The sequence below is a fragment of the Paenirhodobacter enshiensis genome (genome assembly GCF_000740785.1).
In the GTDB taxonomy this organism is placed as follows: Bacteria; Pseudomonadota; Alphaproteobacteria; order Rhodobacterales; family Rhodobacteraceae; genus Rhodobacter; species Rhodobacter enshiensis.
The window spans coordinates 1-55,710 of sequence record NZ_JFZB01000022.1 but is presented as its reverse complement, the minus strand read 5'-3'; the positions used below and the strand labels follow the sequence as shown (position 1 = coordinate 55,710).

Below are 55,710 nucleotides of genomic sequence, written 5' to 3'. Positions count from 1 at the left end.
CGTTGCCGCCCCCGCCGCCAGGTTCTGGTGATAAGAGCCCATCATCGCATAGATCGCCATCGGCAGGGTCTGCTGATGGCCGTCCGAAAACAGCGTGATCACCCCGAGATCGCCCATCGAGAACGCCGCCGCCAGCCCCGCCGCGAAGCCGAGCGGCCGGGCGAGCCGCGGCAGCGTCAGAAACCGCAGCCGCGCCCAGCTCCGCAGCCCGAGCGAAGCCGCGAGCCGGTCGTAATCCGCGGCCAGCCGTTTCGCCTCGGGCAGCAGGACGCGCAGCGCGAAGGGCAGGCTCATCAACGCGTTGGCGATCAGCGTCACCGGCAAAGCCAGCATGGCGGGCGGGGCGAGCGGGCGCAGCACGATGAACAGCCCGGTTCCGAAGACGAGCGACGACACCGCCATCGGCAGCATCCCCGCAGCTTCGGCCCATTTCCTGCCCGCCGTGGCGAGGGTGAGCGCGAGCGCCACCGTCAGCACGGTGGACCCCGCCGCCACCGCAAGCGACACCGCCGTCGCGTGCCAGACCGAGGCCGGAAGGCGCGGGATCTGCCCCGCTCCGCCCGTCAGCACCGTCGCGAGCGGCACCAGCAGGAAGACCGCGATCAGCGCGATCACCGTCGCGTCCTTGGCCGTGCGCAGGCGGCCCGTCGGGATCAGCCGCTCGCCCGCCCGGTCGAGGCCCGCTCCGAAGGCCGGCGGCGCCGTCACCGCCGCCGCGAGGCCGAGCGCGATCAGCGTTACCGCCACCTGAGCGAGCGCCAGCGCCGCCGCCCGGCCAAGATCGGCGTCATAGCGGAACGCCTGAAAGATCGCGAGTTCGAGCGTCGTCGCCCGCGGCCCGCCGCCGAGGATCAGCGCCACCGCGAAAGAGGTCAGGCACACGAGGAAGATCGCCAGAAAGGCGCCGGGCAGCACCTGACGCAGCATCGGCCGCTCCAGATGGCGGGCCACCTCGGCCGGACCGAAGCCGAGAGAGGCGGCGAGGCGCATCCTCTCGGACGGGATCGCCTGCCAGCCGTGCAAGATCATGCGCACCGCGAGCGGCAGGTTGAAAAACACATGCGCGAGGATCACCCCATGCGCGCCATAGATCCCGACCGACGGCAGGCCGAGCGCGCCGAGCGCCTCGTTCACCAGCCCCTTGCGGCCGAACACCGTCAGCAGCGCCGTCACCGCGACGATCGAGGGCAGCACGAACGGCGCCCCCATCAGCGCGACCAGCGCGGTGCGTCCGGGAAACCGGCGCCGGTTCAGCGCCCGCGCCGCCGGCACCGCCAGCGCGCAGGACACCGCAGCCGAAACCGCCGCCTGCCACAGCGTGAACCACAGCGCTTCGAGATCGGCGGGCGAAGGGGCGCGCAGCCCCCCCGCCGTCATCGTGACCGCCCCAAGCGGCACGAGGATCAGGGCCGCGACGATCAGGGCGGCGCTTCCCCCGGCAAGGGGAAACGCCACCGGGATCCGGGCCTCGATCCGGGGGCCGCTCACTTGCGGAAGGCCTGACGCCATTCCTCGATCGCCGGAGCGCGCAGGGCCTCGGCCGCCTCGGGGGTGAGGAACAGGGTCTTCTCGGCCTTCGGCAGGGCCTCGAACTCGGGCGGCAGGAAGCCGGGCTTCATCACCGCCGGATAGGACCAGTTGCCGACGCCGATCATGCCCTGGAAGTCATCCGACAGCAGGTAATCCATGAACTTCTGCGCGAGCTCCGGGTGCTTCGTGCCCTTCAGCTGCGCGGCGGTCTCGGCGAGGAAATAGTTTCCCTCGGTGAAGATCGCGGCGGCCTTGGTGTCGTCCTTTTCCTCGATGATGTGATAGGCGGGCGAGGTGGTGAAGCTCAGCACCATGTCGGCCTCGCCCTTGGTGAAGAGCGAATAGGCCTCGGACCAGCCCGGCGCCACGGTCAGCACCTTCGGGGCGAGCTTCGCCCAGGCCTCGGGGGCCTTGTCGCCATAGACCGATTTCACCCACAGCAGCAGCGCCAGACCCGAGAGCGAGGTGCGCGGATCCTCGATGGCGATCTTGTAGGCGTCATCGGGGGCGTTCAGCAGATCGGCGAAGGATTTCGGCGGGTTCTTCACCTTGGTCTTGTCGTAGACGAAGGCGGTCTCGGACCAGTCGAAGGGCAGGAAGGTGTCGTCGGTCCAGGCGACCGGCAGGGTCAGGCGCGACAGATCCTCGCGATGGGGCGCGAACAGGCCGGTGTCCTTCGCGCGCTGCATCACGTCGGCGGTGAAGCCCACCACCACATCGGCCGGGGTCTTGTCGCCCTCGAGCAGGATGCGCGGCAGCACGTCGACGCCCACGACCTTGACGTCGCAGCCGCAGGTCTTCTCGAAGCCCTCGGCCATCTTCTGGCCCGGCCCCCATTCGCCGGCGAAATATTCCGGCGCATAGACCGTCAGGACGGGCTTTTCATCGGCCAGCGCGGGGGCGGCGGCCAGAAGAAATCCCGCAAGCATCAGAGTTTTTCTCATCGGTGTCTCCACTTCATTCGACTCTGGCCTGCAGGCGGAGCGGAGCCGGGGAGAGTTCCCGGATACCTTCCCTCCGCCGGCATTAACCGGTTCAGGTTCAACGGGTCCGCTTGCGCATCTCAGCCGGGGCGCGTGAAACGCCCCCCGGCACCCCGAGGTAGCGCAGACCATAGGCGATGGCGCCCTCCGTGCAAGGGGAAACCGCCTGTGGGAAACCGCTTGAGCGACGGCCCGCCCCCCGCTATGCGGGACACAAGATTGGAGGGCGCGCCCATGAGCTACAACACCTTCGGACATCTGTTTCGGGTCACCACCTGGGGCGAAAGCCACGGGCCCGCTCTGGGCGCGACGGTCGACGGCTGCCCGCCGGGCGTGGAGATCGACGAGGGCTTCCTGCAGGTCTTCCTCGACCGGCGCCGGCCCGGTCAGTCGAAGATGACCACCCAGCGGCAGGAGCCCGACCGGGTGAAGATCCTGTCGGGCGTGTTCGAGGGGCGCAGCACCGGCACGCCCATTCAGCTGATGATCGAGAACACCGATCAGCGCAGCCGCGATTATGGCGAGATCGCCCGGCAATTCCGTCCGGGGCACGCCGATGTCACCTACTGGCAGAAATACGGCATCCGCGACTATCGCGGCGGCGGGCGCTCCTCGGCGCGCGAGACGGCGGCGCGGGTCGCGGCGGGCGGGGTCGCGCAGGCGGTGCTGAAGGCCCTGGCGCCCGGGCTGCGGATCACCGGCTACATGGTGCAGATGGGCGAGAAGCACATCGACCCGGCCCGGTTCGACCGCGACGAGATCCTGAACAACCCGTTCTTCATCCCGGATGCGGCCGCGGTGACGGAATGGACCGACTATCTCGAGGCGATCCGCAAGGGTCAGAACTCGGTGGGCGCGATGATCGAGCTGGTGGTCGAAGGCTGCCCGCCCGGCCTCGGCGCGCCGATCTATGCCAAGATGGACAGCGAGCTTGCCGCCGCGATCATGACGATCAACGCGGTCAAGGGCGTCGAGTTCGGCGAGGGCATGGCGGCCGCGGCGCTGACCGGCACCGAGAACGCCGACGAGATGCGCATGGGCCCGGATGGGCCGGTCTATCTGTCGAACCATGCCGGCGGCATTCTGGGCGGCATCACCACCGGCCAGCCGATCGTGCTGCGCTTCGCGGTCAAGCCGACCTCCTCGATCCTGACGCCGCGCCGCTCGGTCGATGTGGCGGGCAACGAGGTCGAGGTGATCACCAAGGGCCGGCACGACCCCTGCGTCGGCATCCGCGCCGTGCCGGTGGCCGAGGCGATGGTGGCTTGCGTGATCCTCGATCAGCTGCTGATGGACCGCGGCCAGACCGGCGGCATCCGCGGCGAGATCGGCTGATTTCGCGTCCGCGCAGAGCGATGTGGCGCGCATGTGATCGCGCACCGCCTTGCCGAAACTGAACTGACGGGTTTATTCTCGACCGATCAGGCGGGGGGCGATATGGCCGAGGTGAAGGGCACTACGATCCGGCGCGGACGCAAGTTCGGGCAGGTTCTGGAAGGCGCGCGGATGGTCTTCCTGCGTGATGGCTATGAAGGTGCCTCGGTCGACGCGATCGCGCAGCAGGCCGGCGTGTCGAAGGCGACGCTTTACAGCTATTTCCCCGACAAGCGGCTGCTGTTTCTGGAAGCGAGCAAAAGCGAATGCGCCCGCCAGACCGAGGAGGCGCAGCAGACGCTCAGCCCCGAGACCCCGGCGCCCGAGATGCTGCGTTTCGTCGCGGAAAAGATCATCGAGTTCATCAGTTCCGACTTCGGTCAGGCGCTGTTTCGTATCGGCGTGGCGGAGGCAGCGCGCTTCCCCGAAATCGGGCGCGAGTTCTATCAGTCCGGCCCGATGTTGCTGCGCGAGCGGCTGGGGGAATATCTGCGTGCCGCCGCCGAACGCGGCGAGCTGGCGATCGGGGATTTCGATCTGGCGGCGGATCAGTTCGCGTCGCTGTGCTGCGCCGATATTCAGGACCGGCTGCTCTATGGTGTGAGCCGTCGCATCAGCAAGGCCGAGGCGAAACGGGTGATAGATGCGGCGCTGGAGATGTTTCTGGCGCGCTATGGGGTGCGCGCGGAGTGACCGGGCGGCTTGCCTGAAAGCGGTTTTCCCGTGGCGGCGCGCGTCGGGGGCTCTGCCCCCGCGCTGCGGCTGTGCCGCAGCTTCCCCCGGGATATTTATGGAAAGCCGAAAGGGTCAGAGGCGGCGCACTTTTGCCCCCTGACCGGCGCCTTCGATGGCGTAGCGATCAGGCAGTTGCTTGATGCAGGTTGGCCAGCGACCGTATTCTGAGATTCGAAAGTCGGGCGCTCGCCGGCGTGCTTCGGCATTGATCGCGTTCAGAGCGATGGTCGCTCCGGGTTTTGTCAGGACCAGAGCCAGAACGGCTTCGACGCTGTCAGCTTTCGCCGGCTTGGGCTGCTGCTTCGGCGATGGGGTGGGAGCGGCCGCCTCCTGAGGTTTTGGGGGCGCGGGTGTGGGCTGTGTCGGCGCGGTCGGCAGGGCGACTGATTTCCACGCTGCGGCGCGCAGCCGGGCGGGAACCTCGCCGGGGGCGATGCACAGCAGCGGGATGCGGCGTTCGCGCAGGTAAAGCGCGAGCGGCGCGTAATCCTGATCGCGCGACACGAGAACGATCCCCGCGGCCCCGCCGCGCAGCACCAGATCGAGCGCATCGACGGTCAGCGCGATATCGGTGGTGTTCTTGCCGCCGCCCGAATCGACGCAGCGCAGCCCCGGCACCATCCGCCAGCCCGGCACGCGGGCCGTATCGGCATGAACCCGCATCACCGGCAGCTCCCCGGCGGTGCGGGCGACCTCCATGATCTTCGGGAAGTCATCTGGTGAGACGTGATCGCCGTCGATCAGCAGGGCGAAGGAGGGGGCGGGAACGCTTTCGGACATCATCGGGGGGACTCGTTAACAAGAAGATGCGTTGAAACAGGGAAGCGTGGGGAAACAGGGAAGCGTGGGGAAACAGGAGCGTGCCGGCGGCGTCGCGGAAATTGCGGGTCGCCGGTGTCGGGGTCAGTCCGGCGCCAGCATGTAGCCGAGGCCGCGCACGGTCTGCAGATAGCGCGGCTCGCGCGGGTCGGGCTCGATCTTGCGGCGCAGGCGGGTGATCTGCACGTCGATGGCGCGGTCGCCCGTCGCCTCCTCGCCGCTCGCCGAGCGGTCGCGGCCGAGTTCGTCGATCAGATCGGTGCGGCTGACCACCTCGCCCGCGCGGGTGGCGAAGATGCGCATCAGCGCGGCCTCGGTCGCGGTCAGGCGCACGGCGCTGTCGCCCGACCACAGCTCGCCCCGGTCCTGATCGTAGCGCAGCGCGCCGAGTGTCAGGTATTTCGGCCCGGCCTGAACGCTTTCGGGCACCCGGCGCAGGATGGCGTTGATGCGCAGCAGCAGCTCCTTCGGCTCGAACGGTTTCGGCAGGTAGTCGTCGGCGCCGGCCTCCAGCCCCTCGATCCGCTCATGGGTCTCGCCGCGCGCGGTCAGCAGCAGGATCGGCGTGTGCAGACGGTGCGCCCTGAGATCGCGGGTCAGGCTCAGCCCGTCCTCGCCCGGCATCATCACGTCGAGCACGATCATGTTGAACTCGAGCCCCGCCAGCAGCCGCCGCGCATGGGCCGCGTCGCGCGCAGCCGTCACCAGAAAGCCGTTCCGCATCAGGAACTTCTGCAACAGGCTGCGGATCCGCTCGTCATCGTCGACGATCAGCAGATGCGGCGCGTTCTGGGCGGCGACCATCAGACGTTGTCCTTCAGCATCTGGTAATGGCGGCGCATGTCCGGGTCCATCATCGCCTCCAGCACCTGACGGAAGCCCGCCACGGCCTGCGGCCCGGCCGAGCGATAGGCGGCACGCATCCGCTCGCGCTGCGCGCCGGAGAGTTCGCGCTCCAGCACCTCGCCGCGCTCGGTCAGATACAGGTGGCGGGCGCGCTTGTCGCGCTTGCCGATGCGGCTCTCGACCAGGCCGTCCTCGATCAGCGTGCGCAGCACCCGGTTCAGCGATTGCTTGGTCACGCCGAGAACCGACAGCAACGTCGTCACCGTCAGGCCCTGTTCGCGGTTGATGAAGTGGATGGCGCGGTGATGCGCCCGGCCATAGCCGTATTTTTCCAGGATCCGGTCCGGGTCCGAGGTGAAGCCGCGATAGGCGAAGAACATCGCCTCGATGCCGCGCCGCAGCTGTTCGTCGGTCAGGAAGAGCAGGGATTCGCCGCCCTGGGTGCCGCTGTCTGCCATGAAGTCCTCTTGCGTTCAGGCGATTTTAGGGCAGCGGTTCTGACTTTCCAAGCGTTGATCCGGTGCGAGGACGCGGTTTGACACCGCCCGTGGGGCGACTAGACTGCGCGCCAACACGAGGAGCCCCCGAATGTCCGAAACGGCCGCGACCGGCTATCAGGTTCTTGCCCGGAAATACCGCCCTGCGACCTTCGCCGATCTGATCGGGCAGGAGGACATGGTCCGCACGCTGAAGAACGCCTTCGCGGCCGACCGGATCGCGCAGGCCTTCATCCTCACCGGCATCCGCGGCACCGGCAAGACCACCACCGCGCGCATCGTCGCCAAGGGGCTGAACTGCATCGGCGCCGACGGCAAGGGCGGGCCGACGACCGAACCCTGCGGTGTGTGCGAGCATTGCCGCGCCATCTCCGAAGGGCGCCATGTCGACGTGATCGAGATGGACGGCGCGTCGCAGACCAAGGTCGACGACATCCGTAACAACGTGCTCGACAGCGTGCATTACGCGCCCACCTCGGCGCGCTACAAGGTCTACATCATCGACGAAGTGCACATGCTGTCGAACTCGGCGTTCAACGCGCTGCTCAAGACGCTGGAAGAGCCGCCGGCGCATGTGAAATTCATCTTCGCCACCACCGAGATCCGCAAGGTTCCGGTCACCGTGCTGTCGCGCTGCCAGCGGTTCGACCTGCGCCGGATCGAGCCCGAGGTGATGATGGCCCATCTGGCGAAGATCGCGGGGCTGGAAGGCGCGCAGATCGCGATGGATGCGCTCGCGCTCATCACCCGCGCGGCCGAGGGCTCGGTGCGCGATGCGATGTCGCTGCTCGATCAGGCGATCGCGCATGGCGCGGGCGAGACGACGGCCGATCAGGTGCGTGCGATGCTCGGCCTCGCCGACCGGGGGCGGGTGCTCGATCTGTTCGACATGGTGCTGAAGGGCGATGCGGCCGGCGCCCTCGACGAGCTGTCGCGGCAATATTCCGACGGTGCCGATCCCATCGCGGTGCTGCGCGATCTGGCCGAGATCACCCATTGGGTTTCCGTCATCAAGATCACGCCCGAGGCCGCCGAGGACCCGACCGTGCCCCCCGACGAGCGCACCCGCGGTCAGGCGCTGGCGGCGGCGATCCCGATGCGGGTGCTCAGCCGGCTGTGGCAGATGCTGCTCAAGGCGATCGAAGAGGTCTCGGCCGCGCCGAACGCGATGATGGCGGCCGAGATGGCGCTGATCCGCATGACCCATGTCGCCGATCTGCCCGACCCCGAGACGTTGTTGCGCAAGGTGCAGCAGGGGCTGGCCTCGGGGGCGGGGCGCGGTCCCGGTCAGGGCGGCGGCAGCGCCGGGGGGCCGACGGCCTGGGCGGGTGCGACGACGCGCGCAATGCTCGACGGTCCGCCGCTCAGCCGTGCAGCGGTGGGCGGGGCGACGCTGGCCGTGGCGCAGACCGCGGCCGCGCTCGCCCGATATGCGCGCTTCGAGGATGTGCTCGAACTGATCCACCGGATGCGCGACGTGAAACTCCTCGTCGATGTCGAACGCGGGGTGAAGCTCGTTCATTACGCGCCGGGCCGGATCGAATTCGAACCCGCGCCCGAGGCGCCACGCGACCTTGCCGCCACGCTCGCGCAGCGGCTGCAGGGCTGGACCGGCGCCCGCTGGGGCGTGTCGGTGGTCTCGGAAGGCGGCGCGCCGACCATCGCCGCGACCCGCGAGGCCGCGACCCGCGAAGCCGAGGCGGAGGCGCTCGAACGCAATGCCGTCGTGCAGGCGATCTTCGCGGCCTTCCCCGAGGCGAGCTTCGAGGAGATCGCCCTCGCGCGCGATCTGATGGCCGAACGCCAGGCCGAGGCCCTGCCCGAGGTCGAGGACGAATGGGACCCGTTCGAGGACGGCTGATCCCGCTCCCCCTTGTATCTTTCATCTTTCCACAAATATCCCGGGGGGAGGCTCGTCAGAGCCGGGGGGCAGAGCCCCCCTTCTTCCGCGACAGAAAACCGACCCAAGGAGACAGGCATGTTCAAGGGACTGGGCCAGCTCGGCGACATGGCGAAGATGATGAAAGCCGCACAGGACATGCAGGAACGCATGGCCCGGCTGCAGGACGATCTCGGCCGCATCGTCGTGACCGGCGAGGCGGGCGCGGGTCTCGTCACCGCCTCGGCCTCGGCGCGCGGCGAGCTGACGGGGCTGTCGATCGACCCTTCGATCCTCGTCGCCTCGGAAAAGGTCATGGTCGAGGATCTGATCCTCGCCGCGATCAAGGATGCGCAGGCCCGCGCCAGGACCCGCGCCGAGCAGGAGCAGCGCCGCCTGCTGAGCGAGATGGGCCTGCCCGCCGACATGCCGCTGCCGCCGGTCTGATCCAGCGATGTCGGACGCCGAAGGCGATATCGAGGCACTGATCCGCCTGATGGCGCGACTGCCGGGGTTCGGGCCGCGCTCGGCCCGGCGTGCGGTGCTGCATCTGCTGCGCAAGCGCGACGGGCTGATGGCACCGCTCGGCGAGATGATGAGCCATGTCGCCGAAACCGTGCACGATTGCCCGGTCTGCGGCAATGTCACCCTGGCCGAGACCTGCGCGATCTGCGCCGACCCCGCCCGCGCCGGGCGCGAAATCTGCGTGGTCGAGGATGTCGCGGCACTCTGGGCGATGGAGCGCGGCGGCTCCTTCGGCGGGCGCTATCACGTGCTCGGCGGCGTGCTCAGCGCGCTCGACGCCATCGGCCCCGAAGAACTCGGCATTCCGAAACTGCTCGAACGCGTGCGCGGCGAGGGGGTGTCGGAGGTGATCCTCGCCCTCAATGCCACGGTCGACGGCCAGACCACGGCGCATTACATCGCCGAGGCGCTCGACGGCAGCGGGGTGCGGGTCACGTCTCTCGCGCAGGGCGTGCCGATCGGGGGCGAGCTCGATTACCTCGACGACGGGACGATCTCGGCGGCGCTGCGGGCGCGGCGGGCGTTCTGACGTCGGGTTTCGGGGCCAGATGCCGCCGGTTTCAGCGAAACCGCGCGCCCGGGGCCCGGAACGGGCGTGCAGGCGTTGATCTGAAAGCGGTGCGAAGGTATCACCGGAAAAACGAACACGAGGACATCGAGCAGCGATGAACCGGCTCTATCACGTCGCCCTTTCCCCCTTTTGCCGCAAGGTCCGCCTGACGCTGGCGGAAAAACGGATCGAGGTCGAGCTGGTCGAGGAGAAATACTGGGACCCGAGCCCGGATTTCCTGCGTCGCAATCCGGCCGGCAAGGTGCCGATCCTGAAGATCGACAACCGCTTCCTGCCGGAAAGCCAGGCGATCTGCGAATACATCGACGAGATCCATCCGACCCCGGCCCTGATGCCGCGCGACCGCGAGGCGCGCTACGAGGTGCGCCGTCTTTGCGCCTGGTTCGACGACAAGTTCAACGCCGAGGTCACCCGCAAGGTGATGGGCGAGCGGGTCTGGAAGAAGATCATGAAGAAGGGTTACCCCGACAGCAAGACCATCAAGGAAGGGCTGTCGGCGATCAAGTATCACCTCGATTACATGGGGTGGCTGCTCGATCAGCGCAGGTGGCTCGCCGGCGATCAGATGACGCTTGCCGATTTCGCGGCCGCCGCGCATCTGAGCTGTCTCGATTATATCTCGGACGTGGACTGGAACCGGCAGGCGGCGGTGAAGGACTGGTATGCCAAGATCAAGTCGCGGCCGGCGTTCCGGTCCTTGCTGCAAGACCAGCTGCCGGGGCTGCCGCCCGCGCCGCAATATGCCGAGCTGGATTTCTGATCCCGGCCGGGCGCGGGGGGCCGTCTGCCCCCCGGACCCCCCGAGGATATTTTCGGAAAGCCGAAAGGAACGGGCGTGCAGGATCTGAAGACACGCCTGATCGAGCGGGCCCTGGCCGAGGGGTTCTCGAAGGCGCGGGTGACGCGGCCCGATGCGATCCCCGAGGCGATGGGGCGGCTGCGTGCCTTTCTCGATGCCGGGATGCAGGGAGAGATGGGCTGGATGGCCGAGCGCGTGGCCTGGCGCGGCGATCCGGCGGCGCTGTGGCCCGAGGCGCGCTCGGTCGTGATGCTGGCCGAGGTCTATACCCCCGAGAGCGATCCGCGCGCCGCGACCCGGATGGCCGGGCATGGCGCGATCAGCGTCTATGCGCAGGGCAAGGATTATCATGATCTGGTGAAGCGCCGGCTGAAGCGGGTCGGGCGCTGGCTTCTGGATGCCGCGAAGGCCGAAGGGCTGGGCGAGGGGGCGGAGATCAAGGTCTTCGTCGATACCGCGCCGGTGATGGAAAAGCCTCTGGCTCAGGCGGCGGGGCTTGGTTGGCAGGGCAAGCATACCAACCTTCTGGCGCGCGATCTGGGCAACTGGTTCTTTCTCGGCGCGATCTTCACCACGCTCGATCTGGCGCCCGACGCGTCTGAGGTCAGCCATTGCGGCAACTGCCGGGCCTGCCTCGACGCCTGTCCGACGGGGGCGTTTCCGGCGCCCTATCGCCTCGATCCGCGGCGCTGCGTCTCTTATCTGACGATCGAGCATTCCGGCCCGGTCGATCCCGGGTTGCGGGCGCTGATGGGCAACCGGATCTACGGTTGCGACGATTGTCTTGCGGCCTGTCCGTGGAACAAGTTCGCCGCCGAGGCGCGCGAGATCGGCTATGCCGCGCGGCACGGGGCGCCGCCGCTCGCGGAGCTGGCGGTGCTGGACGATGCCGGATTTCGGGCACGTTTCGCCGGATCGCCGATCAAACGCATCGGGCGCGGGCGGATGGTGCGCAATGTCCTTTACGCCATCGGCAATTCGGGCGATGGGGGACTGCTGGCGCTGGCGCGCGGGCTGTGCGGGGACGCGGACCCGGTGGTGGCCGACGCCGCCCGCTGGGCCGTCGCGCGGCTGGCGCCGGACGCGGGCAAAGCGAACCACGGCATCGGAGACGCATGACATGACCCCGGACATCGTTCCCGCCCCTTCGGCCCTGCGCGGGATCGGTCTGAAGGTGGGATCGGTCGCGCTGTTCTGCGCGATGGCGGCGCTGCTGAAGGCGGTGTCGGACGAGGTGCCGGCGGGCGAGATGGTGTTCTTCCGTTCGGCCTTCGGGATCGTGCCGATTCTCGTCGCGCTGTGGGTCTCGGGCGAGCTGTTCGAGGGGCTGCGCACCAACCGTCCGATCCTGCATGTGCGACGCGGCGTGATGGGAACGGCCTCGATGGCGTTCAACTTCCTTGCGCTGGCCAATCTGCCGCTGCCGGAGGCGACGGTGCTCGGTTATGCGGCACCGATCCTCGTCGTGATCTTCGCCGCGCTGTTGCTGGGAGAGCGGATCCGTCTGGTGCGGATCTCGGCGGTGGTGCTGGGGATGATCGGGGTGCTCGTGGTGCTGTGGCCGCAGCTGGGGGGCGGGGGTGGCTCGGCCCGGGGGGCGGCCTATGCGCTGTGCTCGGCGACGCTCGGGGCGCTGGTGGCGATCCAGATCCGGATGATGGTGGGCACCGAGCGCGCCTCGGCCATCGTGTTCTGGTTCTCGCTGACGGCGACGGTGCTGTCCTTGCTGACGCTGCCCTTCGGCTGGGTGATGCCGACGCCCGCTCAGGCGCTGTGTCTGGTGCTGGCGGGGCTGGTCGGGGGGACGGCGCAGATCCTGATGACCTCGGCCTATCGCTATGCCGATGCCTCGCTGATCGCGCCGTTCGAATATGTCTCGATCCTGATCGCGCTGGTGCTGGGCTATGTGTTCTTCGCCGAGGTGCCGAGCTGGTGGACACTCGGCGGTTCGGCAATCGTCGTCACCGCCGGGGTGATCATCATCATGCGCGAGCGTCAGCTTGGCCATCGGCGGCAGGCGAACCGCCCGCTCGAGCACTGATTACCAGCCGGGGCGACGCGCCGGGCCCTGTTCCACGAGCGCCACATCCTGTTCGGTCTTCAGAAGCGCGCCGTGCAGCACCGGCAGCGGATGCGCCGGATCGCGGGCGAGCGCCTCGGCCGACAGCCCGGCCGCGACCAGCAGCCTGAGCCAGTCGAGCATCTCCGAGGTCGAGGGTTTCTTCTTCAGCCCGGGTGTCTGACGCAGGTCGAGGAACCGGGCGAGGGCCGCGCTCAGCAGCTGGTCTTCGAGGTCGGGGAAATGCACGCGGACGATGGCGCGGAGCGTCTCGGCATCGGGGAAGCGGATGTAGTGGAAGAAGCAGCGGCGCAGGAAGGCGTCGGGCAATTCCTTCTCGTTGTTCGAGGTGATGATGACCACCGGGCGGTGCCGGGCGCGGATGGTCTCGCCGGTCTCGTAGACGTGGAACTCCATCCGGTCGAGTTCCTGCAGCAGATCGTTCGGGAATTCGAGGTCGGCCTTGTCGATCTCGTCGATCAGCAGGACGGTGCGGGTCTCTGCCTCGAAGGCCTGCCACAGCTTGCCCTTGCGCAGGTAGTTGCGCACGTCCGACACCCTGGGATCGCCAAGCTGACTGTCGCGCAGCCGGCTGACGGCATCGTATTCGTAAAGCCCCTGCTGGGCGCGCGTCGTCGATTTCACCGTCCATTCGATCAGATCGAGCCCGAGCGCCGCCGCCACCTGCCGCGCGAGTTCGGTCTTGCCGGTGCCGGGCTCGCCCTTGACCAGAAGCGGGCGTTCCAGCGTCACCGCGGCATTCACCGCGACGATCAGCTCTTCCGGGGCGACATAGGATTCGGTCGACTGGAAACGCAAGGTTCTGTGCTCCGTTCATGTTGTGCCGCAAAACGTAGCGTTTCGCCGGATTCGCCGCAACCGCCGGCGGCAGCGACGTTGCGGGCGCGCCACAGTGTCGGAAAGCAGACGTGACAAGCCATGCCCCTTGCTATAAGGGGTGGCCCGAAAGAGTTGCCGGCATCGTTACCGCCGGCCCGACCGATGGGTGAAGCATGAGGGCAGACATGAAGGCCGAAATCTTCCTACCGGATGACTACCACCCCGCCGAGGACGAGCCGTTCATGAACGACCGTCAGCTCGAATATTTCCGGCGCAAGCTGCTTGCGTGGAAGGCGGAACTTCTCGAACAATCGGCCGAGACGCTGGAAGGGCTCGCGGAATCGGCGCGCAACGTCCCCGATCTGGCCGACCGCGCCAGCGAAGAGACGGACCGCGCGCTGGAATTGCGCACCCGCGACCGTCAGCGCAAGCTGGTCGCCAAGATCGACGCTGCGCTGCGCCGCATCGAGAATGGCGAATACGGCTATTGCGAGATCACCGGCGAGCCGATCAGCCTGAAGCGTCTCGATGCCCGTCCGATCGCCACGATGACCCTCGAGGCGCAGGAAAAGCACGAGCGCCGCGAGCGGATCCACCGCGACGACTGAGCCGCGGATCCCGTCGGGGAAGCGGCGCGGGGTTGATCCCGCGCAAGGACAATTCGCACCGGCGCCCTGATGGTGCCGGTGTTTTCATGTCGGGGGCGAGATGCTGATCGGTCGCAAGGTGACGGTTCTGGGGGCCGGGGTGGCGGGGCTCGCGGTGGCGCGGGCGCTGGCACTGCGCGGTGCTGCGGTGACGGTTCTGGAACAGGCCGAGGCGATCCGCGAGGTCGGCGCGGGGTTGCAGATCTCGCCCAACGGCGCGCGGGTGCTGCGCGCGCTCGGCCTCGGGGGGGCATTCGAGGCGGCAGGGCCGCGCGTCGGTGCGGTGGTGCTGCGCGATGGGGTGACGGGCGGTCAGGTCGCACGGCTGCCGATGGCGCGGCTGCGCCCGGATGCCGAATACCGGGTGCTGCATCGTGCCCGGCTGATCGACCTGCTGGCCGAGGGCGCGCGCGCCGCCGGCGCCGAGATCCGTCTGCTGCAAAAGGTCGAGACCGTCGATCTGGGCGATCACCCGCCGCGACTGGTGACGGCGCAGGGCGCCGAGATCGAGACCGACCTGCTGATCGGCGCGGATGGGTTGCATTCCAAGGTTTACACGGCTCTGAACGGCGCGGTCAGCCCGTTCTTCACCCATCAGGTCGCCTGGCGGGCGCTGATCCCGTGCGAGCCGGGTGCTCCGGCGGAATCCGAGGTCTTCATGGGCGCCGGCCGGCATCTGGTCAGCTATCCGCTGGGTCAGGGGCTGCGCAATATCGTCGCCGTCGAAGAGCGCACCCGCTGGGTCGATGAGGGCTGGAACCTGCGCGAGGATCCGCTGACCCTGCGTGCCGCCTTCGAGGAGTTTTGCCCGCGCGTGCAGGACTGGCTCGCGCAGGTCGATGAACCCTATCTGTGGGGGCTGTTCCGCCATCCGGTCGCGACGCGCTGGTTCGGCAAGGGGGCGGCGATCCTGGGTGATGCAGCGCATCCGACGCTGCCATTCCTCGCACAGGGCGCGAACATGGCGCTGGAAGATGCCTGGGTGCTGGCCGAGATGCTTGCCCGCACCCCGGACGAGACCGAGGCCCTTGCCGCCTATCAGGCGCTGCGCGAGCCGCGCTGCACCGCGATCGTCGATGCGGCCAGCCGGAATGCGCGCAACTTCCATCTTTCGGGGCTGCCGCGCGCCATCGGTCACATGGGGCTTCGGGCGATTTCGCGTCTGGCTCCGGGCAAGCTGGTCGGTCGCTATGACTGGATCTATGGCTGCGATGTGACGGCGCAGTAGGGGGCTCTGCCCCCGTCTCCTTCGGAGACTCCCCCGGGATATTTGGGGAAAGCCGAAAGAAGGAGCGCCGCGCTTGCCTTTCGCGTCGCCCCAAATATCCCGGGGGTGAGGGCCGCAGGCCCGAGGGGGCAGAGCCCCCTCTCTTTCCTGTATGCGGGGCAGAGCCCCCTTCCGACCGGGACGAAGCGCGCGGCGCTCAGGCGTCGAGCTCGATCCAGACCGGCACGTGATCCGAAGGCTTGTCGCGGCCGCGGATCTCCTTGTCGATGCCCACGTCGCTCAGCAGATCGGCGGCCTGCGGGCTGAGCAGCAGATGGTCGATGCGGATGCCGTTGTTGCGCGGCCAGGCGCCGGCCTGATAATCCCAGAACGAATAGATCCCGGGATCCGTCATCCGCGCGCGGACAGCGTCGGTGTAGCCCAGGTTCAGGATCCGGCGGAATGCGGCGCGGCTTTGCGGCAGGGCGAGCGCATCCTCGCGCCAGCTCTCGGGCTTCGCGGCGTCCTCGTCCTGCGGGATGATGTTGTAATCGCCCAGCATCACCACCGGCTCCTCGCTGCGCAGCAGCTCCGCCGCGCGCAGACGCATCCGCTCCATCCAGGCGAGCTTGTAGTCGTATTTCGGTCCCGGCGCCGGGTTGCCGTTCGGCAGATAGAGGCCGCACAGCCGCACCGCGCGCTTGCCCACCACCGTGGCCTCGATCCAGCGCGCCTGATCGTCTCTGTCGTCGCCGGGCAGGCCGCGGCGCACGTCTTCGAGCCCTATCCGGCTCAGCAGTGCCACGCCGTTGAAGCTCTTTTGTCCGAAGGTCTCGATGGTATAGCCGAGGCCGTCGAAGATCTCGTGCGGGAAGGCCTCGTCGGTCGACTTGATCTCCTGCAGCGCGACGACATCGGGTTCGGCCTCGCGCAGCCAGTCGACGAGGGCCTCGGCGCGGGCCTTGATGCCGTTGATGTTGAAGGTGGCGATCTTCATGGGGGCCCTCCGGTCTTTTCCCGGTTCTAGGCGGAAAGACCGCCCGGAGCAATTGATGGCCGGGGCAATTGATGGCCGGGGCAATCGAGGGGGGGCTCACTCCTCGAACATGTCGCGGCTGACCAGCAGCTTGTCGATGCGTGCCCCGTCCATGTCGATGACCTCGAAGCGCCAGCCCTCGGCATGGAGCACGTCGCCCTGTTGCGGCAGCCGCGCCAGCCGGTCGATCACGAAGCCCGCCGCGGTATCGTAGGCGCCGTCCGCATCGCGGATGTGCAGCCGTGCCGCCAGCTCGTCCGCCGGAACCCAGCCGGACACCAGGATCGAACCGTCCTCGCGGTCCTGAAACGCCGGCTCGTCGTCTTCCGGGTCGAAGAACCGCCCGGTGATGCCTTCGAGAACGTCCATCGTGGTGATGATGCCCTCGAAATGGCCGAATTCGTCATAGACCAGCACCATCTGGATGCCTTCGGAGCGCATCTTCTCGATCACCAGCGCGGCGCGGGCCTGATCCATCACTACCGGCACCGCCCGCACGATTGCGCGCAGCGACCCGTTCGGCGCGAGCGCGAGCGCCTCGCGCGAAACGATCACGCCGAGGATGTCGTTCTCGTCGCCATCGTGCACCGGCAGGCGGTCGTAATTCGACTTTCGGATCTGCTCGATCAGCTCGGCGCGGGGGCGCGACAGGTCGAGCACCTCGACCTCGCGCCGGCGCGTCATCAGCGACGAAGCGCGCCGGTCTGCGACCCGCATCACCCCGGTCAGCATGTCGCGTTCGCCCGGCGCGAAGACGCCCGCGCCCTCGGCCTCGTCGAGGGTGAAGGCGACCTCCTCATCGGTCATCGCGGCGCCCGGGCGCGGCGTCTGGCCCAGAAGCCGCAGCACGATCCTCCCCGACAGATCGAGAAACCACACCACCGGCGTCGCCGCCACCGCGATCAGCCGCATCGCCGGGGCGACGCGTGCCGCCACCGCTTCGGGATTGCTCAGCGCTATCTGCTTGGGCACCAGCTCGCCCAGAATCAGCTGTGCATAGGTGATCAGCGCGATGACCCCGCCCACGCCGAGCGTCTCGGCGAGCGTTTCGCTCAGCCCCCGGGCCTGCAGGGCCTGCGCCAGCCGCACCCCGAGCGTCGAGCCCGAGACCGCACCGGCGAGCACCCCGACCAGCGTGATTCCGATCTGCACCGAGGACAGGAATTTTCCGGGTGTCTCGCGCAGCTTCAGCGCCGCGCGGGCGCCGCGCCGGCCACTGTCGGCCAGCATCTTCAGCCGCGCCTCGCGCGAGGAGACGATGGCGAGTTCAGACATGGCAAGCGCCCCGTTCGTCACGGTCAGGACGACGAGGATCAGGATTTCAACGAACATATGGGGGCAGGGTCCGGAAAAGGGGACGGTATGATCTCAGATCGAGAAGCTGATGCCGCAGCCGCAGCTCGATGTCGCGTTCGGATTGTCGATCACGAAGCGCGCGCCGATCAGTTCCTCGGTGAAGTCGATGGTGGCATTTTCCAGAAACGGCAGCGACACCGGATCGATCAGCACCTTCTGGCCCTCGCCCTCCAGCACGATGTCGTCGCCCGCGGTGGTCTCCTCGAGGCGGATGTCATACTGGAAACCAGAGCAGCCGCCCCCCTCGACCGCGATGCGCAGGGCACGCGGCGCACCCTCATGGGCGGCGTTGATCTCGGCCAGGCGGGCAAAGGCACGCGGCGTAACGGTGGGCGGAAGCAGCATCGGACCAATTCGGTGACTTCGGGGCCTGTAAAATCCCCGTCTCTCCGATATAGGTGGGGAAAGACGTGCCGACAAGACGAGGTTCCCTTGTTGCAACCCTATGCCTGCCACCCGGAGGCCAGCCGTGGTCGTCTGTTCCCCGAGGCGCTTTCGACCTTCCGGTCTCCGTTCCAGCGCGACCGCGACCGGATCATCCATTCCTCGGCATTCCGCCGGCTGAAGCACAAGACCCAGGTCTTCGTCGAGCATGAGGGCGATTATTACCGCACCCGCATGACCCACACGATCGAGGTGGCGCAGGTCGCGCGCACCATCGCCGCGACGCTCGGTCTGAACACCGATCTGGCCGAGGCGGTGGCGCTCGCCCATGATCTCGGCCATCCGCCGTTCGGTCATACCGGCGAGGACGCACTGGCCGTTCTGATGCGCGACTATGGCGGGTTCGATCACAATGCGCAGGCGCTGCGCATCGTCACCCGGTTGGAACGCCATTATGCCGATTTCGACGGGCTGAACCTGACGTGGGAGACGCTTGAGGGCATCGCCAAGCACAACGGCCCCGTCGATCCGCCCTGGAGCTATGCCCTCGCCGAGGTCAACGCGATGTGGGATCTGGAGCTGACCACCCATGCCTCGGCCGAGGCACAGGTGGCCGCGGTGGCCGACGATTGCGCCTACAATCACCACGATCTGCACGACGGGCTGCGCGCCGGGTTGTTCACCGATGCCGATCTGTGCGAGCTGCCGGTGATCGGCGCCTGCTATGCCGAGGTCGACCGCCGCTATCCCGGGCTCGATCCGATGCGGCGCCGTCACGAGGCGCTGCGCCGGGTATTCGGCACGATGGTCGAGGACGTGATCGCGGTGGCGCAGAACCGGTTGCGCGCGCTGGAACCGCGCTCGGTCGACGAGATCCGCCACATGGACGGGCCGATCATCCGGTTTTCCAAACCGCTTTACCAAAACCTGAAGGCGATCAAGGCCTTCCTGTTCGAGCGCATGTATCGCGCCCCCTCGGTCATCATCGAGCGCCGGCGCGTCACCGCGATGGTGCAGGCGCTGTTTCCGCTGTTTCTCGATCATCCCGATCTGCTGCCCGAGGACTGGCAGGGCGATGTCGCGCAGGCGCTTGCCGCCGGGGCCCCCCGCACCGAGCTGGCGCGGGTGGTCCTCGATTATGTCGCGGGCATGACCGACCGGTTCTGCATCCAGGAATATTACCGCCTCATCAGTCCCGAGGATCCGGCGGTCTGATCCGGTCCGGACTTCCGCAAACGCAATGTTAACGAAACCGGCGCAGCATGGACTGCGCCGGTTTCGCTTTGGCGGGGCGGAGGGATGTCGGACAGTCGAAAGGGGCGAGATGATCGGATCGGAGCGGCCCGGTGGGCCTGGAGTGGCGGGGGGGCTGCGTCTGGTCGTGGCGCTGGTCGTCGGGCTGTGCGGGGCCTGGTGGGTGGGGCCTGCGGCGGCAGGGCTGATCGGCGATGTGGAGGCGGTGACGCTGCGCGTGGGCGAGCGTGCGGTGATCGGCGGGGTGACCGGCCCTTGCGGGCGATTGCCGAACCGTGCTGCGCTGCGCGGCGCGGTGACGCGCACAGGCAGCATCGGTTTCGGCGCCGAAGGGCTGCGCAAGGCGAGGGGCTGCGGGGGGCCGACCCCGGCGATCGAGGTGCTGTTCACAGCCGAGCGCCCGGGAACCGAGACGCTGCGCGTGCTCGGCCGCAAGATCGGGGTGCGGGTGACGCCGTGAGGGTGATGGCATGACACTGTAACGCTATGGGGCCGGATCGCTGTGGCCCCGGATCGGAGGATCCGGGGAAAGGGTCTGGGGCTGTGCCGGGGTTTACGCCGGCGGCAGCGGTGCGCCGGTGTCGAGGCCGGCCTCCATCGCCTCGCTCCGTGCGGCCTCGATGCGGGCGCGCAGGTTCTCGTCCTCGATGTTCTGACTCCAGATCCCGGTCAGGGCATGGCGCACGCGGGCAGAGCGGCGGGCCTGATCTTCGATCCGGTCGATGACATCGGCACCGTGGGTGCAGATCAGCTCTTCCAGCGGGCCGGCCGCCAGCAGGCCGACCTGCCAGGCATTGCTGGCCTTGCGCAGCGCCCTCAGGCAGAAGGCCAGCAGCACCTCGGGATGGGCATCGAGCTCGAAGACGCAGAGGTCCGACCACGAGGCCTCCTCGGGATCGCCGTCGTCGGAGAGATGCTCGGCCAGCCACAGATCGGCCAGCGCCTCGACGCTGTGCACATCTTCGGGCGCACCGGCGGCCTCGCACAGGCGGGTGACCAGATCGGGGGGGAGGGGAGTGGTGTGGGAGGTTGTCATCTGGGGTCCGCAGGTTTCATCGCATCTGGGCTGAAGATCGGGTCGGCGGTTCGGTATTGCAAGGTGCGCGGCGCCCCGGCGGCGGGAGAAGCCGGATCTCCCCCCTTTCGGGGCCGGCTTGTCGCCGGTTCGGACTGTCCCGCTGGCCGACAGGCAGGTGGAACGGTCAGGCAGTTCAAATGTCTCGATGCGCAGGCTGCCTGACGTTCGCTCGCTAGTCCTTCGGATCGCGGTCTTGCCACTGGTCGTTTGCCGGGCGGCTCGGAACCGCCCGGACGGCGGCATCAGACCATCAGTTCCTTGGTCGCGGTCAGCTTGATCCCGGGATAGTCGCGGATCACCCGGTCGATGTCCCATTGCAGGCGGGTCAGGAACACGGTGTCGCCGTCGTTGTCATGGGCGATGAACTGCTTGTTGTCCTCGACCATCTTTTCGACCACGTCCTTCGGCCCCTGCACCCAGCGGGCCGAGGTGAATTGCGACGCCTCGAAGCGCACCGGGATGCCGTATTCGATCTCGATCCGGCTGGCCAGAACGTCGAACTGCAGCGCGCCGACCACGCCCACCACGAAGCCCGAGCCGATCGACGGCTTGAACACCTTGGCCGCGCCTTCCTCGGCGAATTGCATCAGCGCCTTCTCGAGGTGCTTGGCCTTCATCGGATCGGTCGAGCGCACACCCTGCAGCAGTTCCGGCGCGAAGGACGGAATACCGGTGAAGCGCAGCACCTCGCCCTCGGTCAGCGCATCGCCGATGCGCAGCTGGCCGTGGTTCGGAATGCCGATGATGTCGCCCGCCCAGGCCTCTTCCGCGAGTTCCCGGTCCGAGGCCAGGAACAGCACCGGGCTGGTCACCGACATCGGCTTCTTCGAGCGCACGTGCAGCAGTTTCATGCCGCGCTCGAAATGGCCCGAGGCCAGCCGCACGAAGGCCACGCGGTCGCGGTGCTTCGGGTCCATGTTGGCCTGAACCTTGAACACGAAGCCGGTCACGTGGGGTTCGTCCGGGGCGACGGTGCGCTCGGCCGCGGGCTGCGGCTGCGGCTCCGGCCCATAGGTGCCGATGCCGTCCATCAGCTCCTTCACGCCGAAGGAGTTGATCGCCGAGCCGAACCAGATCGGCGTCATCGACCCTTCGAGGAACCGCTCGCGGTCGAAGGCGGGCAGCAGCTCGCGCGCCATCGCCACCTCCTCGCGCAGCTTCGCCAGCATGTCGGCCGGGATATGCTGTTCCATCCGCGGATCGTCGAGGCCGTTGATCTCGACCGATTCGGCGACGCGGTTGCGGTCGGCGCGGTCCATGATCTCGAGCCGGTCGTTGAGCAGGTCATAGCAGCCCAGGAACTCGCGCCCCGAGCCGATCGGCCAGGAGGCGGGCGAGACGTCGATCGCCAGATGTTCCTGAATCTCGTCGATGATCTCGAAGGTGTCGCGGGCCTCTCGGTCCATCTTGTTGCAGAAGGTCACGATCGGCAGATCGCGCAGCCGGCACACCTCGAACAGCTTGCGGGTCTGGCTCTCGACGCCCTTCGCCCCGTCGATCACCATCACCGCGGTATCGACCGCGGTCAGCGTGCGATAGGTATCCTCGGAGAAGTCCGAGTGTCCGGGCGTGTCGACGAGGTTGAAGCGGAACTGCTTGAAATCGAACGACATCGCCGAGGCCGAGACCGAGATCCCGCGGTCCTGCTCCAGCTTCATGAAGTCCGAGCGCGTGCGCCGTGCCTCGCCCTTGGCGCGGACCTGGCCGGCCATCTGGATCGCCCCGCCGAAAAGCAGGAACTTTTCGGTCAGCGTGGTCTTGCCGGCGTCGGGGTGCGCGATGATCGCGAAGGTCCGGCGGCGGGCGATTTCGGGGGGCAGGGGGGCATGGTGCGTCATGGCTGCTGCATTTACCGCGCGCCGGGGCTTACGGCAAGCGTCGCTCAGCGGTGACGCGCGAGGCCGTGTCGGCGCAGCACTTGCGGGGCGGTGGGGGCGACCTTCGTTCCGGCATCTGTCAGAGGGCCAAGTGTCAGGGGTGCAGGCCGCGGCTCGGGAACCACGCGGCTGACGTGCAGGAAGTCACGCATCCATCCGCCATCGACCCGCTCTTCCGAGGCGATCAGAGTAAAATCGGTTCGCGGCGGCACCGGGGCCAGGGGCAGGGCCAGAAGCCGCCCGGATGCGGCGTGGCGAATCATCAGCACGGCAATCTCGGCGCCCGACTGGCTCATCAGCAGGTGGCGCCCCGCCGGGATCAGCCTGTCTCCTTCCGAACCGAGCGCAGTGTCGCGGGCGATGACGGGGCCGGGAGTGCCGGGCTGCATCCGCACCGGCAACGGAAGCGCCGCCCCGGTCCCCGGCAGAAGCCGGTAGATATCGCCGATCCGGCTGATCCCGGGCAGATCCAGCGCCTCGCCCATGCACACCCCCATCGAGACGTTCAGCGCCCGGGCGTCGAACGGCTCGATGCGCCGCACGTAGCTGATCTGTTCGCCGGGAATCTGCATGTTTCTCTCTGGCCGGATTGCGGAGGTCGGTCCCATCATGAACCTCGTGGGTAAATCGACCATGTATGACAGCGGATCAATAGGCACGATTGCGCATGAGACACCCGGTCGCGGGGCTTGACCCGGCCCGGTCGCGTGTTAGCCATGAGCGGCAAAAGGGAGAAGTGACATGGATCTTGGGATCGCAGGAAAGCGCGCCATCGTCTGCGCCGGGTCGCGCGGGCTGGGGCGGGGCTGCGCCGAGGCGCTCGCCGGGGCCGGCGTCGACATCGTGCTGAACGCTCGCGGCGCCGAAGCGCTCGGGCAGACCGCACATGAGATCGCTGCCGCGACCGGCGTCAGCGTGATCCCCGTCGCCGCCGATATCACCACCGCCGAGGGCCGTGCCCGCGTCCTCGAAGCGGCCGGTTCCGTCGATATCCTCGTCAACAACGCCGGCGGCCCGCCCCCGGGCCTGTGGAGCGACTGGAGCCGCGACGACTTCATCTCGGCGCTCGATGCCAACATGCTGGCGCCGATCGCGATGATGCAGGCGGTTTTGCCGGGCATGATCGAACGCGGCTGGGGCCGGGTGGTCAACATCACCTCGGCGGCGGTGCGTTCGCCGATCGCGCAGCTCGGTCTGTCGAACACGGCACGCACCGGGCTGACCGGCTTCGTCGCGGGCACGTCGCGTCAGGTCGCGGGCCAGGGCGTGGTGATAAACAACCTGCTGCCGGGGCTCCATGCAACGGACCGGGCGGTCTCGCTCGACACGGCGGCGGCGAAAGCGCAGGGCATCACGGTCGAGGCCGCCGCCGCGCGCCGTGCCGCGAGCATCCCCGTCGGCCGCTACGGCACGACCGAGGAATTCGGCGCCACCTGTGCCTTCCTGTGCTCGCGCTACGCCGGGTTCATCGTCGGGCAGAACATCATGCTCGACGGCGGCGCAGCGAATATCTCGATCTGATCGCGAAGGCTGCCTGACGGCCGGGGCTGCGGGTTTGCCTTTCGATTCGCCTCAAATATCCCGGGGGAAGCCCGCAGGGCGTGGGGGCAGAGCCCCCATCCCGTCCGCGGTCGCAGCGCGCTTGCGCCCGGGCAGTTCCTCCATGACGGCGCGACGCGCGGCGGGGCCCATCACGCCCCATCGGGCAATCTCGTCGAGGCTGCGAAAGCAACCCTCGCACAGCCCGGTCGTGTCCGAGATCCGGCACACCCCGGTGCAGGGGCTGTCGATCTTCGCGCCGTTCCCGCTCATTCCGCCCGGCCGAGGTTTTCCAGCCGGTCGAGCACGCCTTGCAAGATGAATCCAGCCGCGACGGAATCGACCAGCTCGGCGCGGCGCTTGCGCGACAGATCGGCCTCCAGCATCGCGCGATGGGCGGCGACGGTCGACAGCCGCTCGTCCCAGAAAGTGATCGGCAGCTGGGTCAGCTTCTCGAAATTGCGGGCGAAGGCGCGGCTCGACTGACAGCGCGGCCCTTCGGTTCCGTCCATGTTGATCGGCAGGCCCAGCACGAAGCCCACGGTCTCGCGCTCGCCCGCCATGCGCAGCACCTCGGCCGCGTCGAGGGTGAATTTCTCGCGCCGCACCGTATGCATCGGCGTCGCCACCGTGCGCCGGATGTCCGAGACGGCAACGCCGATGGTCTTGGTCCCCAGATCCAGCCCGACGAGCGCCCCGTGGCGGGGCAGGGCGGTGGCGAATTCGGCGATGTCGGTCACGATCATGGGGCGGTCTCCGGTCGGTCCGCCACGGGTGCGGGGTCGGTTTCGGGTGAGGGGCGATAGTCGGGCACGCCGGCCGCCGCCGCAAGCGCCCCGATATCGCGCCGGACGGTGGCAAGCCATGGCGAATCGGCAGGCGCATCGCCCGGAAACCGCCGCCACAGCGCAAAAGCCAGATCGGGGCGGTCGTTTTGCGCCCACATCAGCCCGAGGTGATACAGCGCGCTGCCATTCCCGGGGGCCAGACGCAGCGCCTCGGTGAAGGCGGCCTCGGCCTCCGCGGTGACGAGACCGCCCGCCGCCGCGACCTCGATCTCGCCAAGGCCGGCATGATCCTCGGCACTCCCCCGGGCGGCGATCAGCGCGCGCTGCGCCACCTCGGCGCGGGCGTATTGACCAAGCGCCGCCTCGCTGCGCGCGAGCAGGCCGAGTCCGCGCAGATCAAGGGGCCGTGCCGCGACCGTTGCCCGCAACGCCTCGATCAGCGCGAGGTCGTGGCCCGCAGGCGCCGGCACCGGACGCATCTGTGCGGCCATCGCCTCGGCCTCCGTCTGATCCGGCCGGCTGTCGTAGAGCCGCTGCGCCGCGGCGAGGCGTTCGGCCATCGGCCGGTCCGCCATCCCGGGCGCGCCGATGTGCAGATACAGCCCCACTCCGGCCAGCAACCCTGCCGCGATGAGACCAAGGGCAAGCCATCGTGCCGCCGCGGGTGTCGCATTCGGCCCTGTCACCCGGTCCCCGGCCAGCATCCGCCGCGCGAGGCGCCGCCGCGCCTGAAGTGCCGCCGCCGGGCTCAGCAGTCCGCGCGCCCGGTCGCGGCGCAGCGCATCAAGCTGCGCGCGCCACGCCTGCCCCTCGTCGCGTCGCGATTCGGCCGGCTCCTCCCGCCACAGCGCCTGCGCGAGGCCTGCGGCCACCAGGGCGACCAGTGCCGCCGCCATCAGCGCGAATGCCATGACTTCTCCCTTTCGTCTGAGGGACATTAGCGGGTCTCCGTCCTCTCCCGCCAGCCCCGCCGCGTTTCCCCGCCCGTGCGCTCCACGACACGCATGTCGCTTTTTTCCCGCCGATGCCGTTTCGGGTGTGCTGTCCGGGGCCGCGATGGGGCATGGTCGCGGCTTATCCGGGCGCTTCGGCCCGACACGGAATGCGCCCAAGGGGGGTCCATGAGACGCTATTCGATCTTTGCCATCGCGCGCGAGGCGATGCGCTACCACTCCGGTTGGGAACGTGCCTGGCGCGCCCCCGAGCCGAAGAAGCGCTATGACGTGATCGTCGTCGGCGCGGGCGGCCACGGCCTCGCGACGGCCTATTATCTCGGCAAGGTTCACGGCATCAAGAATGTCGCGATCATCGAGAAGGGCTGGCTCGGCGGCGGCAACTCGGGGCGCAACACCACGATCATCCGCTCGAACTACCTGCAGGATGCCTCGGCCGCGATCTTCGAGAAGGCGCTGCAGCTCTATGAGGGCCTCGCGAAGGATCTGAACTACAACGTCATGTTCAGCCCGCGTGGCCTGCTGATGCTGGCGCAGTCCGAGCACGAGGTCCGCGGCTACAAGCGCACCGTCTACGCCAACGCCCTGCAGGGCATCGAGACCGAATGGATCTCGCGCGAGCAGGTCAAGGATCTGGTGCCGATCATCAACATCGACGGGCCGCGCTATCCGGTCCTCGGTGCGCTCTATCAGGCGCGCGGCGGCACCGGCCGTCACGATGCGGTCAACTGGGGCTATGCGCGCGCCTGCGACGCGATGGGCATGGACATCATCCAGCAATGCGAAGTCACCGGCATCCGCACCGAGAACGGCGAGGTCCGCGGCGTCGACACCACCAAGGGCTCGATCGACTGCGGCAAGCTCGCGGTGGTGGTCTCGGGTCACTCGGGCGTCCTGGCCGAGATGGCGGGCTTCCGTATGCCGATCGAGAGCTGCCCGCTCCAGGCCTGGGTGTCGGAACCGATCAAGCCGGTGATCGACGTGGTGGTGATGGCGAACCTCGTGCATTGCTACATCAGCCAGTCCGACAAGGGCGAGCTGGTGCTCGGCGGCGGCATCGACCATCCGAACAACTATTCGCAGCGCGGCTCCTGGTATACGCTCGAGGAAACCACCCGCGCCCTGGTCGAGACCTATCCGATCATCTCGCGGCTGAAGATGCTGCGCCAGTGGGGCGGCATCATGGACATCACCGGCGATCACTCGCCGATCATCTCGAAGACGCCGGTGCGCAACATGTTCATGGACTGCGGCTGGGGCACCGGCGGGTTCAAGGCGATCCCGGGCTCGGGCTGGGCGATGGCGGAGCTGGTGGCGAAGGGCGAACCCGGCCCGCTCGCCGCGCCGTTCAGCCTCGAGCGCTTCCGCGAGGGCCGCTTCATCGACGAATCCGTCGCCGCGGGGGTCGCGCACTGATGACCCTTTCGATTCGCCAAAAATATCCTGCGGGGGTCCGGGGGCGCAAAGCCCCCGGCGCCCGGCCCATGAAAGCGCGCTGACATGCAGATCATCCCCTGTCCCTACTGCGGCGTCGAAGCCGAGGAGACCGAGCTCACCTATGGCCACGAGGCGCATCTCAAGCGCGTCGGCCCGGACTCGGATGCCGCGGATTTCGAAGCCTACATGTTCACCCGCAAGAACCCCAAGGGCGTGCATTTCGAGCGCTGGCGTCACAGCAACGGCTGCGGCAAGTGGTTCCTCGCCGCGCGCCACACCGTGACGCTCGAGGTCTTCGGCACCTATCCCGCGCAGACCACCGAACCCCCGGCAGAGCTGGTCGAGAAGATCAAGGCGAAATGCCCCGAATGGAAGGGCTGGAAATGAGCACCCGTCTCGCAACCGGCGGTCGTCTGATCGACCGTTCGAAATCCCTCACCTTCACCTTCGACGGCAAGCCGATGCGCGGCTTCCAGGGCGATACGCTGGCGGCCGCGCTGCTCGCCGGCGGTCAGGTCCTGCTCGGCCGGTCGTTCAAGTATCACCGCCCGCGCGGCCTGCTGGCCTCGGGCGCGGAAGAGCCGAACGCGCTGGTCAATCTCGGCCGCAACGCGCGTCAGGAACCCGATCAGCGCGTCACCATGACCGAGCTGTTCGACGGCCTCGAAGCCAGCAGCCAGAACCGCTGGCCGTCGCTCGCCTTCGACATCGGCGCGATCAACGACAAGCTCTACAAGATGTTCCCGGCCGGGTTCTACTACAAGACCTTCATGATCTCGCTCGGGGCATGGGCCAAGGTGTTCGAGCCGGTGATCCGCCGCGCCGCGGGCCTCGGCAATGCCGCGAAAGAGGCCGACCCGGATCGTTACGAGCAGGCCTATGCCTTCTGCGACGTGCTGGTCGCGGGTGGCGGTGTCGCGGGCCTCGCCGCGGCGCTCTCCGAAGGGCGTGCCGGCAAGCGCGTGATCCTGATGGAGATGACCGCGCATTGGGGCGGCCGTGCCCCGGTCGACGGCGGTCTGATCGACGGTCTGAGCCCGGACGACTGGATCGCGAAGACCCTCGCCGAGCTGCGCACCCTGCCGAACGTGCGGCTGATGGAGCGCACGATGGTCGCGGGTATGCACCTGCACGGCTCGATCATCGCCTATGAGCGCGTCGCCGACCACACGCCGGGCGACGGCCGTCCGCGCCACCGCCTGTGGCGGGTGCGTCCGGGCATCACCATCAACGCCGCCGGCGCGACCGAGCGTCCGCTCGCCTTCGCCGGCAATGACGTGCCGGGCGTGATGCTGGCCTCGGCGGTGCGCGATTACATCGTCAACTGGGCGGTCAGCCCGGGCGACCGCGTGGTCGTCGTGGCGAACAACGACGACGCTTACCGCACCGCTCTGGCGGTTCTCGACGCCGGGCTTTCGGTGCCGGCGGTGATCGACGCGCGTGACAACGTCACCGGCGTTCTGCCGATGCAGGTCAAGGCGCGCGGCGTGCGCATCCTCGAAGGCCGCGGCATCGCCAGGGTTCTGGGGCGCACCGGCGTCACCGGCGTGGCGATCTGCGCTCAGGCCGGCGAAGGCGGGGTGATCGAGACCCTGCCGTGCGATTGCGTCGCGATGTCGGGCGGCTGGTCGCCGAACGTCCATCTGTGGTCGCATGTCGGCGGCAAGCTGTCGTGGGATGCCGATGCGGCGCTGTTCCGCCCCGACGCCACCCGTCCGCCGACCGGGCGCGACGGCGGGCCGATCGCGGCTTCGGTCGGCGCGGCGAACGGTCTGCTGACCCTCGACGCCATCGCCGCCGAGGCGGGCATGTCCGCCGAGGTCGAACCCGAGGCGCCGCTCGCCCCGGTCTGGATCATGCCGGCCGGCGCCACCCAGGCGCTGCGCTACAAGTCCTTCCTCGACTTCCAGAACGACGTGAAGGTCTCGGACGTCGAACTCGCGGCGCGCGAAGGCTATACCTCGGTCGAGCATACCAAGCGCTACACCACGCTCGGCATGGCCTCGGATCAGGGCAAGTCGAGCAACATCAACGGTCTGGCGATCCTGTCGGATGCGCTCGGCCAGACCATCCCGGAAACCGGCACCACCACCTTCCGTCCGCCCTACAACCCGATCAGCTTCGGCGCGATGGCCGGCGAGGCGCGTGGCGAGCTGTTCCAGCCGCGTCGCCGCACCGCGATGCAGGACTGGCATGAGGCGCAGCATTATCACTGGGAGCCGGTGGGCTTCTGGCGCCGCCCCTATTGCTATCCGAAGGCCGGCGAGAGCCACCGCGACGCGGTGAACCGCGAGATCGTGAACACCCGCACCAATGTGGGCGTGCTCGATGCCTCGACGCTCGGCAAGATCCTGGTGAAGGGACCGGACGCGGGCAAGTTCCTCGACATGATGTATACCAACATGATGTCGACGCTGCCGGTGGGCAAATGCCGCTACGGTCTGATGTGCAACGAGAACGGCTTCCTCAGCGATGACGGTGTCGTGGTGCGTCTGTCGGAAGACAGCTGGCTGTGCCACACCACCTCGGGCGGTGCGGACCGGATCCATGCCCATATGGAAGACTGGCTGCAATGCGAGTGGTGGGACTGGAAGGTCTGGACCGCCAATCTGACCGAGCAATATGCCCAGATCGCCGTGGTCGGCCCGAAGGCGCGCAAGGTGCTCGAGGCGCTCGGTGGCATGGACGTGTCGAAGGCCGCGCTGCCCTTCATGGGCTGGGCCGAGGGCACGCTCGCCGGGCTGCCGGTGCGGGTCTACCGGATCTCGTTCTCGGGCGAACTCAGCTACGAGATCGCGGTGCCCGCCAACATGGGCGCGGCGCTGTGGGACAAGGTGATCGCGGCCGGCAAGGCCTTCGGGATGATGCCCTACGGCACCGAGGCGCTGCATGTCATGCGCGCCGAGAAGGGCTTCATCATGATCGGCGACGAGACCGACGGCACGGTGATCCCGCAAGATCTCGGCCTCGGCTGGGCGATCTCGAAGAAGAAGGCGGATTACATCGGCAAGCGGGCGCAGCAGCGTTCGTTCATGGTGGCGCCGGACCGCTGGCAGCTGGTCGGGCTGGAAACGCTCGACGGTTCGGTGCTGCCCGATGGCGCCTATGCCACGGCCGAGGGCTTCAACGCCAACGGTCAGCGCAACACGCAGGGCCGGGTGACGTCGAGCTATTACTCGCCGACGCTGAAGAAGGGCATCGCGATGGGCCTCGTGCCGAACGGGCCGGCGCGGATGGGCGAGGTGCTGGAGTTCCCGGCCGGGGACAAGCTGTTCAGGGCGCGGATCGTCGATCCCTGCTTCTACGACAAGGAAGGGGAGAAGTCCGATGTCTGAGGCGGTTTCCGCACTGAAGGGCGAAAGCCATACGGGCTTCGCCACCGTTGCCGAGGCCGGTCTGACCGGCATGGTGACGATCCGGGCCGATCTCGGCTCGAAGACGCTCGCCGATGCGCTCGGTCCGATGGGGCTGAGCGTGCCGGGGCTGCGCGGGGTCGTGGCTGCGGATGGGCGGTCGCTCGCCTGGATGAGCCCGGACGAGCTGATGCTGTTTTGCGGCTATGACGAGGCGCCGAAGATCGCGGCCGATCTGACCGCGGCCTTCGGGGGGGAGCATTCCCTCGTGGTGAACGTGTCCGACATGCGCTCGCTGTTCGTGGTCAGCGGAGCGAAGGGCGACGAGGTGCTGATGAAGCTGTGCCCCGTCGACATGGCGACCTTGCCGCAGATGGAGATGCGCCGCACCCGTGCCGCGCAGACCGGCGTGGCGTTCTGGCGCTCGGGCCCCGGGGAGATCCGTCTGATCTGCTTCCGCTCGGTCGCGGGCTACATGATGGGGCTGCTCGAAGTCTCTTCGCGTCGCGGTGGCGAGATCTTCTGAGGGGATTGCCCGGCCGATCCGTGGACGGGGGCTCTGCCCCCGCGCCCTTCGGGCTTCCCCCGGGATATTTGCGGCGAATCGAAAGGGGCAGGTAACTCTTTGTTAACTGCCCTGCAGTATGACTGAACGCACGGTACAGGCGGGGACGCCGATGACCGAGCGAAGCGAAAGGGCCCGGTTCTCCTTGGGAGAGCCGGGCTTCCTTGTCTTTCGATTCGCCGCAAATATCCCGGGGGTGAGGGCCGCAGGCCCGAGGGGGCAGAGCCCCCTTAGACCCGCCACGATGGAAAGGCCGCGCGCGTCGGGCTATGAAGGGCCGACTGCACGGAGGAACCGGCCATGACATTGCTTTTGCACACCGGCGGCACCATCGGAATGCGTCCCGGCCCCCACGGCTTGACCCCCGCCCCCGGCGTGGTCGAGGCAGCCGTCGGCGCCCGCGCCCAGGTGATTGCCCTCGATCCGCTGATCGACAGCGCCGAGATTTCGGCCCGGCACTGGAACCGCCTGCTCGATCTCATCGAAGCCGAGGCTGGCCCTGTCGTTATCACCCATGGCACGGACACCATGGCCTATACCGGCGCGGCGCTCAGCCAGGCGCTGGCGGGCTGGCCGCATCCGGTGGTGCTGACCGGCTCGATGCACCCGCTCGGCACGATGGGGGGCGACGCCGAGGGCAATCTCGATCTCGCGCTCGGGGTCCGGCCCGGGGCAGGGGTGTGGCTTGCCTTCGCCGGGCGGTTGCTGCCGGCGGCAGGGCTGGTGAAGACCGAAAGTCAGGCTGACGACGCCTTCCGCGCCACGCCGCAGCCGGCCGAGGCCGGCCCCTGGCGCCGTCGCCGGTTCGCAGCGGCACGGCTGGCAGTGCTGACCGTTTCCCCCGGTATGCCCGCCGCGATGCTGGAGGCGGCGCTCGGCACGCTCGACGGGGCAGTGCTGCGGGTATTCGGGGCGGGCACCATCCCCTCGGACCCGGAGCTGGCGGAGGTTCTGGCGCGCGCGGTCGCGACCGGGCGGCGTCTGCGCGCGGTCAGTGCCTGCGAGAACGGCGGGCTTGCGCCAGGCGCCTATGCGGCCGGGGCCCCGCTGTGGCGCGCGGGTGTCGCGAACGGCGGCACCGAGACCGCCGAGGCCGCGCTGATCCGGCTGTGGCTGGCGCTGTCCTGAAGAGGGCCGTTGCCGCCCGTTCCATGAAAACGGCGACCATGCGCACCCGCATCGGCACCGGACGGGCCGGGGCTGCCGATGGACGCGACACACTGCGATTGCCGTCGAGAGAACCGCGCGCAGGATTCGGAATGACGAAATGAAAAAGGCCGCCCTTTCGGAACGGCCTTTTCTGAACCCCAAGGTCTGGCAGATCTTACTTGATCTTGCCTTCCTTGTATTCGACATGCTTGCGGGCGACCGGATCGTATTTGTTCACGGTCATCTTTTCGGTCATGGTGCGGGCATTCTTCTTGGTCACATAGAAGTGCCCGGTGCCCGCCGTCGAGTTCAGACGGATCTTGATCGTCGTCGGCTTCGCCATTTCTGTTCTCCTACAGTCAGGCACCGACCGACGTCTGCGCCCGCGAATTTCTCAAGTGCTGCCTTTTACTGTCGCACCCATCGGAGTCAACAGCCAAACCGCCTCGGCGCGCATTTTTCCTGTGCATTTCCCTCGTGTCGCGACGGAACCGGGTCTCAGGCGGCTGGCTTGCCCATGTCGCCGTGGATCCGCGCCACCGTCGCGGCCGGCAGACGCAGCGCCGCGGCGAGTTGCAGCAGGAAACGCCGCTCCGGCTCCGAATCGACGGAAATCGCCATCAGCGCCGCCGAATAGACCGCCTCGGCCTGCTGCGCGGGAACCTCGGCGGCAAGGGCGACCGGATCGACCGGGCGCGACATCTCGGCGTCGACAAAGGCGATTTCGGCATCCGAGGCATCGGCGAGGTGATCGAGAATGCTGGCCCGTTCGTCCGGGTCCACGGTGCCATCGGCGCGCGCCGCCTGGATCATCGCGCGGATCATCAGCCGCGCCTGCTCCTCGGCGATGCCATGGCCGGCGATTCCGCCGGTCAGCGCGTGCAGCATGTCCCCAAGCCCCTGGGTGCCCGCCTGCGAGGCGGCGGCCATGGTCTCGCGCAGCCGCGCGGCCCGCGCCTCAGCGGTTTCCGCTGCGTCCGCCGCCCCGGTGCCGAAGCGGGCGAACAGATCGCGCAGAGTGTCGCGCCCGCCTGCGACGCCCATCTTCTCGGCGTAGCCGCCGACCCGGTCGGCCACGCCGCCCGGCTCGCCGGCTTTGCGCAGCGCATCCTTGACACCGTCGAGGCCGCCGATCTCGCGATATTTCTCGACCCCGCGGGCGGCGGCGAAGCCCACGGCCAGCGTGGCCAGCGTCTTGACGAAACTCATGCCCGGTTCTCCTCGTGAAATCCGTCCCCGAGATATGGGGAGGCCGCGCGGAATTTCACCCGGGGGCGGAGAAAATCGGCCGTTGCCCCGGGCGGAGCGGGCCGCGGAGGGCCCGACGGGGCCGATTCGACCCCGGCGAAGAGGAGAAAATTGCGCGGACAGCCTGTAAGCCGGATTTTGTCCGGGGATTTCTCCCCTGGATGACCATTCCTCTGGACGAACGCTCGCGCGCCGCCTCAAGCCGCCAACCCGGATCTCTCGGGGCGAAGCTCCCCTGCCCTTGAGGGGCGCGAGATCCCTATTCGGCGTTGCTCCCGGTGGGGCTTGCCGTGCCGGTCCTGTTGCCAGTCCCGCGGTGGGCTCTTACCCCACCGTTTCACCCTTGCCGCGGTCGAGACCGTGGCGGTCTGTTCTCTGTGGCGCTTTCCCTGGGGTTACCCCCGCCGGACGTTATCCGGCACCGTTGCTTCATGGAGTCCGGACTTTCCTCGGCCCTCCAGCTGTCTGCCGAAACAGAGCTATGGAGCGCCGCGGTCATCCGGCCATCCGCGCGACCCCGCAGATAGGCGCGGCGCGCGTCTGCGTCAACTGAAGAAAGGAAAGGGGCCGGATGCGAGCAGGGAGAGCACTGCCCCGCCGGGCAGCAAGGGGGCTCTGCCCCCTCGGGCCTGCGGCCCTCACCCCCGGGATATTTGCGGCGAATCGAAAGGGGCGAGGCGGTTCTTGCACCTTGCACACCGGGACTTGAGCGCGAAGCGGCTGGATCACCGCGGCCGCTTGCGTCTAAGGAGGAGAAGACAGCGAACCCTTGACCGGGACAGCCAGCACGGGGGAAGACATGGCGCGCCATCCGACGAAACAGGCGGACAACCGGCCGCAATCGCGCGATATCGGCGCGCTGCGCGGGCTGTGGCCGTTCATCCGGCCATATCGGGCGATGGCGGCGGGCGCGCTGCTGGCGCTGGTGCTGACGGCGGCGATCAGCCTGATCCTGCCGGTGGCGGTGCGCCGGGTGGTCGACGGATTCGGGCAGGGGGGCACGCTGCTCGATCAGTATTTCGAGGCGGCGCTGGCGATCGCGGCGGCGCTCGCTCTCGGGACCGCGGCGCGCTACTGGCTGGTCACCCGCTTCGGCGAGCGCGTCGTTGCCGATATTCGCAAGGCGGTGTTCGATCGGGTGCTGTCGATGTCGCCCGCCTTCTTCGAGCGCATTCTGACCGGCGAGATCATCTCGCGCATCACCACCGATACCACGCTGATTCTGTCGGTGATCGGCTCTTCTGTCTCGGTGGCGCTGCGCAATGCGCTGATCCTGATCGGCGGGCTGGGGATGCTGATGGTGACCTCGGCCAAGCTGACCGGGCTGGTACTGTTGCTGGTGCCGGCGGTGATCGTGCCGATCGTGGTGCTGGGGCGGCGGCTGCGCGGGCTGAGCCGGGAGAATCAGGACTGGATCGCGGCGTCCTCGGGCACGGCGTCCGAGGCACTGCTGGCGGCGCAGACGGTGCAGGCCTTCACCCATGAGGATCTGACGCGACGGGATTTCGCGCGGGTGACGGAAAAGAGTTTCGACGCCGCGCAGCGCCGGATCGGGCTGCGGGCGCTGATGACAGCGATCGTGATCATGCTGGTGTTCTCGGGCGTCGTGGGCGTGTTGTGGGTGGGCGCGCGCGACGTGCGCGCGGGCGCCATGACCGTGGGGGCGCTGGTGCAGTTCGTGATCTACGCGGTGCTGGTCGCGGGCTCGGTGGGGGCGTTGTCCGAGATCTGGGGCGAGATCCAGCGCGCCGCAGGTGCCACGGAACGTCTGATGGAACTGTTGCGGGCCGAGGACAGCGTGCGCGATCCCGTCGATCCCGTCGCGCTGCCACGGCCTGCCGCGGGGGCTATCCGCTTCGAGAACGTTCGGTTTCATTATCCGTCGCGGCCGGGGGTGGCGGCGCTCGACGGGGTGGATCTGACGATCCGCCCGGGCGAGACGGTGGCGCTCGTCGGTCCGTCGGGGGCGGGCAAGACCACGATGATCCAGCTGATCCAGCGGTTCTGGGATCCGCTGTCGGGCACGGTGTCGATCGACGGGATTGATCTGCGTCGCATGGCGCGCGCCGATTTCCGCCGCGCCATCGCGCTGGTGCCGCAGGATCCGGCGATCTTCGCCATGTCGGCGCGCGACAACATCCGCTTCGGCCGGCCGGAGGCGAGCGACGCCGAGGTCGAGGCGGCCGCGCGCGCCGCCCATGCCTGGGACTTCCTGAGCGAACTGCCCGAGGGGCCAGACACCTTCGTCGGCGAGCGTGGGGTGATGCTGTCGGGCGGGCAGAAACAGCGAATCGCTATTGCCCGGGCGATTTTGCGCGATGCGCCGATCCTGTTGCTCGACGAGGCGACATCGGCGCTCGATGCGGGGTCCGAGCGGGCGGTGCAGCAGGCGGTCGAACGGCTGTCCTGCGGGCGCACGACCGTGGTCGTGGCGCACCGGCTGGCGACGGTGAAGCGCGCGGACCGGATCGTGGTGTTCGATCGCGGCCGGATCGTCGCCGAGGGCACGCATGACGAGCTGGTGGCGCAGAACGGCCTGTATGCCGAACTCGCCCGGCTGCAATTCGCCGCCGGCTAGGACATCGCTAACTTTGTCGCGGGGTTTTGCTGGCCCTGGCGCGAACAAGGCGCTAGGCCTGTGGCCGAAGACGCGCCGACAGGAGAGACGACCGTGACGAAGTGCCTTTGGCTGGCCCTGGCCCTGGTGGCCGCCGCCTGCACGAAACCCGCCGCACCGGAATACGAGGCGACTTCGGCCCCCGCGCCGGTTTTGCCCAGGCATGTGGTCTGGACCGACGGGCATCACCCCGTCGCAGTGTCCTCGAGCGGTGCGGCGCAGTGTCTGACCACCTCTCCGGCCGAGGCGGCCCGGGCCCTTGCCCAGACCAATGCGGTGCGCGCTCAGGCCGGGTTGGGGGCGCTGCGCACCAACGCGCGACTGCAGGCCGCAGCCGAGGCCCATGCCTGCGACATGGCGCGCCGGGGCACGATGACCCATGTCGGGTCGACCACATCGGGGCCGGCGGCGCGGGTCAAGGCGCAGGGGTATCGCCCGAGTATCACCGCCGAGAACATCGCGGCGGGCGCGGCCGGGGTCTTCGACCTCGATGGCACGCTGGCGCAATGGTCGGCCTCGCCGGGGCACCGCGCGAACATCGTGTTGCCGATGATGCGCGAATACGGCGTGGGCGAGGCGCTCTCGGCCGACGGCAAGACCGCGTTCTGGGCGGCAGTCTATTCCGACCCGCGCTGAGGGACGGACGGTGCGTCACAGGCGATTTCGGACGGGGTGACGGAAGTCGGCAGAGCGTCTGAAGACGGGGCGCTTGAAATCGCGGTCGTGACCGCGTAGACGGGCCGGGTCGCGACGAAGAGGACTCACATGGCAAATCCCGTTCAGTTCCTGCAGCAGGTGCGCTCGGAAGTCGGCAAGATCACCTGGCCCTCGCGGCGCGAGGTGTTCCTGACCACGATCATGGTCCTCGTCCTGGCGACGCTCACGGCGGTGTTCTTCTCGCTCGTCGACTGGGTGATCCGGCTCGGCGTGCAGCTGGTCGTCGGCGGCTGAGGCCTTTCGGGCGCGGAAATCCTCCTTGAAATCAAGGGGCGAGGGCGCTAAAGGGGCAAGACTTTTCCCGACCCGCAGGTGACGATTCGCCGCTTGCGGGTGTGTCGCTTTGCGGCGGTGCGGAAGATCGTGCGGGCAAAGCCCGTGAATTCGTTGGATATTCGGCCAACCGGCCGGGGTGAAGAGGCAGACGGCATGGCGAAGCGGTGGTATTCGGTGAGCGTTCTCTCGAACTTCGAGAAGAAGGTCGCCGAGCAGATCAAGCAGAGCGTGGCGGAGAAGGGCCTCGAGGATCAGATCGAGGAAGTCCTGGTTCCGACCGAGGAAGTGATCGAGATCCGCCGCGGCAAGAAGGTCACGTCGGAACGGCGTTTCATGCCGGGCTACGTGCTCGTGCGCATGGAGCTGACCGACCGCTCCTATCATCTGATCAACTCGACCAACCGGGTGACCGGCTTTCTCGGTCCGCAGGGGCGCCCGACGCCGATGCGCGATGCCGAGGTGAACCGGATGCTGAACCGCACGACCGAGACCGGCGAGGCTGCCGCTCCGCGCAACCTGATCCGCTTCGAGGTCGGCGAGAGCGTGAGCGTGACGGACGGTCCGTTCGAGGGGTTCTCGGGTATGGTCGAGGAAGTCGACGACGCGGCGGGCCGCCTGAAGGTCACCGTCTCGATCTTCGGCCGGCCGACGCCGGTCGAGCTGGAATTCACTCAGGTGTCGAAAGTCGCCTGAGGGGTGCTGCGGGGGGTGCAAGCCTGACCGCTAAACTTGGCCGCCGGATGGTCCCGCGGTCACAGTGACAAGGAGAGGCCAGATGGCCAAGAAAGTTATCGGGCAGCTGAAGCTGCAGATCAAAGCGGGGCAGGCCAATCCGTCCCCGCCCGTCGGCCCGGCACTGGGTCAGCGCGGTATCAACATCATGGAATTCTGCAAGGCGTTCAACGCCAAGACGCAGGATCAGGAGCCGGGCTCGCCGGTTCCGGTGGTGATCACCTACTACGCCGACAAGTCGTTCACCTTCGAGACCAAGACCTCGCCGGCATCGTTCATGCTGAAGAAGGCCGCCGGTCTGAAGCCCGTCGGCAAGCGTAACCGCCCGAAGGGGTCGGAGAAGCCCGGCCAGGTCGTCGCCGGCACCGTCACCGCCGCGCAGATCCGCCAGATCGCCGAAGCGAAGATGAAAGACCTGAACGCGAACTCGGTCGAGGCCGCGATGCAGATCATTCTGGGCTCGGCTCGTTCGGCCGGTATCGAGGTTAAGGGGTAAGTCATGGCGAAGCTGGGTAAACGCACGGTCGCCGCGCGCGCCGCTTTCGACGGCAAGGCGAACCTCTCGGTCGAAGAGGCGGTGAAGCTGGTCAAGGCCAATGCCACCGCGAAGTTCGACGAGACGCTCGAAATCGCCATGAACCTGGGTGTCGACCCGCGTTACGCCGACCAGATGGTCCGCGGCGTGGTTCAGCTGCCGAACGGCACGGGCAAGGTCGTCCGCGTCGCCGTTTTCGCGCGCAACGCGAAGGCTGACGAGGCGAAGGCCGCCGGTGCCGACATCGTCGGCGCGGAAGACCTGATGGAGACCATCCAGTCGGGCAAGATCGAGTTCGATCGCTGCATCGCGACGCCGGACATGATGCCGATCGTCGGCCGTCTGGGCAAGATCCTCGGGCCGCGCAACCTGATGCCGAACCCGAAGGTCGGCACGGTGACCATGGACGTGGCGGCTGCGGTCGCTGCTGCCAAGGGTGGCGAAGTGCAGTTCAAGGTCGAGAAGGCCGGCGTGATCCACGGCGGTATCGGCAAGGTCTCGTTCACCGAGGACAAGCTGGCCGAGAACGTTCGCGCCTTCGTCGAGGCTGTCGTCAAGGCGAAGCCGACCGGCGCCAAGGGAACCTACCTGAAGAAGGTCTCGATCTCCTCGACCATGGGTCCGGGCGTGACGCTGGACCTCGCTTCGACCGCGAAGTGATGTGATCGACGATCGGAGCCTTGGGGTTCCGAATCGGAAAGGGCGGGGCCGTTGGCTCCGCCCTTTTGCTGTCTGTGGAGCTGGCTTTTCCGCTGCGCTGGCGGTGTGAAGGGGGCTCTGCCCCCTCGGGCCTGCGGCCCTCACCCCCGGGATATTTGGGGCAAAGCGAAAGCAGGGTGCGTCCCTGGCGGGCCAGGCGTGCGGGCGCGGGCGGCGGCGCCGGAGGGGTGGCGTCCCCGGGGCGCGCGGGCCTCGGGGTTCCGGCGGTGAAGGGCGGGAATCTAGGGGCTTGGCAAGGCGGAGAACAGGGCCTATAGACACCGCCTGTGGTCTGCCCGTGATTCTTCGCGGGTTTTCCGCGTCGTCCGAGACGGTGGGTGTCGCAAGACTTAATATCCTGCCTGAGATGGGAACTGAGAATACCTCCGGGGCTCGCCTCGGGCGATCTTCTCGGGACCGTCAATCGGACCCGGCCTCTGGCACACGCCAGAGGACAATGAGAGCCGGGGGGAAACCCCCAAACTTGGAGTGTAACCGTGGATAGAGCCCAGAAAGAGAAAGTGGTCGAGGAACTCGGCCAGATCTTCGCAAGCTCTGGCGTCGTAGTGGTTGCCCACTACGCCGGTATGACGGTTGCTCAGATGCAGGACCTCCGCGCGAAGATGCGCGAAGTCGGGGGTTCTGTTCGCGTTGCCAAGAACACGCTCGCCAAGATCGCCCTGGAAGGCAAGCCCTGCGAAAGCATGGGCAATCTTCTGTCGGGTATGACCGTTCTCGCCTTCTCCGACGATCCTGTGGCTGCTGCCAAGGTCGCGGACGCGTACGCCAAGACGAACGACAAGTTCGTCATCCTCGGCGGCGCGATGGGCGACACGGCTCTGGATGTTGCCGGTGTCAAGGCCGTCGCCCAGATGCCGTCGCGTGAGGAGCTTATCGCTTCGATCGTCGGCTGCATTGGTGCTCCTGCCTCGAACATCGCCGGTGCCATCGGCGCGCCTGCTTCGAACATCGCGGGCATCCTCAAGACGCTTGAGGAGCGGGAAGCCGCCTGAAGCAATCATCTGCCGGCGTCGTAACGATACGACGTTGGAAACCCTATATCGGAATGGAACGGAAAAATGGCCGATCTCAAAGCCCTTGCTGAGCAGATTGTTAACCTGACCCTGCTCGAAGCCCAGGAACTGAAGACCATCCTGAAGGATGAATATGGCATCGAACCGGCTGCCGGCGGTGCTGTCATGGTCGCTGGCCCGGCTGCTGCCGCGGCTGAAGCTGCCGAAGAAAAGACCGAGTTCGACGTCGTCCTCGTGGACGCCGGTGCGAACAAGATCAACGTGATCAAGGAAGTTCGCGCGATCACCGGTCTCGGCCTGAAGGAAGCCAAGGACCTCGTCGAGGCCGGTGGCAAGGTCAAGGAAGCGGCTGCCAAGGCCGACGCCGAAGACATCAAGAAGAAGCTCGAAGCGGCTGGCGCCAAGGTCGAGCTCAAGTAATCCGGACGGATGCGTTCGCATCCGACCAGATGATCTCAGGGCTGGCTCCGGTTTCCGGGGCCAGCTTTAGCTGTCTCGGAGAGGACTTTTCCCGCAAGGGGCGTCCGAAAGTCTTCTCCAAGGCGGCGATGCGGTTCGGGAGCCTTCCGGTGGGACGGGGGGCAGGTATGGAACCGCGCCCCTTCATTCGCCTGCGGCGCGCACCGGGCCCCGACGTTGCGCACCCGCGAAGAGACGAAAGGTCACGACAAGCATGGCTCACGCTTACGTTGGTCAGAAGCGCATCCGCCGCTTTTACGGTAAAATCCGCGAAGTCCTGGAAATGCCGAACCTCATCGAGGTTCAGAAGGCCTCCTACGATCTGTTCCTGAGATCGGGCGACGGGGACAAGCCGCAGGATGGCGAAGGCCTGCAGGGCGTGTTCCAGTCGGTCTTCCCGATCAAGGATTTCACTGACACCGCGGTTCTCGAATTCGTCAAATACGAGCTGGAGAAGCCGAAGTTCGACGTCGAGGAGTGCATGCAGCGCGACCTGACCTATTCGGCTCCGCTGAAGGTCACGCTGCGCCTGATCGTGTTCGATGTCGACGAGAACACCGGCGCGCGTTCGGTCAAGGACATCAAGGAGCAGGACGTCTACATGGGCGACATGCCCCTGATGACGCAGACCGGCACCTTCATCGTCAACGGCACCGAGCGGGTGATCGTGTCGCAGATGCACCGCTCGCCGGGCGTGTTCTTCGACCATGACCGCGGCAAGACGCATTCCTCGGGCAAGCTCTTGTTCGCCTGCCGCATCATTCCCTATCGCGGCTCGTGGCTCGATTTCGAATTCGACGCGAAGGACCTGGTGTTCGCGCGCATCGACCGTCGCCGCAAGCTGCCGGTGACCACGCTGCTCTATGCCCTCGGCATGGATCAGGAAAGCATCATGGATGCTTACTACAACACCGTCACCTTCCGCGCCGAGGGCAAGCGTGGCTGGGTGACGAAGTTCTTCCCCGAGCGCGTGCGCGGCACCCGTCCCACCTATGACCTGATCGACGCCGCCACCGGCGAGGTGATCCTCGAAGCCGGCGAGAAGGCCACGCCGCGCATGGTCAAGAAATGGGCCGAGGACGGCAAGGTCTCGGAGCTGCTGGTTCCGTTCGATCGCATCCTCGACCGCTATGTCGCCAAGGATATCGTCAACGACAAGACCGGCTTCATCTATGTCGAGGCCGGCGACGAGCTGACCGCGGAATACGACAAGGAAGGCCAGCTGGTCGGCGGCACGGTCAAGACGCTGCTCGACAACGGCATCACCGAGGTTCCGGTGCTCGACATCGACAACATCTCGGTCGGTCCCTACATCCGCAACACCATGGCTGCGGACAAGAACTGGAACCGCGAGACCGCGCTGATGGACATCTACCGGGTCATGCGCCCGGGTGAGCCGCCGACTGTCGAGGCTGCCTCGACCATGTTCGACGGCATGTTCTTCGACACCGAGCGCTATGACCTCTCGGCCGTCGGCCGCGTGAAGATGAACATGCGCCTCGACCTCGACGCGCCCGACACGCAGCGCACGCTGCGCAAGGACGACATCATCGCCTGCATCAAGGGCCTGGTGGAACTGCGCGACGGCAAGGGCGAGATCGACGACATCGACCACCTCGGCAACCGCCGCGTGCGCTCGGTCGGCGAGCTGATGGAAAATCAGTATCGCGTCGGCCTGCTGCGCATGGATCGCGCGATCAAGGAACGCATGTCCTCGGTCGAGATCGACACGGTGATGCCGCAGGATCTGATCAACGCGAAGCCCGCGGCCGCCGCGGTGCGCGAGTTCTTCGGCTCCTCGCAGCTCTCGCAGTTCATGGACCAGACCAACCCGCTGTCCGAAGTGACGCACAAGCGTCGCCTCTCGGCCCTCGGGCCGGGCGGTCTGACCCGCGAGCGCGCTGGCTTCGAGGTTCGCGACGTTCATCCCACCCACTACGGCCGCATGTGCCCGATCGAAACGCCCGAAGGTCAGAACATCGGTCTGATCAACTCGCTGGCGACCTTCGCGCGGGTCAACAAGTATGGCTTCATCGAGACCCCCTATCGCAAGGTCATCGACGGCAAGGTCACCGACGAGGTGGTCTACATGTCGGCGACCGAGGAAATGCGCCACACCATCGCCCAGGCCAACGCGGCCCTGGACGCCGAGGGCCGTTTCACCGACGAGCTGGTCTCCACCCGTCAGGCCGGCGAGTTCATGCTGAACCCGCCCGAAGCCATCGACCTGATCGACGTGTCGCCGAAGCAGCTGGTTTCGGTCGGTGCGGCGCTCATCCCGTTCCTTGAAAACGACGACGCCAACCGCGCTCTGATGGGTGCGAACATGCAGCGTCAGGCGGTTCCGCTGATCCGCGCCGAGGCTCCCTTCGTGGGCACCGGCATGGAAGCGGCCGTGGCGCGCGACTCGGGCGCGGCGATGATGGCGAAGCGTGGCGGTATCGTCGACCAGGTCGACGCGCAGCGTATCGTTATCCGTGCGACCGAGGATCTCGGCACCGGCGATGCCGGCGTCGACATCTATCGTCTGCGCAAGTTCAAGCGTTCGAACCAGTCCTCGACCATCAACCAGCGCCCGATCGTCAAGGTCGGCGAGCAGGTCATGAAGAACCAGGTCATTGCTGACGGTCCCTCGACCGATCACGGCGAACTGGCGCTCGGCCGGAACGTGATCGTCGCGTTCATGCCGTGGAACGGTTACAACTACGAGGACTCGGTTCTCGTGTCGGAGCGCATCCACCACGATGACGTCTACACCTCGATCCACATCGAGGAGTTCGAGGTCGCTGCGCGCGATACCAAGCTCGGGCCGGAAGAGATCACCCGCGACATCCCGAACGTCGGCGAGGAAGCCCTGCGCAACCTCGACGAGGCCGGTATCGTCTACATCGGCGCCGAAGTCGGCCCGGGCGATATTCTCGTGGGCAAGATCACCCCGAAGGGCGAAAGCCCGATGACCCCGGAAGAAAAGCTGCTGCGCGCGATCTTCGGCGAAAAGGCCTCGGATGTGCGCGACACCTCGCTGCGGATGCCTCCGGGCGGCTACGGAACCATCGTCGAAGTGCGCGTGTTCAACCGCCACGGCGTCGACAAGGACGAGCGCGCGCTGCAGATCGAGCGTGAGGAAGTCGAACGTCTGTCGCGCGACCGCGACGACGAGCTGGCGATCATCGAGCGCAACATCTACGCCCGTCTGCGTCAGCTGATCATCGGCAAGACCGCGGTGAAGGGTCCGAAGGGCATCAAGGCCGGTTCCGAGATCACCACCGATCTGCTCGCCAGCCTGTCGAAGGGCCAGTGGTGGCAGCTCGCTCTGGAGAACGAGGCCGACGCCAAGGAAGTCGAGGCTCTGAACGACCAGTTCGACGCGCAGAAGCGCGCGATCGAGCTGCGCTTCGAGGACAAGGTCGAGAAGGTTCGCGCCGGTGACGATCTGCCTCCGGGCGTGATGAAGATGGTCAAGGTCTTCGTCGCCCAGAAGCGCAAGGTTCAGGCCGGCGACAAGATGGCCGGTCGCCACGGTAACAAGGGTGTCGTGTCGCGCATCTGCCCGATGGAAGACATGCCTTACCTGGCCGACGGCACTCCGGTCGACATCTGCCTCAACCCGCTCGGCGTGCCGTCGCGTATGAACGTCGGGCAAATTCTCGAAACCCACATGGGCTGGGCCGCGCGCGGTCTGGGCCTGCGGATCGACGAGGCGCTGAAGGACTATCGCAAGACGCATGACATCGCCCCGGTTCAGGACGCGATGCTCTATGCCTACGGCGACAAGACCTATCACGAGACGTTCGACACCATGGACGAGGATCGTTTCCTCGAATGTGCCGAGAACGTGCGCACCGGCGTTCCGATCGCCACCCCGGTCTTCGACGGGGCGAAGGAAGCGGACATCAACGACGCGCTGACCCGCGCGGGCTTCGACACTTCGGGCCAGACCGACGTCTATGACGGCCGGACCGGCGAGAAGTTCAACCGCAAGGTCACGGTGGGCATCAAGTATTACCTGAAGCTGCACCACCTCGTCGACGACAAGATGCACGCCCGTTCGACCGGTCCGTATTCGCTCGTCACGCAGCAGCCTCTGGGCGGCAAGGCGCAGTTCGGTGGCCAACGTCTCGGCGAGATGGAGGTCTGGGCGCTGGAAGCCTACGGCGCCGCTTACGTCCTGCAGGAAATGCTGACGGTGAAGTCGGATGACGTGGCGGGCCGCACCAAGGTCTACGAGTCGATCGTCAAGGGCGAGGACAACTTCGAGGCGGGCGTGCCCGAATCGTTCAACGTTCTCGTCAAAGAGGTCCGGGGCCTCGGCCTCAACATGGAACTCCTGGACTCGGAGGAAGAGGAGTGAGCGCCACGGCGCTCTCTCCCCACTCTGACCTCATTCAAGGAATTATCTGATGAACCAGGAACTGACGAACAACCCGTTCAACCCGATGACCCCGGCCAAGGCCTTTGACGAGATCAAGATCTCGCTGGCCTCGCCGGAGCGCATCCTGTCGTGGTCCTATGGCGAAATCAAAAAGCCCGAGACCATCAATTACCGCACCTTCAAGCCCGAGCGCGACGGCCTGTTCTGTGCCCGCATCTTCGGGCCGATCAAGGATTACGAGTGCCTGTGCGGCAAGTACAAGCGCATGAAGTATCGCGGCGTCGTGTGCGAGAAGTGCGGCGTCGAAGTGACGCTGCAGAAGGTGCGCCGCGAACGCATGGGGCATATCGAGCTCGCCGCGCCCTGCGCCCATATCTGGTTCCTCAAGTCGCTGCCCTCGCGCATCGGCCTGATGCTGGACATGACGCTGCGTGACCTTGAACGCATCCTGTATTTCGAGAACTACGTCGTCATCGAGCCGGGTCTGACCGATCTTACCTACGGTCAGCTGATGACCGAAGACGAGTTCATGGACGCGCAGGACAACTTCGGCGCCGACGCCTTCACCGCCAACATCGGTGCCGAGGCGATCCGCGAGATGCTGTCCGCCATCGACCTCGAGGCGCTGGCCGAACAGCTGCGCGAAGAGCTGAAGGAAGCCACGGGCGAGCTGAAGCCGAAGAAGATCATCAAGCGCCTGAAGGTCGTCGAATCCTTCCTGGAATCGGGCAACCGTCCGGAATGGATGATCCTGACCGTCCTGCCGGTGATCCCGCCGGAGCTGCGCCCGCTGGTGCCGCTCGACGGTGGCCGCTTCGCGACCTCGGATCTGAACGACCTGTATCGCCGCGTCATCAACCGCAACAACCGTCTGAAGCGGCTGATCGAGCTGCGTGCGCCCGACATCATCGTGCGCAACGAAAAGCGGATGCTGCAGGAATCGGTCGATGCGCTGTTCGACAACGGCCGTCGCGGCCGCGTCATCACGGGCACCAACAAGCGCCCGCTGAAGTCGCTCTCCGACATGCTCAAGGGCAAGCAGGGCCGGTTCCGTCAGAACCTGCTCGGCAAGCGCGTCGACTTCTCCGGCCGTTCGGTCATCGTGACCGGCCCGGAGCTGAAGCTGCATCAGTGCGGCCTGCCGAAGAAGATGGCGCTCGAACTGTTCAAGCCGTTCATCTATTCGCGCCTCGAGGCCAAGGGCCTGTCGAGCACCGTGAAGCAGGCGAAGAAGCTGGTCGAGAAAGAGCGTCCCGAGGTCTGGGATATCCTGGATGAAGTCATCCGCGAACATCCGGTGTTCCTGAACCGCGCGCCGACGCTGCACCGTCTGGGTTTCCAGGCGTTCGAGCCGACGCTGATCGAAGGCAAGGCGATCCAGCTGCACCCGCTGGTCTGCTCGGCGTTCAACGCCGACTTCGACGGTGACCAAATGGCCGTGCACGTGCCGCTCTCGCTGGAAGCCCAGCTGGAAGCGCGCGTGCTGATGATGTCGACCAACAACGTTCTGTCGCCCGCCAACGGCGCGCCGATCATCGTTCCGTCGCAAGACATGGTTCTCGGCATCTATTACGCCACCATGATGCGCAAGGGCATGGTCGGCGAAGGCTCGATCTTCGGCTCGCTCGACGAGATCGAATACGCGCTGGCCGCGGGTGCGGTGCATCTGCACTCGAAGATCACCGCGCGGATCAAGCAGATCGACGAAGAGGGCAACGAGGTCTGGAAGCGCTACGAGACCACGCCCGGCCGGATGCGTCTTGGCGCGCTGCTGCCGCTGAACGCCAAGGCTCCGTTCGATCTGGTGAACCGTCTTCTGCGGAAGAAGGACATCCAGAGCGTCATCGACACCGTCTACCGCTACTGCGGCCAGAAGGAATCGGTGATCTTCTGTGACCAGATCATGTCGATGGGCTTCAAGCAGGCCTGCCTTGCCGGCATTTCGTTCGGCAAGGACGACATGGTCATCGCCGACAACAAGTGGGAAATCGTCGACGCGACCAAGGCTCAGGTCAAGGACTTCGAGCAGCAGTACATGGACGGCCTGATCACTCAGGGCGAAAAGTACAACAAGGTCGTCGATGCCTGGTCGAAGTGCAACGACAAGGTCACCGAGGCGATGATGAAGACCATCTCCGCCCCGAAGTTCGACGAGAACGGCGCCGAGATGGAACCGAACTCGGTTTACATGATGGCCCACTCCGGTGCCCGTGGCTCGGTCACGCAGATGAAGCAGCTCGGCGGTATGCGCGGCCTGATGGCCAAGCCGAACGGCGAGATCATCGAGACGCCGATCATCTCGAACTTCAAGGAAGGTCTGACCGTTCTTGAATACTTCAACTCGACCCACGGCGCCCGTAAGGGTCTGTCGGATACCGCTCTGAAGACGGCGAACTCGGGTTACCTGACCCGTCGTCTGGTCGACGTGGCGCAGGACTGCATCGTGCGTCAGCACGACTGCGGCACCGAGCACGCGATCACCGCGACTGCGGCCGTCAACGACGGCGAAGTCGTGGCGAAGCTGAGCGAGCGCGTTCTGGGCCGCGTGGCCGCCGAGGATGTCCTCGTTCCGGGCACCGACGACGTGATCGTGCGCAAGAACGAGCTGATCGACGAACGCAAGGCCGACCTGATCGAGACCAACCAGATCCAGTCCGTGCGCATCCGCTCGGCGCTGACCTGCGAGGCCGAGGAAGGCGTCTGCGCGCTGTGCTACGGCCGCGACCTCGCGCGCGGCACGCTGGTCAACCAGGGCGAGGCGGTGGGTATCATCGCCGCGCAGTCGATCGGCGAGCCGGGAACGCAGCTGACCATGCGGACCTTCCACATCGGCGGCGTCGCCCAGGGCGGCCAGCAGTCGTTCCAGGAAGCGTCGCAGGAAGGCAAGATCGAGTTCCGCAACGCGAACCTTCTGGTCGCGGAGAACGGCGATCAGATCGTCATGGGCCGCAGCATGCAGATCGCCATCGTCGACGATCACGGCGTGGAGCGGGTGTCCTACAAGCTCAGCTACGGCTCGAAGCTGCACGTCAAGGATGGCGAGCAGGTCAAGCGCGGCACCAAGCTGTTCGAATGGGACCCCTACACCCTGCCGATCATCGCCGAGAAGTCGGGCCGCGTGAAGTTCGTCGACCTGGTGACCGGTATCTCGGTCAAGGAAGACACCGACGATGCGACCGGCATGACCCAGAAGATCGTGACCGACTGGCGCACCGCGCCCAAGGGCAACGATCTGAAGCCGGAGATCCTGATCGTCGGCGAAGATGGCGAACCGATGCGCAACGAGGCCGGTCACCCGGTCACCTACACGATGTCGGTCGACGCCATTCTCTCGGTCGAAGACGGTCATGACATCAAGGCCGGCGACGTGGTCGCCCGTATTCCGCGCGAAGGTGCGAAGACGAAGGACATCACCGGCGGTCTGCCGCGCGTGGCCGAACTCTTCGAAGCCCGTCGTCCGAAGGACCACGCGATCATCGCGGAAGTCGACGGCTACGTGCACTTCGGCAAGGACTACAAGAACAAGCGCCGGATCACGATCGAGCCGTCGCAGGCAGGTCTGGAGCCGGTTGAATACATGGTGCCGAAAGGCAAGCACATCCCGGTGCAGGAAGGCGACTTCGTGCAGAAGGGTGACTACATCATGGACGGCAACCCGGCGCCGCACGACATCCTGCGCATCATGGGGGTCGAGGCTCTGGCCGACTACCTCATCAACGAGGTGCAGGACGTCTATCGACTGCAGGGCGTGAAGATCAACGACAAGCACATCGAGGTGATCGTTCGCCAGATGCTGCAGAAGATCGAGATCACGGACTCGGGCGAGACGACGCTGCTCAAGGGCGAAAACGTCGACAAGCACGAGTTCGACGAGGAGAACCGCAAGGTCGAAGCCCGTGGCGGTCGCCCGGCGCAGGGCCAGCCGGTGCTGCTCGGCATCACCAAGGCCTCGCTGCAGACGCGTTCGTTCATCTCGGCTGCGTCCTTCCAGGAGACCACCCGCGTGCTGACCGAGGCCTCGACCCAGGGCAAGCGCGACAAGCTGGTCGGTCTGAAGGAGAACGTGATCGTCGGCCGTCTGATCCCGGCCGGCACGGGCGGCGCCACCAGCCGCGTGCGCAAGATCGCGACCGAGCGCGACAGCAAGGTGATCGAGGAACGCCGTGCGGAGGCCGCAGCGGCCGCCGCGCTCGCCGCCCCGGTCGAGGCTGCCGCGTCGGATACGCCGGAAGGCGAACTCTGATCCTTCCTTCGGCCCCTTCCGGGGCCGAAGACCCTTTCCAGCGCCCCTGCACGGATGTCGTGCGGGGGCGTTTTCATGTTCCCGCCCGCGACTTCACGGCCCGGTGACGTTCGCGTGTGGCGCCGTTTACAAGCGCCCGGCGGGCAGGTAATCAGTGGCAGCCTGCAACGGGGGCCCGAGGAGGCCGCATCATGACCGAAGTTTCCATCGTGATCCCGGCCCGGAACGAGGCCAGCAACATCGAGACGCTGCTCGACGGGATCGAGGCGGCGCTCGCCGGGCGCGATTTCGAAATCGTGGTGGTCGACGACGCCTCGGATGACGGGATGGCGGCGATTCTTTCGGCGCGGCTTGCGCGGTCGCCGGTGCTGCGGGTGCTGCGCCATGACGTCGCGGGCGGGCAGTCGGCGGCGGTGCATTCGGGCGTGCGCGCGGCGCGCGGCACGATCTGTGCGACACTCGACGGCGACGGACAGAACCCGCCCGAGGAACTGCCGCGTCTGATCGCTCCGCTTCTGGCCGAGGGCGCCGAGGCCGTCGGTCTCGTCGCTGGCCAGCGCGTCGGGCGGCAGGATACGCTGTCGAAGAAGCTCGCCTCGCGGTTCGCCAATGCGCTGCGGCAGAAGGTGCTGAACGATCATACCCGCGACACCGGCTGCGGGCTGAAGGCGTTCCGGCGCGAGGCCTTCCTGGCACTGCCCTATTTCAATCACATGCACCGCTATCTTCCGGCGCTGTTCGCGCGCGATGGCTGGCAGGTGGCGCATGTCGATGTCAGCCATCGCGCCCGGGGCGGCGGCAGCTCGCATTACAACAATCTTCAGCGCGGACTGGTCGGCGCGGTCGATCTGCTGGGCGTGGCCTGGCTGATCCGCCGCCGCAAGACCGCGCGCCCGACCGAGGTGTCCAGATGACCGCCTGGCTTGAACGCGTCCTGCATGTCTCGAGCATGACCGAACTGTGGTGGGTCGTGTTCGGCTTTGCCGCGCAGCTGATGTTCACCGCACGCTTTCTGTTGCAGTGGATCGCCTCCGAACGGGCGAAGGACTCGGTGATGCCGGTGGCATTTTGGTATTTCTCGCTCGCGGGCGGGGTGATGCTGCTGTCCTACGCGGTCTATCGTGCCGATCCGGTGTTCATCCTGGGCCAGTCGCTCGGGGTGGTGATCTACGCGCGCAACCTCTGGCTGATCCATGCCAAGCGCCGCGCGGGCTGAGCCGGGCTGGCTGCGGCCGGCGCTGGCGCTGGTCGGCTGTGTCACGTTGGCCCGGCTGATCGCGCTCGGTTTCGACCGCACCGACCTGTTCGTCGACGAGACGCAATACTGGCTCTGGGGCCGGAACCTCGATTTCGGCTATTATTCCAAGCCGCCGCTGATCGGCTGGCTGATCCGCGCGGTGACGGAACTGGCGGGCTCGGCCTCGCCGTTCTGGGTGCGGATGCCGGGGGCGGTGCTGCACGGGGCGACGGCGCTGATCCTCGGGGCGCTGGCGGCGCGTGTCGCGGGCCGCTCCGCGGCGATCTGGACCGCGGCGCTTTATGTGACGCTGCCCTTCGTCGCGCTCGGTTCGGTGATGATCTCGACCGATACGGTGATGGCGCCGTTCTTCGCCGCTGCGCTGCTGTTCTTCTGGCGCGCGGGCGAGGGGCGTCTGGCGCGCGATGCGGCGTTCGCGGGCGCCTGCGCGGGCGCAGCTTTCATGGCGAAATATGCCGCCGTCTATGTGCTGATCGGGGCCGCGCTGGCTGCGGCCCTCGTGCCCGAGCGGCGGATCGGCTGGCGCAACACGGCGATCTTGCTGATCGCTTTCGTCGCGGTGATCTCTCCCAACCTGATCTGGAACGTCGCGCATCAGTTCCTGACGGTGCGCCATACGGTCGACGATAACGTCGGGCTCGGACAGAACGGGGCAGGGGGGCTGCACTGGGGCGAGCTGGCGGCGTTCCTCGGGGCGCAGTTCGGCGTGTTCGGCCCGGTAGCGATGGTGGCGCTGTTGATTGGGCTGTTCCGGCGCGACGGGCGGGCGCGGGCGCTCGGTCTGCTGGCGCTGCCGCCGCTCGTCGCCGTCTGCGCCGAGGCGCTCCTGAACCGTGCCTATGCCAACTGGGCGATTTCCGCCTTCTTCGCGGGCACCGTGCTTGCGGTGATCGTGCTGCCGCGGTGGGGGCGGTGGACGGCGCTGGCGCTCAATCTGGTCGTGGCGGTGGCGATCCCGGCGCTGACGGTTCTGGCGCCCTGGCCCGAGATGAACGGCAAGCCCCTGCTGAATCGCTGGCTTGGCCGCGCCGAGCTGAGCCAGCGCATCCTTGCCCTCGCCATCGCGGACGGAGTGCCGGTCTATTCCGAGGACCGCGATATTCTGGCCGATCTGTTCTACACCGGCCGCGATTCCGGGGTGACGATCTATGCGCCGCGCCCCGAGGGGCGCCCTGCCAATTACTACGAGCAGACCTATCCCCTCCCGGAGGGCTACACCGGGCCCTTGCTGGCGATCCGGCGCACGCCGGTCCATTGCGGGGGCGTGCCGATGCCGCCGGCCGCGATCCTGAACGGATCCGGCACCTGGAGCGGCAAGAACGTGACCCCCTATCTGATCGGCGGAGATTGCCTTGCTGCTGCCCCGGATTGATTTTCTGAAGACCGGACTGGCGCTGGCGCTTGGCTGGGGCGTCGCGTTTGCGCTGTTTCGCGGCTGGCCCGGGATCGACCTCGCGGTTTCGGGGCTGTTCTGGTCGCCCGAAGCCGGGTTCGGCGTGCTGCAAAACCCGCTCTGGGAGGCGCTGCGCAACGGCTTGTGGGATCTGGAGATCGCTCTGGCCGTCGCGGCCTTCGCGCTGATGGTGGCTGCATGGATGCGCGGGCGTGCGGTGGCGGGGCTGCCGGTGCGGGCGACGGGCTTCATCGTGGCGTTGTTCGCCCTTGGCCCCGGGGTTCTGGTCAACGGCCTGTTCAAGAGCTTCGCCGGGCGCGCCCGCCCCGCGACGGTGACCGAGTTCGGCGGCGACCGGCTGTTCACCCCTGCCGGCACTTTCGCCGATCAGTGCAGCCGCAACTGTTCCTTCCCCTCGGGCGAGGTCTCTTCGGTCGTCGCGATGGCGGTGGCGCTGTGGCTGATCGCGGCACTGCCCGGGGCAATGCCGGTCCGGGGGCGCAGGGCGCTGCGGATCTTCGCGGTCGTGGCGGCGCTGTTCGTCATCGCGCAGCGGATCGTCGCGGGGCGACACTTCCTGTCGGATACGGTGTTCGCGGCGCTGATGGTGCTGACGCTGGCCTGGGGACTCTATGCACTCGTCTCGGGGCGGTTCGCGCACGCCCGCCGCGGCTGAGCCCAACCGGCCTGGTCCCGGGCCGGAGCCCTTGTTGACAAAGGGTCCGACTCCTCCTATAGCCCGACCACTTGCCGGGCGGAGTCTGCCCTGCGAGGCCTTCTTTCTGGAATGGTCCGGGCCGATTTTCCCGGATTTCCTCTGGGATTTCGGCGCATCCGATTCGCCTTCGGGGAATACGGGTGCAGTTTTGGCGTTCCGCGATACGCGCGGTTCGTCGTCGAGAAGCGGCGCATCTCAAACGGGCAACCGGGCGAGGATGCGAGTATTGACAGGTAAAAACGGGGAACCGAATGCCTACCATCCAGCAGCTGATCCGCAAACCGCGGCAGCCCAAGGTGACGCGATCCAAGTCGCAGCACCTTCAGCAGTGCCCGCAGAAGCGCGGCGTCTGCACGCGCGTCTACACCACGACGCCGAAGAAACCGAACTCGGCTATGCGTAAGGTCGCCAAGGTGCGCCTGACGAACGGCTTCGAGGTCATTTCCTACATCCCGGGCGAAAAGCACAACCTGCAGGAGCACTCGGTCGTGCTCATCCGCGGCGGCCGTGTGAAGGACCTTCCCGGTGTGCGCTACCACATCCTGCGCGGTGTTCTGGATACCCAGGGCGTCAAGGATCGTCGTCAGCGTCGTTCGAAGTACGGCGCGAAGCGTCCGAAGTAGGAGATTGCCACATGTCTCGTCGTCACTCCGCTGAGAAGCGCGAAGTTCTGCCCGACGCCAAGTATGGCGATCGCGTGCTGAGCAAATTCATGAACAACCTGATGATCGACGGCAAGAAGTCGGTCGCAGAGCGTATCGTCTATTCGGCCCTCGAACGTGTCGAAGGCAAGCTGAAGCGCGAGCCCGTGGAAGTCTTCCACGAGGCCCTCGACAACGTGAAGCCGGCCGTCGAAGTCCGGTCGCGTCGCGTCGGCGGTGCCACCTATCAGGTGCCGGTCGAAGTGCGTCCGACCCGTCGCGAAGCGCTGGCGATCCGCTGGGTCATCGCCGCCGCCAAGAAGCGCAACGAGCACACCATGGAAGAGCGCCTGGCCGGCGAGCTTCTGGATGCGGTGAACTCGCGCGGCGCCGCCGTGAAGAAGCGGGAAGACACCCATAAGATGGCCGACGCCAACAAGGCGTTCAGCCACTACCGCTGGTAAGGGAAGGAGCCCCTCATGGCACGCGAATATCCGCTGGAGCTCTATCGCAACTTCGGGATCATGGCCCACATCGATGCGGGCAAGACCACGACGACGGAGCGCATCCTCTACTACACCGGAAAGTCCCACAAGATCGGCGAGGTCCACGACGGCGCCGCGACGATGGACTGGATGGAGCAGGAGCAGGAACGCGGTATCACCATCACCTCGGCTGCGACGACCACCTTCTGGCAGCGCACCGAGACCGGCACCCATGAGGGGCCGAAATACCGCTTCAACATCATCGACACCCCCGGACACGTGGACTTCACCATCGAAGTCGAACGTTCGCTGGCGGTGCTCGACGGTGCTGTGTGTCTGCTCGATGCCAACGCCGGCGTCGAGCCGCAGACCGAAACCGTCTGGCGTCAGGCCGACCGCTACAAGGTTCCGCGGATCGTCTACGTCAACAAGATGGACAAGATCGGCGCGGACTTCTTCAACTGCGTCAAGATGATCAAGGATCGCACCGGTGCGACCCCCGCCCCGATCGCTCTGCCGATCGGCGCCGAGGACAAGCTGGAAGGCATCGTTGACCTCGTCACCATGGACGAGTGGGTGTGGAAGGGTGAAGACCTCGGCGCGAGCTGGGTTCGTGAGCCGATCCGCGACGAGCTGAAGGATGTCGCCGACGAATGGCGCGCCAAGCTGGTCGAACTCGCCGTCGAGCAGGACGACGCGGCGATGGAAGCCTACCTCGAAGGCACCGAGCCCGACGAAGAGAGCCTGCGCAAGCTGATCCGCAAGGGCACGCTGGCCATGGCCTTCGTTCCGGTCCTCGCCGGTTCGTCGTTCAAGAACAAGGGCGTGCAGCCGATGCTGAACGCCGTGGTCGACTACCTGCCGAGCCCGCTCGACGTGCCGGCCTATGTCGGCTTCGCTCCGGGCGACGAGACGGAAACCCGTAACATCGTGCGTCATCCGGCGGACGAAGAGCCCTTCTCGGCTCTGGCGTTCAAGATCATGAACGACCCCTTCGTGGGCTCGCTGACCTTCACGCGTATCTACTCGGGCGTCCTCAAGAAGGGCGATTCGATCCTGAACGCGACGAAGGGCAAGAAAGAGCGCATCGGCCGCATGATGATGATGCACGCCATCAACCGCGAGGAAATCGAAGAAGCCTTCGCGGGCGACATCATCGCGCTGGCCGGCCTGAAGGAAACGACCACGGGCGACACCCTGTGCGACGTGGCCAAGCCGGTCGTCCTGGAAACCATGACCTTCCCCGAGCCGGTGATCGAGATCGCCGTCGAGCCGAAGTCGAAGGCTGACCAGGAAAAGATGGGTCTGGCGCTGGCGCGTCTGGCTGCCGAGGATCCGTCGTTCCGCGTCGAGACCAACTTCGAATCGGGTCAGACGATCATGAAGGGGATGGGCGAGCTTCACCTCGACATTCTCGTCGATCGGATGAAGCGCGAGTTCAAGGTCGAGGCGAACATCGGTGCGCCGCAGGTGGCTTACCGCGAGACCATCTCGCGCGAAGCCGAGATCGACTACACGCACAAGAAGCAGACCGGCGGTACCGGCCAGTTCGCGCGCGTGAAGCTGGTCATCACCCCGACGGAACCGGGCGAGGGTTACTCGTTCGAATCCAAGATCGTCGGCGGTGCGGTTCCGAAGGAATACATCCCGGGCGTCGAAAAGGGCATCAAGTCGGTCATGGACTCGGGTCCGCTGGCTGGCTTCCCGGTGATCGACTTCAAGGTCGCGCTGATCGACGGTGCGTTCCATGACGTCGACTCCTCGGTGCTGGCGTTCGAAATCGCGACCCGTGCGGCGATGCGCGAAGGCCTGAAGAAGGCCGGTGCGAAGCTGCTCGAGCCGATCATGAAGGTCGAAGTGGTGACCCCGGAAGAATACACCGGCGGCATCATCGGCGACCTGACGTCGCGTCGCGGCATGGTTCAGGGTCAGGACACCCGCGGCAACGCGAACGTGATCCACGCCTTCGTGCCGCTCGCGAACATGTTCGGCTACATCAACAACCTGCGGTCGATGTCCTCGGGCCGCGCGGTCTTCACGATGATCTTCGATCACTACGAAGCCGTGCCGCAGAACATCTCGGACGAGATCCAGAAGAAATACGCGTAAGCCCGACGGCGCCGGGGCGACCCGGCGCCTGACGCTACGCGCTAGGAACATCAGGAGGCCATTATGGCAAAGGCAAAGTACGAACGGACGAAAC

Annotated in this window: 52 protein-coding genes, 1 other RNA gene and 1 riboswitch (1 of these 54 only partly in view); of the genes, 35 read left to right on the top strand and 18 right to left on the bottom strand. The window is 67.0% G+C overall.

The features are described from left to right. Together CG50_RS11130 and CG50_RS11125 are read right to left on the bottom strand one after the other, a co-directional pair. Positions 1–1,488, bottom strand: the 5' portion of a protein-coding gene (locus CG50_RS11130) for an ABC transporter permease subunit (protein ID WP_449295439.1). It extends 72 nt beyond the left edge of the window; only the first 1,488 of its 1,560 coding nucleotides appear in the window; the start codon lies at positions 1,486–1,488; the stop codon falls past the left edge of the window. Beyond that, entirely contained in the window at positions 1,485–2,474 is a 990-nt protein-coding gene (locus tag CG50_RS11125) for a thiamine ABC transporter substrate-binding protein (RefSeq protein WP_036638269.1), read from the bottom strand. The genes CG50_RS11130 and CG50_RS11125 overlap by 4 nt, the downstream gene beginning before the upstream one ends. A 51-nt stretch (positions 2,475–2,525) precedes the next feature. Further along, positions 2,526–2,639, bottom strand: a riboswitch (TPP riboswitch). Positions 2,640–2,747: 108 nt separating this feature from the next. Here CG50_RS11125 and aroC point away from each other — a divergent pair. Together aroC and CG50_RS11115 are read left to right on the top strand one after the other, a co-directional pair. Then, entirely contained in the window at positions 2,748–3,848 is a 1,101-nt protein-coding gene (gene aroC, locus CG50_RS11120; protein WP_036638266.1) for a chorismate synthase, read from the top strand. A 102-nt stretch (positions 3,849–3,950) separates the two neighbouring features. Continuing rightward, the gene (locus tag CG50_RS11115; RefSeq protein ID WP_036638351.1) at positions 3,951–4,580 is read left to right on the top strand and encodes a TetR/AcrR family transcriptional regulator; all 630 of its coding nucleotides are present in this window, start codon (positions 3,951–3,953) and stop codon (positions 4,578–4,580) included. Positions 4,581–4,694: 114 nt separating this feature from the next. Here CG50_RS11115 and CG50_RS16255 read toward each other — a convergent pair whose 3' ends face one another. The 3 genes from CG50_RS16255 to CG50_RS11100 all read right to left on the bottom strand — a co-directional run bounded on the left by CG50_RS16255 (position 4,695) and on the right by CG50_RS11100 (position 6,745). Further along, positions 4,695–5,405 (bottom strand): NYN domain-containing protein, encoded by a 711-nt coding sequence (locus CG50_RS16255; protein ID WP_051909921.1) that lies wholly within the window; start codon positions 5,403–5,405, stop codon positions 4,695–4,697. A gap of 120 nt (positions 5,406–5,525) precedes the next feature. Continuing rightward, positions 5,526–6,245: a response regulator gene (locus tag CG50_RS11105; protein WP_036638264.1), complete on the bottom strand. Its 720-nt coding sequence runs from the start codon at positions 6,243–6,245 to the stop codon at positions 5,526–5,528. Further along, positions 6,245–6,745: a MarR family winged helix-turn-helix transcriptional regulator gene (locus tag CG50_RS11100; RefSeq protein WP_036638262.1), complete on the bottom strand. Its 501-nt coding sequence runs from the start codon at positions 6,743–6,745 to the stop codon at positions 6,245–6,247. Before CG50_RS11100 ends, CG50_RS11105 begins: the two co-directional genes overlap by 1 nt. Positions 6,746–6,875: 130 nt before the next feature. On the opposite strand from CG50_RS11100, the gene CG50_RS11095 reads away from it, so the two are divergent. The 6 genes from CG50_RS11095 to CG50_RS11070 all read left to right on the top strand — a co-directional run bounded on the left by CG50_RS11095 (position 6,876) and on the right by CG50_RS11070 (position 12,599). Further along, positions 6,876–8,645 carry a DNA polymerase III subunit gamma/tau gene (locus CG50_RS11095; RefSeq protein ID WP_036638255.1) on the top strand — a complete coding sequence of 590 codons (1,770 nt, stop codon included), beginning with the start codon at positions 6,876–6,878 and terminating at the stop codon, positions 8,643–8,645. Positions 8,646–8,762: 117 nt separating this feature from the next. After that, on the top strand, positions 8,763–9,110 hold the full coding sequence (locus CG50_RS11090) for a YbaB/EbfC family nucleoid-associated protein (RefSeq protein ID WP_036638252.1): 348 nt from the start codon (positions 8,763–8,765) through the stop codon (positions 9,108–9,110). Positions 9,111–9,117: 7 nt separating this feature from the next. Next, complete coding sequence (gene recR, locus CG50_RS11085) at positions 9,118–9,717, top strand: recombination mediator RecR (protein WP_036638249.1); 600 nt, start codon at positions 9,118–9,120, stop codon at positions 9,715–9,717. Positions 9,718–9,853: 136 nt separating this feature from the next. Continuing rightward, positions 9,854–10,519, top strand: a complete 666-nt coding sequence (fzlA, locus tag CG50_RS11080) for an FtsZ-binding protein FzlA (RefSeq protein ID WP_036638242.1) — start codon at positions 9,854–9,856, stop codon at positions 10,517–10,519. 75 nt (positions 10,520–10,594) lie between these two features. Then, entirely contained in the window at positions 10,595–11,677 is a 1,083-nt protein-coding gene (queG, locus tag CG50_RS11075) for a tRNA epoxyqueuosine(34) reductase QueG (RefSeq protein ID WP_051909919.1), read from the top strand. Between the two features lies 1 nt (position 11,678). Further along, complete coding sequence (locus CG50_RS11070; protein ID WP_036638241.1) at positions 11,679–12,599, top strand: DMT family transporter; 921 nt, start codon at positions 11,679–11,681, stop codon at positions 12,597–12,599. Here the strand turns inward: CG50_RS11070 and CG50_RS11065 are convergent, their stop codons facing one another. Beyond that, a complete protein-coding gene (locus CG50_RS11065; RefSeq protein WP_036638240.1) occupies positions 12,600–13,436 on the bottom strand; it encodes an AAA family ATPase in 837 nt (278 codons plus the stop codon). Positions 13,437–13,642: 206 nt separating this feature from the next. On the opposite strand from CG50_RS11065, the gene dksA reads away from it, so the two are divergent. Both dksA and CG50_RS11055 read left to right on the top strand, forming a co-directional pair. Beyond that, complete coding sequence (dksA, locus tag CG50_RS11060; protein WP_036638238.1) at positions 13,643–14,065, top strand: RNA polymerase-binding protein DksA; 423 nt, start codon at positions 13,643–13,645, stop codon at positions 14,063–14,065. 100 nt (positions 14,066–14,165) lie between these two features. Continuing rightward, entirely contained in the window at positions 14,166–15,332 is a 1,167-nt protein-coding gene (locus tag CG50_RS11055) for an FAD-dependent monooxygenase (protein ID WP_036638237.1), read from the top strand. Between the two features lie 196 nt (positions 15,333–15,528). Here the strand turns inward: CG50_RS11055 and xth are convergent, their stop codons facing one another. The 3 genes from xth to CG50_RS11040 all read right to left on the bottom strand — a co-directional run bounded on the left by xth (position 15,529) and on the right by CG50_RS11040 (position 18,048). After that, positions 15,529–16,308 (bottom strand): exodeoxyribonuclease III, encoded by a 780-nt coding sequence (xth, locus tag CG50_RS11050; protein ID WP_036638236.1) that lies wholly within the window; start codon positions 16,306–16,308, stop codon positions 15,529–15,531. 96 nt (positions 16,309–16,404) lie between these two features. After that, a complete protein-coding gene (locus tag CG50_RS11045) occupies positions 16,405–17,679 on the bottom strand; it encodes a hemolysin family protein (RefSeq protein WP_036638235.1) in 1,275 nt (424 codons plus the stop codon). Positions 17,680–17,715: 36 nt separating this feature from the next. Next, positions 17,716–18,048: a HesB/IscA family protein gene (locus CG50_RS11040; RefSeq protein ID WP_036638233.1), complete on the bottom strand. Its 333-nt coding sequence runs from the start codon at positions 18,046–18,048 to the stop codon at positions 17,716–17,718. An 87-nt stretch (positions 18,049–18,135) separates the two neighbouring features. Between CG50_RS11040 and CG50_RS11035 the strand changes: the two genes are divergently transcribed. After that, positions 18,136–19,302, top strand: a complete 1,167-nt coding sequence (locus tag CG50_RS11035; RefSeq protein ID WP_036638232.1) for a deoxyguanosinetriphosphate triphosphohydrolase — start codon at positions 18,136–18,138, stop codon at positions 19,300–19,302. 109 nt (positions 19,303–19,411) lie between these two features. Continuing rightward, positions 19,412–19,801: a hypothetical protein gene (locus CG50_RS11030; protein ID WP_152559495.1), complete on the top strand. Its 390-nt coding sequence runs from the start codon at positions 19,412–19,414 to the stop codon at positions 19,799–19,801. Positions 19,802–19,894: 93 nt separating this feature from the next. Here the strand turns inward: CG50_RS11030 and CG50_RS16250 are convergent, their stop codons facing one another. The 3 genes from CG50_RS16250 to CG50_RS11015 all read right to left on the bottom strand — a co-directional run bounded on the left by CG50_RS16250 (position 19,895) and on the right by CG50_RS11015 (position 22,868). Next, on the bottom strand, positions 19,895–20,377 hold the full coding sequence (locus CG50_RS16250; RefSeq protein ID WP_051909917.1) for a DUF6869 domain-containing protein: 483 nt from the start codon (positions 20,375–20,377) through the stop codon (positions 19,895–19,897). 284 nt (positions 20,378–20,661) lie between these two features. Then, positions 20,662–22,257 (bottom strand): peptide chain release factor 3, encoded by a 1,596-nt coding sequence (locus CG50_RS11020; RefSeq protein WP_036638227.1) that lies wholly within the window; start codon positions 22,255–22,257, stop codon positions 20,662–20,664. Positions 22,258–22,301: 44 nt separating this feature from the next. Next, positions 22,302–22,868, bottom strand: coding sequence for a hypothetical protein (locus CG50_RS11015; RefSeq protein WP_036638224.1), 567 nt, complete (start codon positions 22,866–22,868; stop codon positions 22,302–22,304). Positions 22,869–23,037: 169 nt separating this feature from the next. On the opposite strand from CG50_RS11015, the gene CG50_RS11010 reads away from it, so the two are divergent. After that, positions 23,038–23,817, top strand: coding sequence for an SDR family oxidoreductase (locus tag CG50_RS11010; RefSeq protein WP_036638221.1), 780 nt, complete (start codon positions 23,038–23,040; stop codon positions 23,815–23,817). A gap of 51 nt (positions 23,818–23,868) precedes the next feature. On the opposite strand, the gene CG50_RS11005 is transcribed toward CG50_RS11010, so the two are convergent. The 3 genes from CG50_RS11005 to ccmI are packed head-to-tail and all read right to left on the bottom strand — an operon-like array spanning position 23,869 to position 25,534. Continuing rightward, positions 23,869–24,108: a DUF1289 domain-containing protein gene (locus CG50_RS11005; protein WP_036638219.1), complete on the bottom strand. Its 240-nt coding sequence runs from the start codon at positions 24,106–24,108 to the stop codon at positions 23,869–23,871. Beyond that, positions 24,105–24,581 carry a Holliday junction resolvase RuvX gene (ruvX, locus tag CG50_RS11000; protein ID WP_036638216.1) on the bottom strand — a complete coding sequence of 159 codons (477 nt, stop codon included), beginning with the start codon at positions 24,579–24,581 and terminating at the stop codon, positions 24,105–24,107. Before ruvX ends, CG50_RS11005 begins: the two co-directional genes overlap by 4 nt. Further along, positions 24,578–25,534, bottom strand: a complete 957-nt coding sequence (gene ccmI, locus CG50_RS10995) for a c-type cytochrome biogenesis protein CcmI (RefSeq protein ID WP_051909915.1) — start codon at positions 25,532–25,534, stop codon at positions 24,578–24,580. The genes ruvX and ccmI overlap by 4 nt, the downstream gene beginning before the upstream one ends. Before the next feature lie 210 nt (positions 25,535–25,744). Here ccmI and CG50_RS10990 point away from each other — a divergent pair, with 210 nt between their 5' ends. The 5 genes from CG50_RS10990 to CG50_RS10970 all read left to right on the top strand — a co-directional run bounded on the left by CG50_RS10990 (position 25,745) and on the right by CG50_RS10970 (position 32,059). Continuing rightward, positions 25,745–26,992: a sarcosine oxidase subunit beta family protein gene (locus CG50_RS10990; RefSeq protein WP_036638214.1), complete on the top strand. Its 1,248-nt coding sequence runs from the start codon at positions 25,745–25,747 to the stop codon at positions 26,990–26,992. 84 nt (positions 26,993–27,076) lie between these two features. Beyond that, positions 27,077–27,400, top strand: coding sequence for a sarcosine oxidase subunit delta (locus tag CG50_RS10985; RefSeq protein ID WP_036638212.1), 324 nt, complete (start codon positions 27,077–27,079; stop codon positions 27,398–27,400). Continuing rightward, complete coding sequence (locus tag CG50_RS10980) at positions 27,397–30,348, top strand: sarcosine oxidase subunit alpha family protein (RefSeq protein WP_036638343.1); 2,952 nt, start codon at positions 27,397–27,399, stop codon at positions 30,346–30,348. The genes CG50_RS10985 and CG50_RS10980 overlap by 4 nt, the downstream gene beginning before the upstream one ends. Next, positions 30,341–30,892: a sarcosine oxidase subunit gamma gene (locus tag CG50_RS10975; RefSeq protein ID WP_036638210.1), complete on the top strand. Its 552-nt coding sequence runs from the start codon at positions 30,341–30,343 to the stop codon at positions 30,890–30,892. Before CG50_RS10980 ends, CG50_RS10975 begins: the two co-directional genes overlap by 8 nt. Before the next feature lie 339 nt (positions 30,893–31,231). Beyond that, complete coding sequence (locus tag CG50_RS10970; protein WP_036638208.1) at positions 31,232–32,059, top strand: asparaginase domain-containing protein; 828 nt, start codon at positions 31,232–31,234, stop codon at positions 32,057–32,059. Positions 32,060–32,255: 196 nt separating this feature from the next. On the opposite strand, the gene rpmG is transcribed toward CG50_RS10970, so the two are convergent. The 3 genes from rpmG to rnpB all read right to left on the bottom strand — a co-directional run bounded on the left by rpmG (position 32,256) and on the right by rnpB (position 33,839). After that, positions 32,256–32,423, bottom strand: coding sequence for a 50S ribosomal protein L33 (gene rpmG, locus CG50_RS10965; protein ID WP_036638206.1), 168 nt, complete (start codon positions 32,421–32,423; stop codon positions 32,256–32,258). 155 nt (positions 32,424–32,578) lie between these two features. Next, on the bottom strand, positions 32,579–33,289 hold the full coding sequence (locus CG50_RS10960) for a tellurite resistance TerB family protein (protein WP_036638201.1): 711 nt from the start codon (positions 33,287–33,289) through the stop codon (positions 32,579–32,581). Between the two features lie 150 nt (positions 33,290–33,439). Continuing rightward, positions 33,440–33,839: RNase P RNA component class A (gene rnpB, locus CG50_RS16260), an RNA gene on the bottom strand. 288 nt (positions 33,840–34,127) lie between these two features. Here rnpB and CG50_RS10955 point away from each other — a divergent pair. The 17 genes from CG50_RS10955 (at position 34,128) to fusA (ending at position 55,616) form a co-directional block, all read left to right on the top strand. Next, positions 34,128–35,906: an ABC transporter transmembrane domain-containing protein gene (locus CG50_RS10955; RefSeq protein ID WP_036638198.1), complete on the top strand. Its 1,779-nt coding sequence runs from the start codon at positions 34,128–34,130 to the stop codon at positions 35,904–35,906. A 93-nt stretch (positions 35,907–35,999) separates the two neighbouring features. Continuing rightward, entirely contained in the window at positions 36,000–36,581 is a 582-nt protein-coding gene (locus CG50_RS16245) for a CAP domain-containing protein (RefSeq protein ID WP_051909913.1), read from the top strand. A gap of 129 nt (positions 36,582–36,710) precedes the next feature. Next, the gene (gene secE / locus CG50_RS10945; protein ID WP_036638195.1) at positions 36,711–36,896 is read left to right on the top strand and encodes a preprotein translocase subunit SecE; all 186 of its coding nucleotides are present in this window, start codon (positions 36,711–36,713) and stop codon (positions 36,894–36,896) included. Positions 36,897–37,091: 195 nt separating this feature from the next. Continuing rightward, on the top strand, positions 37,092–37,631 hold the full coding sequence (gene nusG, locus CG50_RS10940; RefSeq protein ID WP_036638192.1) for a transcription termination/antitermination protein NusG: 540 nt from the start codon (positions 37,092–37,094) through the stop codon (positions 37,629–37,631). A gap of 82 nt (positions 37,632–37,713) precedes the next feature. Then, positions 37,714–38,166 carry a 50S ribosomal protein L11 gene (gene rplK, locus CG50_RS10935; protein WP_036638189.1) on the top strand — a complete coding sequence of 151 codons (453 nt, stop codon included), beginning with the start codon at positions 37,714–37,716 and terminating at the stop codon, positions 38,164–38,166. Between the two features lie 3 nt (positions 38,167–38,169). Continuing rightward, entirely contained in the window at positions 38,170–38,865 is a 696-nt protein-coding gene (rplA, locus tag CG50_RS10930) for a 50S ribosomal protein L1 (RefSeq protein ID WP_036638187.1), read from the top strand. A 536-nt stretch (positions 38,866–39,401) separates the two neighbouring features. Next, positions 39,402–39,917: a 50S ribosomal protein L10 gene (gene rplJ / locus CG50_RS10925; RefSeq protein WP_036638184.1), complete on the top strand. Its 516-nt coding sequence runs from the start codon at positions 39,402–39,404 to the stop codon at positions 39,915–39,917. A gap of 66 nt (positions 39,918–39,983) precedes the next feature. Continuing rightward, the gene (gene rplL / locus CG50_RS10920; RefSeq protein ID WP_036638182.1) at positions 39,984–40,358 is read left to right on the top strand and encodes a 50S ribosomal protein L7/L12; all 375 of its coding nucleotides are present in this window, start codon (positions 39,984–39,986) and stop codon (positions 40,356–40,358) included. Between the two features lie 253 nt (positions 40,359–40,611). Beyond that, on the top strand, positions 40,612–44,748 hold the full coding sequence (rpoB, locus tag CG50_RS10915) for a DNA-directed RNA polymerase subunit beta (protein WP_036638180.1): 4,137 nt from the start codon (positions 40,612–40,614) through the stop codon (positions 44,746–44,748). 49 nt (positions 44,749–44,797) lie between these two features. Further along, positions 44,798–49,012 (top strand): DNA-directed RNA polymerase subunit beta', encoded by a 4,215-nt coding sequence (gene rpoC, locus CG50_RS10910; RefSeq protein ID WP_036638179.1) that lies wholly within the window; start codon positions 44,798–44,800, stop codon positions 49,010–49,012. Positions 49,013–49,203: 191 nt separating this feature from the next. Next, positions 49,204–49,926, top strand: a complete 723-nt coding sequence (locus CG50_RS10905) for a glycosyltransferase family 2 protein (protein WP_036638176.1) — start codon at positions 49,204–49,206, stop codon at positions 49,924–49,926. Next, positions 49,923–50,228: a lipid-A-disaccharide synthase N-terminal domain-containing protein gene (locus CG50_RS10900; RefSeq protein ID WP_036638173.1), complete on the top strand. Its 306-nt coding sequence runs from the start codon at positions 49,923–49,925 to the stop codon at positions 50,226–50,228. Before CG50_RS10905 ends, CG50_RS10900 begins: the two co-directional genes overlap by 4 nt. After that, positions 50,206–51,642, top strand: a complete 1,437-nt coding sequence (locus CG50_RS10895; protein WP_051909911.1) for an ArnT family glycosyltransferase — start codon at positions 50,206–50,208, stop codon at positions 51,640–51,642. Before CG50_RS10900 ends, CG50_RS10895 begins: the two co-directional genes overlap by 23 nt. Next, positions 51,623–52,339, top strand: coding sequence for a phosphatase PAP2 family protein (locus CG50_RS10890; RefSeq protein ID WP_051909909.1), 717 nt, complete (start codon positions 51,623–51,625; stop codon positions 52,337–52,339). The genes CG50_RS10895 and CG50_RS10890 overlap by 20 nt, the downstream gene beginning before the upstream one ends. 293 nt (positions 52,340–52,632) lie before the next feature. Further along, on the top strand, positions 52,633–53,004 hold the full coding sequence (gene rpsL, locus CG50_RS10885; protein ID WP_028030315.1) for a 30S ribosomal protein S12: 372 nt from the start codon (positions 52,633–52,635) through the stop codon (positions 53,002–53,004). A gap of 11 nt (positions 53,005–53,015) precedes the next feature. After that, positions 53,016–53,486, top strand: coding sequence for a 30S ribosomal protein S7 (gene rpsG, locus CG50_RS10880; protein ID WP_036638166.1), 471 nt, complete (start codon positions 53,016–53,018; stop codon positions 53,484–53,486). A 15-nt stretch (positions 53,487–53,501) separates the two neighbouring features. After that, positions 53,502–55,616 carry an elongation factor G gene (fusA, locus tag CG50_RS10875; protein ID WP_036638164.1) on the top strand — a complete coding sequence of 705 codons (2,115 nt, stop codon included), beginning with the start codon at positions 53,502–53,504 and terminating at the stop codon, positions 55,614–55,616. Positions 55,617–55,710: the final 94 nt, after the last annotated feature.

Coding starts and splice junctions, on each gene's coding strand:
- CG50_RS11125 (WP_036638269.1), bottom strand. CDS start 2,474: ATGAGAAAAACTCTGATGCTTGCGGGATTTCTTCTGGCCGCCGCCCCC.
- aroC (WP_036638266.1), top strand. CDS start 2,748: ATGAGCTACAACACCTTCGGACATCTGTTTCGGGTCACCACCTGGGGC.
- CG50_RS11115 (WP_036638351.1), top strand. CDS start 3,951: ATGGCCGAGGTGAAGGGCACTACGATCCGGCGCGGACGCAAGTTCGGG.
- CG50_RS16255 (WP_051909921.1), bottom strand. CDS start 5,405: ATGATGTCCGAAAGCGTTCCCGCCCCCTCCTTCGCCCTGCTGATCGAC.
- CG50_RS11105 (WP_036638264.1), bottom strand. CDS start 6,245: ATGGTCGCCGCCCAGAACGCGCCGCATCTGCTGATCGTCGACGATGAC.
- CG50_RS11100 (WP_036638262.1), bottom strand. CDS start 6,745: ATGGCAGACAGCGGCACCCAGGGCGGCGAATCCCTGCTCTTCCTGACC.
- CG50_RS11095 (WP_036638255.1), top strand. CDS start 6,876: ATGTCCGAAACGGCCGCGACCGGCTATCAGGTTCTTGCCCGGAAATAC.
- CG50_RS11090 (WP_036638252.1), top strand. CDS start 8,763: ATGTTCAAGGGACTGGGCCAGCTCGGCGACATGGCGAAGATGATGAAA.
- recR (WP_036638249.1), top strand. CDS start 9,118: ATGTCGGACGCCGAAGGCGATATCGAGGCACTGATCCGCCTGATGGCG.
- fzlA (WP_036638242.1), top strand. CDS start 9,854: ATGAACCGGCTCTATCACGTCGCCCTTTCCCCCTTTTGCCGCAAGGTC.
- CG50_RS11070 (WP_036638241.1), top strand. CDS start 11,679: ATGACCCCGGACATCGTTCCCGCCCCTTCGGCCCTGCGCGGGATCGGT.
- dksA (WP_036638238.1), top strand. CDS start 13,643: ATGAAGGCCGAAATCTTCCTACCGGATGACTACCACCCCGCCGAGGAC.
- CG50_RS11055 (WP_036638237.1), top strand. CDS start 14,166: ATGCTGATCGGTCGCAAGGTGACGGTTCTGGGGGCCGGGGTGGCGGGG.
- xth (WP_036638236.1), bottom strand. CDS start 16,308: ATGAAGATCGCCACCTTCAACATCAACGGCATCAAGGCCCGCGCCGAG.
- CG50_RS11045 (WP_036638235.1), bottom strand. CDS start 17,679: ATGTTCGTTGAAATCCTGATCCTCGTCGTCCTGACCGTGACGAACGGG.
- CG50_RS11040 (WP_036638233.1), bottom strand. CDS start 18,048: ATGCTGCTTCCGCCCACCGTTACGCCGCGTGCCTTTGCCCGCCTGGCC.
- CG50_RS11030 (WP_152559495.1), top strand. CDS start 19,412: ATGATCGGATCGGAGCGGCCCGGTGGGCCTGGAGTGGCGGGGGGGCTG.
- CG50_RS16250 (WP_051909917.1), bottom strand. CDS start 20,377: ATGACAACCTCCCACACCACTCCCCTCCCCCCCGATCTGGTCACCCGC.
- CG50_RS11020 (WP_036638227.1), bottom strand. CDS start 22,257: ATGACGCACCATGCCCCCCTGCCCCCCGAAATCGCCCGCCGCCGGACC.
- CG50_RS11015 (WP_036638224.1), bottom strand. CDS start 22,868: ATGCAGATTCCCGGCGAACAGATCAGCTACGTGCGGCGCATCGAGCCG.
- CG50_RS11010 (WP_036638221.1), top strand. CDS start 23,038: ATGGATCTTGGGATCGCAGGAAAGCGCGCCATCGTCTGCGCCGGGTCG.
- CG50_RS11005 (WP_036638219.1), bottom strand. CDS start 24,108: ATGAGCGGGAACGGCGCGAAGATCGACAGCCCCTGCACCGGGGTGTGC.
- ruvX (WP_036638216.1), bottom strand. CDS start 24,581: ATGATCGTGACCGACATCGCCGAATTCGCCACCGCCCTGCCCCGCCAC.
- ccmI (WP_051909915.1), bottom strand. CDS start 25,534: ATGGCATTCGCGCTGATGGCGGCGGCACTGGTCGCCCTGGTGGCCGCA.
- CG50_RS10990 (WP_036638214.1), top strand. CDS start 25,745: ATGAGACGCTATTCGATCTTTGCCATCGCGCGCGAGGCGATGCGCTAC.
- CG50_RS10985 (WP_036638212.1), top strand. CDS start 27,077: ATGCAGATCATCCCCTGTCCCTACTGCGGCGTCGAAGCCGAGGAGACC.
- CG50_RS10980 (WP_036638343.1), top strand. CDS start 27,397: ATGAGCACCCGTCTCGCAACCGGCGGTCGTCTGATCGACCGTTCGAAA.
- CG50_RS10975 (WP_036638210.1), top strand. CDS start 30,341: ATGTCTGAGGCGGTTTCCGCACTGAAGGGCGAAAGCCATACGGGCTTC.
- CG50_RS10970 (WP_036638208.1), top strand. CDS start 31,232: ATGACATTGCTTTTGCACACCGGCGGCACCATCGGAATGCGTCCCGGC.
- rpmG (WP_036638206.1), bottom strand. CDS start 32,423: ATGGCGAAGCCGACGACGATCAAGATCCGTCTGAACTCGACGGCGGGC.
- CG50_RS10960 (WP_036638201.1), bottom strand. CDS start 33,289: ATGAGTTTCGTCAAGACGCTGGCCACGCTGGCCGTGGGCTTCGCCGCC.
- CG50_RS10955 (WP_036638198.1), top strand. CDS start 34,128: ATGGCGCGCCATCCGACGAAACAGGCGGACAACCGGCCGCAATCGCGC.
- secE (WP_036638195.1), top strand. CDS start 36,711: ATGGCAAATCCCGTTCAGTTCCTGCAGCAGGTGCGCTCGGAAGTCGGC.
- nusG (WP_036638192.1), top strand. CDS start 37,092: ATGGCGAAGCGGTGGTATTCGGTGAGCGTTCTCTCGAACTTCGAGAAG.
- rplK (WP_036638189.1), top strand. CDS start 37,714: ATGGCCAAGAAAGTTATCGGGCAGCTGAAGCTGCAGATCAAAGCGGGG.
- rplA (WP_036638187.1), top strand. CDS start 38,170: ATGGCGAAGCTGGGTAAACGCACGGTCGCCGCGCGCGCCGCTTTCGAC.
- rplL (WP_036638182.1), top strand. CDS start 39,984: ATGGCCGATCTCAAAGCCCTTGCTGAGCAGATTGTTAACCTGACCCTG.
- rpoB (WP_036638180.1), top strand. CDS start 40,612: ATGGCTCACGCTTACGTTGGTCAGAAGCGCATCCGCCGCTTTTACGGT.
- rpoC (WP_036638179.1), top strand. CDS start 44,798: ATGAACCAGGAACTGACGAACAACCCGTTCAACCCGATGACCCCGGCC.
- CG50_RS10905 (WP_036638176.1), top strand. CDS start 49,204: ATGACCGAAGTTTCCATCGTGATCCCGGCCCGGAACGAGGCCAGCAAC.
- CG50_RS10900 (WP_036638173.1), top strand. CDS start 49,923: ATGACCGCCTGGCTTGAACGCGTCCTGCATGTCTCGAGCATGACCGAA.
- CG50_RS10895 (WP_051909911.1), top strand. CDS start 50,206: ATGCCAAGCGCCGCGCGGGCTGAGCCGGGCTGGCTGCGGCCGGCGCTG.
- rpsL (WP_028030315.1), top strand. CDS start 52,633: ATGCCTACCATCCAGCAGCTGATCCGCAAACCGCGGCAGCCCAAGGTG.
- rpsG (WP_036638166.1), top strand. CDS start 53,016: ATGTCTCGTCGTCACTCCGCTGAGAAGCGCGAAGTTCTGCCCGACGCC.
- fusA (WP_036638164.1), top strand. CDS start 53,502: ATGGCACGCGAATATCCGCTGGAGCTCTATCGCAACTTCGGGATCATG.